Annotated in this window: 47 protein-coding genes and 1 tRNA gene (2 of these 48 cut by a window edge); 9 read left to right on the plus strand and 39 right to left on the minus strand. The window is 40.5% G+C overall.

Annotation, left to right across the window (positions count from 1 at the left end):
• From ACFOWS_RS10525 to ACFOWS_RS10560, 8 genes are all read right to left on the minus strand, one after another.
• Window positions 1-322: the 5' portion of an SDR family oxidoreductase gene (locus ACFOWS_RS10525; protein WP_379764261.1), read on the minus strand. The gene continues 1,097 nt to the left of window position 1, outside the view; only the first 322 of its 1,419 coding nucleotides appear in the window; it begins with the start codon at window positions 320-322; the stop codon falls past the left edge of the window.
• Entirely contained in the window at window positions 323-955 is a 633-nt protein-coding gene (locus tag ACFOWS_RS10530) for a flavin reductase family protein (RefSeq protein ID WP_379764263.1), read from the minus strand. It lies immediately after the preceding gene.
• Window positions 952-2,265, minus strand: a complete 1,314-nt coding sequence (locus tag ACFOWS_RS10535) for an ABC1 kinase family protein (protein WP_379764265.1) — start codon at window positions 2,263-2,265, stop codon at window positions 952-954. The genes ACFOWS_RS10530 and ACFOWS_RS10535 overlap by 4 nt, the downstream gene beginning before the upstream one ends.
• Window positions 2,266-2,922: a TetR/AcrR family transcriptional regulator gene (locus ACFOWS_RS10540; RefSeq protein ID WP_379764267.1), complete on the minus strand. Its 657-nt coding sequence runs from the start codon at window positions 2,920-2,922 to the stop codon at window positions 2,266-2,268.
• 75 nt (window positions 2,923-2,997) lie between these two features.
• Window positions 2,998-4,410 (minus strand): TolC family protein, encoded by a 1,413-nt coding sequence (locus tag ACFOWS_RS10545; RefSeq protein ID WP_379764269.1) that lies wholly within the window; start codon window positions 4,408-4,410, stop codon window positions 2,998-3,000.
• Window positions 4,397-5,743: an HlyD family secretion protein gene (locus ACFOWS_RS10550; RefSeq protein ID WP_379764271.1), complete on the minus strand. Its 1,347-nt coding sequence runs from the start codon at window positions 5,741-5,743 to the stop codon at window positions 4,397-4,399. Before ACFOWS_RS10550 ends, ACFOWS_RS10545 begins: the two co-directional genes overlap by 14 nt.
• A gap of 5 nt (window positions 5,744-5,748) precedes the next feature.
• Window positions 5,749-7,416, minus strand: a complete 1,668-nt coding sequence (locus ACFOWS_RS10555) for a peptidase domain-containing ABC transporter (protein WP_379764273.1) — start codon at window positions 7,414-7,416, stop codon at window positions 5,749-5,751.
• The gene (locus ACFOWS_RS10560) at window positions 7,409-8,095 is read right to left on the minus strand and encodes a TetR/AcrR family transcriptional regulator (protein WP_379764275.1); all 687 of its coding nucleotides are present in this window, start codon (window positions 8,093-8,095) and stop codon (window positions 7,409-7,411) included. The genes ACFOWS_RS10555 and ACFOWS_RS10560 overlap by 8 nt, the downstream gene beginning before the upstream one ends.
• Window positions 8,096-8,288: 193 nt before the next feature.
• On the opposite strand from ACFOWS_RS10560, the gene ACFOWS_RS10565 reads away from it, so the two are divergent.
• The gene (locus ACFOWS_RS10565) at window positions 8,289-8,462 is read left to right on the plus strand and encodes a hypothetical protein (protein WP_379764277.1); all 174 of its coding nucleotides are present in this window, start codon (window positions 8,289-8,291) and stop codon (window positions 8,460-8,462) included.
• Between the two features lie 114 nt (window positions 8,463-8,576).
• Here the strand turns inward: ACFOWS_RS10565 and ACFOWS_RS10570 are convergent, their stop codons facing one another.
• The 8 genes from ACFOWS_RS10570 to ACFOWS_RS10605 form a co-directional block, all read right to left on the minus strand.
• Window positions 8,577-9,341: an exodeoxyribonuclease III gene (locus ACFOWS_RS10570; RefSeq protein ID WP_379764279.1), complete on the minus strand. Its 765-nt coding sequence runs from the start codon at window positions 9,339-9,341 to the stop codon at window positions 8,577-8,579.
• Window positions 9,342-9,505: 164 nt separating this feature from the next.
• Window positions 9,506-9,949 carry a hypothetical protein gene (locus ACFOWS_RS10575; RefSeq protein ID WP_379764281.1) on the minus strand — a complete coding sequence of 148 codons (444 nt, stop codon included), beginning with the start codon at window positions 9,947-9,949 and terminating at the stop codon, window positions 9,506-9,508.
• Between the two features lie 244 nt (window positions 9,950-10,193).
• The gene (locus tag ACFOWS_RS10580; protein WP_379764283.1) at window positions 10,194-10,613 is read right to left on the minus strand and encodes a response regulator; all 420 of its coding nucleotides are present in this window, start codon (window positions 10,611-10,613) and stop codon (window positions 10,194-10,196) included.
• Window positions 10,614-10,745: 132 nt separating this feature from the next.
• Window positions 10,746-10,895: a hypothetical protein gene (locus ACFOWS_RS10585; protein WP_379764285.1), complete on the minus strand. Its 150-nt coding sequence runs from the start codon at window positions 10,893-10,895 to the stop codon at window positions 10,746-10,748.
• Between the two features lie 5 nt (window positions 10,896-10,900).
• Window positions 10,901-11,314, minus strand: a complete 414-nt coding sequence (locus ACFOWS_RS10590; RefSeq protein ID WP_379764287.1) for a DUF7793 family protein — start codon at window positions 11,312-11,314, stop codon at window positions 10,901-10,903.
• Window positions 11,302-11,733: a hypothetical protein gene (locus tag ACFOWS_RS10595; protein WP_379764289.1), complete on the minus strand. Its 432-nt coding sequence runs from the start codon at window positions 11,731-11,733 to the stop codon at window positions 11,302-11,304. Before ACFOWS_RS10595 ends, ACFOWS_RS10590 begins: the two co-directional genes overlap by 13 nt.
• Window positions 11,734-11,924: 191 nt before the next feature.
• Entirely contained in the window at window positions 11,925-15,479 is a 3,555-nt protein-coding gene (locus ACFOWS_RS10600; RefSeq protein WP_379764291.1) for a PAS domain S-box protein, read from the minus strand.
• 605 nt (window positions 15,480-16,084) lie between these two features.
• Complete coding sequence (locus tag ACFOWS_RS10605) at window positions 16,085-17,218, minus strand: response regulator (protein WP_366588399.1); 1,134 nt, start codon at window positions 17,216-17,218, stop codon at window positions 16,085-16,087.
• Between the two features lie 186 nt (window positions 17,219-17,404).
• On the opposite strand from ACFOWS_RS10605, the gene ACFOWS_RS10610 reads away from it, so the two are divergent.
• The 3 genes from ACFOWS_RS10610 to ACFOWS_RS10620 are packed head-to-tail and all read left to right on the plus strand — an operon-like array spanning window position 17,405 to window position 23,247.
• A complete protein-coding gene (locus ACFOWS_RS10610) occupies window positions 17,405-20,494 on the plus strand; it encodes a hypothetical protein (protein WP_379764293.1) in 3,090 nt (1,029 codons plus the stop codon).
• On the plus strand, window positions 20,495-21,715 hold the full coding sequence (locus tag ACFOWS_RS10615; RefSeq protein WP_379764295.1) for a hypothetical protein: 1,221 nt from the start codon (window positions 20,495-20,497) through the stop codon (window positions 21,713-21,715).
• Window positions 21,715-23,247, plus strand: a complete 1,533-nt coding sequence (locus tag ACFOWS_RS10620) for a cellulase family glycosylhydrolase (protein WP_379764297.1) — start codon at window positions 21,715-21,717, stop codon at window positions 23,245-23,247. The genes ACFOWS_RS10615 and ACFOWS_RS10620 overlap by 1 nt, the downstream gene beginning before the upstream one ends.
• A gap of 462 nt (window positions 23,248-23,709) precedes the next feature.
• On the opposite strand, the gene ACFOWS_RS10625 is transcribed toward ACFOWS_RS10620, so the two are convergent.
• The 3 genes from ACFOWS_RS10625 to ACFOWS_RS10635 all read right to left on the minus strand — a co-directional run bounded on the left by ACFOWS_RS10625 (window position 23,710) and on the right by ACFOWS_RS10635 (window position 26,665).
• Window positions 23,710-24,945, minus strand: coding sequence for a glycosyltransferase (locus ACFOWS_RS10625; RefSeq protein WP_379764299.1), 1,236 nt, complete (start codon window positions 24,943-24,945; stop codon window positions 23,710-23,712).
• Between the two features lie 201 nt (window positions 24,946-25,146).
• Window positions 25,147-26,325, minus strand: coding sequence for a sugar isomerase (locus tag ACFOWS_RS10630; protein ID WP_379764301.1), 1,179 nt, complete (start codon window positions 26,323-26,325; stop codon window positions 25,147-25,149).
• Window positions 26,326-26,362: 37 nt separating this feature from the next.
• Window positions 26,363-26,665 carry an STAS domain-containing protein gene (locus ACFOWS_RS10635; protein ID WP_379764303.1) on the minus strand — a complete coding sequence of 101 codons (303 nt, stop codon included), beginning with the start codon at window positions 26,663-26,665 and terminating at the stop codon, window positions 26,363-26,365.
• Window positions 26,666-26,851: 186 nt separating this feature from the next.
• On the opposite strand from ACFOWS_RS10635, the gene ACFOWS_RS10640 reads away from it, so the two are divergent.
• Window positions 26,852-28,915 (plus strand): tetratricopeptide repeat protein, encoded by a 2,064-nt coding sequence (locus ACFOWS_RS10640; RefSeq protein WP_379764305.1) that lies wholly within the window; start codon window positions 26,852-26,854, stop codon window positions 28,913-28,915.
• A 125-nt stretch (window positions 28,916-29,040) separates the two neighbouring features.
• Here the strand turns inward: ACFOWS_RS10640 and ACFOWS_RS10645 are convergent, their stop codons facing one another.
• The 9 genes from ACFOWS_RS10645 to ACFOWS_RS10685 all read right to left on the minus strand — a co-directional run bounded on the left by ACFOWS_RS10645 (window position 29,041) and on the right by ACFOWS_RS10685 (window position 39,012).
• Complete coding sequence (locus tag ACFOWS_RS10645; protein ID WP_379764307.1) at window positions 29,041-29,202, minus strand: hypothetical protein; 162 nt, start codon at window positions 29,200-29,202, stop codon at window positions 29,041-29,043.
• A 641-nt stretch (window positions 29,203-29,843) separates the two neighbouring features.
• Window positions 29,844-32,357: a DUF4114 domain-containing protein gene (locus tag ACFOWS_RS10650; protein ID WP_379764309.1), complete on the minus strand. Its 2,514-nt coding sequence runs from the start codon at window positions 32,355-32,357 to the stop codon at window positions 29,844-29,846.
• Window positions 32,358-32,752: 395 nt separating this feature from the next.
• Complete coding sequence (locus tag ACFOWS_RS10655) at window positions 32,753-33,466, minus strand: LytR/AlgR family response regulator transcription factor (protein WP_379764311.1); 714 nt, start codon at window positions 33,464-33,466, stop codon at window positions 32,753-32,755.
• A gap of 1 nt (window position 33,467) precedes the next feature.
• Window positions 33,468-33,788: an Hpt domain-containing protein gene (locus ACFOWS_RS10660; protein WP_379764313.1), complete on the minus strand. Its 321-nt coding sequence runs from the start codon at window positions 33,786-33,788 to the stop codon at window positions 33,468-33,470.
• 2 nt (window positions 33,789-33,790) lie between these two features.
• Window positions 33,791-34,852 (minus strand): ATP-binding protein, encoded by a 1,062-nt coding sequence (locus tag ACFOWS_RS10665; RefSeq protein ID WP_379764315.1) that lies wholly within the window; start codon window positions 34,850-34,852, stop codon window positions 33,791-33,793.
• The gene (locus ACFOWS_RS10670) at window positions 34,852-35,982 is read right to left on the minus strand and encodes an FIST signal transduction protein (RefSeq protein WP_379764317.1); all 1,131 of its coding nucleotides are present in this window, start codon (window positions 35,980-35,982) and stop codon (window positions 34,852-34,854) included. The genes ACFOWS_RS10665 and ACFOWS_RS10670 overlap by 1 nt, the downstream gene beginning before the upstream one ends.
• Complete coding sequence (locus ACFOWS_RS10675; RefSeq protein ID WP_379764319.1) at window positions 35,951-37,999, minus strand: PAS domain-containing sensor histidine kinase; 2,049 nt, start codon at window positions 37,997-37,999, stop codon at window positions 35,951-35,953. Before ACFOWS_RS10675 ends, ACFOWS_RS10670 begins: the two co-directional genes overlap by 32 nt.
• The gene (locus ACFOWS_RS10680) at window positions 37,989-38,534 is read right to left on the minus strand and encodes a heme NO-binding domain-containing protein (protein WP_366588366.1); all 546 of its coding nucleotides are present in this window, start codon (window positions 38,532-38,534) and stop codon (window positions 37,989-37,991) included. The genes ACFOWS_RS10675 and ACFOWS_RS10680 overlap by 11 nt, the downstream gene beginning before the upstream one ends.
• A gap of 76 nt (window positions 38,535-38,610) precedes the next feature.
• A complete protein-coding gene (locus ACFOWS_RS10685; protein WP_366588363.1) occupies window positions 38,611-39,012 on the minus strand; it encodes a response regulator in 402 nt (133 codons plus the stop codon).
• Between the two features lie 387 nt (window positions 39,013-39,399).
• Here ACFOWS_RS10685 and ACFOWS_RS10690 point away from each other — a divergent pair, with 387 nt between their 5' ends.
• Together ACFOWS_RS10690 and ACFOWS_RS10695 are read left to right on the plus strand one after the other, a co-directional pair.
• On the plus strand, window positions 39,400-41,238 hold the full coding sequence (locus tag ACFOWS_RS10690) for a sensor histidine kinase (RefSeq protein WP_379764322.1): 1,839 nt from the start codon (window positions 39,400-39,402) through the stop codon (window positions 41,236-41,238).
• Entirely contained in the window at window positions 41,207-41,620 is a 414-nt protein-coding gene (locus tag ACFOWS_RS10695) for a response regulator (RefSeq protein ID WP_366588358.1), read from the plus strand. The genes ACFOWS_RS10690 and ACFOWS_RS10695 overlap by 32 nt, the downstream gene beginning before the upstream one ends.
• 208 nt (window positions 41,621-41,828) lie before the next feature.
• Here the strand turns inward: ACFOWS_RS10695 and ACFOWS_RS10700 are convergent, their stop codons facing one another.
• Genes ACFOWS_RS10700 through ACFOWS_RS10720 form a run of 5 tightly spaced genes read right to left on the minus strand, consistent with a single transcriptional unit; the run spans window position 41,829 to window position 49,874 of the window.
• The gene (locus tag ACFOWS_RS10700) at window positions 41,829-44,507 is read right to left on the minus strand and encodes an alpha/beta hydrolase-fold protein (RefSeq protein ID WP_379764324.1); all 2,679 of its coding nucleotides are present in this window, start codon (window positions 44,505-44,507) and stop codon (window positions 41,829-41,831) included.
• Between the two features lie 57 nt (window positions 44,508-44,564).
• Window positions 44,565-46,334, minus strand: coding sequence for a glycoside hydrolase family 43 protein (locus ACFOWS_RS10705; RefSeq protein WP_379764326.1), 1,770 nt, complete (start codon window positions 46,332-46,334; stop codon window positions 44,565-44,567).
• 38 nt (window positions 46,335-46,372) lie between these two features.
• Complete coding sequence (locus tag ACFOWS_RS10710; protein WP_379764328.1) at window positions 46,373-47,560, minus strand: esterase; 1,188 nt, start codon at window positions 47,558-47,560, stop codon at window positions 46,373-46,375.
• A gap of 33 nt (window positions 47,561-47,593) precedes the next feature.
• On the minus strand, window positions 47,594-48,739 hold the full coding sequence (locus tag ACFOWS_RS10715; protein ID WP_379764330.1) for an alpha/beta hydrolase-fold protein: 1,146 nt from the start codon (window positions 48,737-48,739) through the stop codon (window positions 47,594-47,596).
• Between the two features lie 19 nt (window positions 48,740-48,758).
• Window positions 48,759-49,874 (minus strand): alpha/beta hydrolase-fold protein, encoded by a 1,116-nt coding sequence (locus ACFOWS_RS10720; protein ID WP_379764332.1) that lies wholly within the window; start codon window positions 49,872-49,874, stop codon window positions 48,759-48,761.
• A gap of 314 nt (window positions 49,875-50,188) precedes the next feature.
• Between ACFOWS_RS10720 and ACFOWS_RS10725 the strand changes: the two genes are divergently transcribed.
• Window positions 50,189-52,648, plus strand: coding sequence for a glycoside hydrolase family 95 protein (locus tag ACFOWS_RS10725; protein ID WP_379764334.1), 2,460 nt, complete (start codon window positions 50,189-50,191; stop codon window positions 52,646-52,648).
• 225 nt (window positions 52,649-52,873) lie between these two features.
• On the opposite strand, the gene ACFOWS_RS10730 is transcribed toward ACFOWS_RS10725, so the two are convergent.
• Window positions 52,874-52,947, minus strand: a tRNA-Arg gene (locus ACFOWS_RS10730).
• A gap of 101 nt (window positions 52,948-53,048) precedes the next feature.
• A complete protein-coding gene (locus ACFOWS_RS10735) occupies window positions 53,049-53,924 on the minus strand; it encodes a sugar phosphate isomerase/epimerase family protein (RefSeq protein WP_379764336.1) in 876 nt (291 codons plus the stop codon).
• A 186-nt stretch (window positions 53,925-54,110) separates the two neighbouring features.
• On the opposite strand from ACFOWS_RS10735, the gene ACFOWS_RS10740 reads away from it, so the two are divergent.
• The gene (locus ACFOWS_RS10740; RefSeq protein ID WP_379764338.1) at window positions 54,111-55,841 is read left to right on the plus strand and encodes an alpha/beta hydrolase-fold protein; all 1,731 of its coding nucleotides are present in this window, start codon (window positions 54,111-54,113) and stop codon (window positions 55,839-55,841) included.
• A 397-nt stretch (window positions 55,842-56,238) separates the two neighbouring features.
• Here ACFOWS_RS10740 and ACFOWS_RS10745 read toward each other — a convergent pair whose 3' ends face one another.
• The 4 genes from ACFOWS_RS10745 to ACFOWS_RS10760 form a co-directional block, all read right to left on the minus strand.
• Entirely contained in the window at window positions 56,239-56,757 is a 519-nt protein-coding gene (locus ACFOWS_RS10745) for a DUF5004 domain-containing protein (protein WP_379764340.1), read from the minus strand.
• A 97-nt stretch (window positions 56,758-56,854) separates the two neighbouring features.
• Window positions 56,855-57,088 carry a hypothetical protein gene (locus ACFOWS_RS10750; protein WP_379764342.1) on the minus strand — a complete coding sequence of 78 codons (234 nt, stop codon included), beginning with the start codon at window positions 57,086-57,088 and terminating at the stop codon, window positions 56,855-56,857.
• 29 nt (window positions 57,089-57,117) lie between these two features.
• Window positions 57,118-57,540 (minus strand): SRPBCC family protein, encoded by a 423-nt coding sequence (locus tag ACFOWS_RS10755; RefSeq protein ID WP_379764344.1) that lies wholly within the window; start codon window positions 57,538-57,540, stop codon window positions 57,118-57,120.
• Window positions 57,541-57,555: 15 nt separating this feature from the next.
• Window positions 57,556-57,671 carry the 3' portion of a DoxX family membrane protein gene (locus ACFOWS_RS10760; protein ID WP_379764346.1) on the minus strand. It continues 262 nt past the right edge of the window, so only the last 116 of its 378 coding nucleotides appear in the window; its start codon lies off the right edge, out of view — the gene reads right to left on this strand; the stop codon is at window positions 57,556-57,558.

Raw genomic sequence — 57,671 nt, forward strand, 5'->3', positions numbered from 1 at the left:
AAATAACTTGGTTGCACGTAGTTTCTTCAATTAGATTCTTAAAATTTTCTGCGCATTGTTTCTCCAATTCTTCAAAATCGTCTCCTGTGGCGGTCATGGAATGAATTAAGTAGTAGGCCACATCAATATTTTTGGGAAAAACAACATCTTCGGTATCCAAAAAATCCACCTTGATAAACTCAATACCTACCTTGGATTCAATTTCATCGGGAATTCGGTTCAAATCCCGGACACAACAAATAAGTTCATGTTTTTCAGACAAAAGGTTCATAACCAAACGTTTGGCTATGTATCCTGTTGTTCCTGTGATGAGAATCCGCATTTAAACTGTTTTGCTCGTGTTTTTCGGGCGTTGGTATGGGTATCTCGTCTGCAATTTGGGTAAAGCATAGCCATCCAGACCGTTGATACTGACAATATTTCCTTTGGAAAGGTTCACAAAACCATCTTTTTCCAACAAATCATCTTGAATATACGCAGAAAGTATTTCACCCACTACAAGAATTGTCCCATTCAGCTTTATGGGGTATTCTTCCACAAATTTCATAGCCAGCTTTATGGGTGATTGAGTAACGAAAGGGGCTTTAAAATTGTTGATATATTCAGATTTGAGGTTGGTCATTTTAAACTCTGATACTTCTTTTGGATACTTTGCCGAAGTATGGTGTCCATCCTCCATGATTTCTTGGGATATGTGATTTATAGTATAAAAACCAGTCTGTTTTAGGTTGTCATAGGAATTTCTGGCCACGGTAGTCGGCCTCAAAACAAATCCCAACACGGCAGGATCGGAACCCAAATGAATCACCGAACTGAAAACGGCTACATTTTCATTACCGTGATTATCGACGGTTGCAATAAGATTGGCCGATTTAAACCCGGACAAGCTATTGATCAAATTTATGCGGTACAGCTTGTCCAGAGAGCCCAAGTCCGTTTGTGTAAAACATCTCATACCAATGTGTTAAAATTGCCCACCTTGACCTGATTTGCCTTGAGGTCATGCAACAGGTTATACAGACCGAAGAATGTTCGGTTGATGTAGATAAAGTGTTTGGAGCCCCTGTTGGCATCCATTCGTCTCAACTCGGTATTTTGTGCATATTTTTTGCCCAACTCGGCTATTTTTCCAAAAAAGACAGTGTCTGAAAAATCAAATACCTCATTATGGAACGGTTGGGTGAAAAGGCTCAGCATTTCCCGAAACATGTTGGTGAAGAATTGAATTTCCTCTGGGGAATCTTCAGGTCGTAAAATTTCCAGCTCAAAAAGTTTCTTTTTAAAGAATTTCGGATTGGAAATATTCTCTTTTTTGGCCAATTCAAAATAGGGAACATAAAACGAATCGGGAATTGACTTGATGCAGCCAAAATCCAAAACTACAAGTTGGTTGTCCTTAGATACCAAAAAATTGCCAGGGTGAGGGTCTGCATGTACTTTTTTCAACTTATGGATTTGGAACATATAAAAATCCCACAACGCTTGGCCCAAAATATTGGATACGGTGCTGTCTTGGTTGTGCGCGGTGAATTCAGATAAATGCTCCCCCTGCATCCAATCCATGGTTATGATTTTTTCCGAAGAAAGATCTTTGTAATAGGTCGGGAATTTTAGATTGGGCAAGTGACTGCAAGCATCTACCATATTTTGGCTTTGCTCAATTTCCAATAGGTAATTGGTCTCTTCCATCAATTTATCCCGTACTTCCTTAAAATACTTGTCGCTGTCCTTTCCTTTTATATTGAACATTTTTAGAGCGATGGGCTTTACAAGGGCTAAATCCGTGGCTATACTATCGGATACACCTGGATATTGAATCTTTACGGCAAGTTTCTTTCCATCCTTTGTGGCTTGGTGTACTTGCCCAATGCTGGCACCATGAACAGCTTCAGGGTTGAAGGAATCAAAAACTTCTGATGGGGATTTTCCAAAATACTTTCGGAAGGTCTTGTTCACCAAAGGTCCTGAAAGTGGTGGTACGGAAAACTGGGAGAGTGAGAATTTTTCCACATAGGCCCTTGGTAACATGTTCTTTTCCATGCTCAACATTTGGGCTACTTTAAGGGCACTGCCCTTTAACTCCCGAAGGCTGCCGTAAATATCCTCGGCATTGTCTTGATTGAGCTTTTCCTTGGCCTCCTCTTCTGAAGTCGTTATTTTGTTTCCGTAATATTTCAGGTAATTTACACCTACCTTGGCTCCCGTCTGCACCAATTTTGTGGCACGTTGTATTTTGGAAGTGGGGATACTATCTATTGTTTTCATTTACGACATTGCCATTTTTTCCTTAAAAATAAACTTCCCCAAATCCACTAAACTTTGCAATGGGGTCGCTTCCAAAACATCAAAAGAACTATTGACAGATTTTTCAATGAGAATGTCCGTTTTCTCAAAAGATGGTGAGTTGTCATCAAGCCAAAACTTTAGAATAAAGAGCAATTGTCCCCAAGCACTTTCCGAAATAGCCTTACGCTGAAACTTTTCAATGCGTTCTTGGTTGAGTTCCATGGTTTTTATGTCAAGGCCATCCACATACTTTTTAAAGTCCTCCCTAAGCTTGTGCAATGTTTTGAGGTTGTCCAAGGCATGCTTTCTATTTTGCAGGATCAGCGAGACATAACTTCTATTGGCAGTTAAAATCTCAAAAAAGGTATAGTAAAAGCTCAACAATTGGTTCCGCGAGTTGGATGTGTTGTAGGCTTCATCTTTATGCAACAGCGCTAAGGTGTTTTCCAGAAACGTTGAAAATATGGAAGACTTGATTGCACCGAACGAACCAAAGTGTTCATAAAAACTGGTCTCTTCAAGATTGTAGGTTTTGCAGAACTTATATACCGAAGCGGGTTCTTCATCGTGTTCCAGCACATATTCCATGAACCATGAAACAATCTGCTGTTTGGAAATATTCTTCTTTTTTGCCATCGTCCTTGTTTTCTGTAAAGATACAAAATGTTTAATGTTTCTATTTAAAAATTAAACATTTTAACAAGGATAATTTTATAGATTCTCAGGGTTAATGGCCAGACTCTTGAACAACTTGGCTTTGGTATGAAAAAACTTGTTTTGCATTTCGTTACGTTTTAGGTAGGCGTCAATGAGTTTGCTTTCCCTGGAATTTATCAAAAACAAGGAACTCTCCCCAAAACTGAATTTTCTTTCTTCCGCCTCAAGCAAAGTACCGTAATCCCTCACTATATTGGCTATCAACGTATTTTGGGTAAGGTAGGAATCCAACTCCCTATAAATGGCGATAACCTTGTTCTGAATTTCAATTTGGGCATTATCCCGCTCAAACTCGGCATCCCTTAATTTGAACTTAGCCAATTTTAAATCACCTCTTTCTTTACGTAAAAACAACGGAAAACGGAACGAAAGCCCTCCTTTATAATTTTCTGTGACCAAAGAATTGATAAATTCGGGTGTCTCGGTTATAAAATTGTACTCCACATCTAATTTTGGGAGCAACTTGTTTGCCTTAAGCCTTCGGTCCACCACAAGACCATCAATCTTAAAATCGAGTGAACGTATTTTAGGGTGGTTATCCAAGGTGAAACTGTCCAAAGGCTTTCCCAAAATTTCCAAGGTTGTATCTATTTCAGCATCAGCTTCCAAATTTGGCACCACATTGTCCTGCAATTCCACGGGCACATCATCAATCCATAAGAAATTGGACAACTCCAGAGACCTTTTTATCAGTTTCACCCTGGCTTGCTCCAAGCTCAACGCTCTATTTTCAACTGCTATTTTGGCTTCTACGGTATCAATTATGGCGATATCTCCTGCCAAGGCACTGCTTTTTACACCCTGAAACCTGACCTCGGCATTTTGTAAAAAATCCTGAAAAACTTCAGCATCCCTGTAGGCCCGTAACCAATCAAAATAAGCCAAAGAGGCATTAAAGAGCACTTCATTCACCAATAAATCTTGGTCGGCTTTGGATTGCTCCCTAAAAAATTTGGCTTTTCGCAGGGTAGCCATGCGTTCGTTGATCCAAAATCCCTGTAAGACGGACATAGAGACCCCAGCACTGTACAAACCGTCTTCTGGAAGCGTTTCATTAGGGTTGATGTAAACGCCCTCACTTTGTTGATAATTTCCTTTGAGTTCAATCCCGAACCACGTTGGTAGTTTAAAGGTAGTATTGAGTCGATCCCAATATTCGGTGTCCTTGAACTGCTTGCGGTCATAATCCACTTCAACCTTAGGGTCAAACCCTCCCCTGGCCTTCATAAGATTGGCCTGACCAATGGGTATAGCAAGCTGGGCCTGCTTGGCAACCGGATGGTATTTTTTCACATATCCCAAATACTCTTTAAAGCCCAGGACCAAACTGTCTTGCTGGGCATGGGAAGCAAAGATGGTAAGGAAAAAAATCCAAATAAGGTGGTTAATCCTACTACTTTTTGGCATCGGCAGTTGAATTTTGAGGTTGGTAATAATTGGGTGGAAAACCGTTGAGCTGTCGCCATAGCTCAAACCAAATGGGAACATCTTCCAGCAAAGCCATGGTTCTTGCGCCAGAACCAACCCTAATATCGGTTGGCCATTCTGTATCTTCCTCATCTGGAGCCAACAGGATACGATACTTTCCGTTAGGACTAATGAAGGTTTCAATGGCCACAACCTCACCACCAAAGGTACCATAGGAAACGTTGGGCCACCCACTGAAAACAATTGCCGGCCACCCATCAAATTGTATTCGCACTTTTTCCCCAATGTGCATTAAAGGTAAGTCTATGGGTTCTACAAAGGTTTCCACGGCCATATCGTATTTTGCGGGCATTATTCCCACTAAGCGATCTCCTTCCTTAAAAGTTTCCCCGATGCCTCCCTGGATGGCCCTATTTATAAATCCACTTTGGGGCGCCCGGATGTAATAGAGGGCATTTCGAATTGAATAGTTGGTAAACTCATTTTCCAGTTTTGTTACTTGTGCCTCCGAGTCAAATTGATTGGACTGTGCGGTGAACTTATCACTCTGCGCCTTTGAAATCTTGTCGGTGTACTCTGCTTGCACCCTTGTTATCTCAACTTGGGCGTTCAACACTTCATTTTTGCTGGCCAGGAGCTTATTCTCTTGTGAGATAAGCTTTGCTTGGGTTTCTTGTAACTTCAAGCGTTTTTCCTCTACATCGGTAACTGCCTTTAGTCCCTCGGATTCCAATTGTGTGGTCCGGTCAAATTGCCTTTGGGCAATCAATATGTTGGTCTTTGCCGCTTCTAGATCTATACTATCGCTTTGGACCTTTAATTTGGATTGCAGCAATTTGTTTCGAGCCTGTTCCAATTTCAAAGACCTTTCTTGCACCAGCGCGGCTATTTGAGCATCAAGGGCTTTCACTTTCTCTTGATACGAGGTGACCGACATCTCTTTTGCCTTAATCTGCTGTCCTGTTCTTTCTACCAGTTTGGGATCAAAGTATTCATTCTTTATTTCAGAAATGTGCAAGATGGTATCTCCCTTTTCAACAAAATCCCCTTCCCTGACAAACCATTTTTCAATACGGCCCGGAATTGGGGATTGAATGGTCTGGGGACGCTGGTCTGGGGTCAAAGTGGTCAGATAACCCCGCCCGGATATGGTCTGTGTCCAAGGTAGAAACAACACTATGAACCCTATGATAAAAAATACAGCCAGAAAGCGATTGAACTGTTTGTAGTGCCGCTTATGAAAGACCTTTCCAGCTTTGTACACCGTAATGTCTACCTTTTGGTTTAACCTGTTATGTGAGATATTGAGCATGGTTTCTAGCTTTCTTTAATCAATTTTCCGTTTTCAATAGCAATGGTTCGGCTGCAAAGGCGCTCCCATTTTGGATTTTCACTCACGATGACCAAAGCCCATCCATTGGAGGCATCGGTTAAAAATTCCATGATTTTATCGGCTTCCATTTCTGTAAACTGGTCCAAGGGGTCTTTCAAAATTAAAAGTTTGGGTCTACGCACAACACTCCTTGCCAGTACAATTTTCTTGGATATGGTATATGGAATCTTTTTCCCTTCGGGATACAAGATGGTCTGGAGCCCCTTGGGTTGTTCTTTTACAAACTGGGTCAGCCCTGTTTTCTCAATGGCCCAGTATACGTCTTCCATGGGAATTGATGTGTCACCAAAGGTGATGTTGTCCAACATGGTACCTTCAAATGGGTATTCTTCGGTAAGGGATTGCCCCAAATAAGTTCTATACTTATTAAGAAATATACCCTTTAAATCTACATTGTTCACGTAAATTTTGCCCTCAGCGGGTTCCAAGATACCTGCAATTAAACGAAGTAAGGTAGAGCGGCCAGACCCACTGGGTCCTTTCAGCAAAATGGAGCATTTTGGCGTGATGGTAAAGGATATATCATCCAAAATCTTCTTTTCCCTTCCCGGAACCTTATAGACCACATTATGCAGTTCTATGGTCATTCCTTCATTTTCCTTGAACGGTGTTTCTCCTTCTTGGGGCTCCAATTCCTTGTCCACCACTTGACCCAATTTTTCGAGCGATGTCAATAAGTCATAAAAGGTTTCTAGTCCAGTAATGAGCTTTTCAACGGAATTGATGACCAAAAGGATAATGATTTCGGCTGCTACAAACTGACCAATGTTCATTTGCTGATCAAGCACCAAAAGTCCACCAATCAAAAGCAAACCAGCCGTGACTAAAACCTTGAATCCGATCATTTGAATGAATTGCAGTACAATTACCCTAAAATGACTTTCTCTAGCCTCCAAATATTTATCCACAAGCCTATCATTCTTGTCCATGGCATGGGAGGTTTTTCCTGAAAGCTTGAAGCTAATGATGGACCGGGCAATTTCTTGAATCCAATGGGCTACTTTGTACTTGTTCTTGGATTCATCCAAACTGGTTTCGAGACCTCTTTGCGCGGTAAATTTGAACACCACATAAATCAACAATACCAAAAGTAGACCGTAAATGATGAAAAACGGATGGTAAAAAGAGAGCAGAATCAATCCAAAAATAATTTGGAGTAATGCTGCAGGGAAGTCGATCAGTATTTTGGATAAGGATTTTTGAATTGTGAGAGTATCAAAAAACCGGTTGGCCAGTTCCGGTGGATAGTAGTTGCTCAACTGACTCATCCGTATTTTTGGAAAACGGTACGCAAATTCAAAAGAAGAGCGAGTAAAAATTTTCTGCTGAACGTTTTCTATGATCCTAATCTGCATCAATTGCAATGCTCCACCAAAAGCCACACCCAGAGTCACCAAAATTACCAGAACCACCCAAGAAGTACTTATCTGGGCGCCCTGAATCAGGTTAATGATAGCCTGTATTCCCAGAGGAAGGGATAGGTTTACCAATCCTGCAAATATTGCATAATAGAATACTTGAAAAATATCCTTTTTGTCCAAAGTGAGCATGCGAATCAATCGCTGCCATGTGGTTAAAATGTCTTTACCCATTCGTCTCTAGCTTTAAAGTTCGGTCAATTAAATCTGTAAAGTATTCCAAAGGTGATACAGATTCATTACAGTTGGTTAGGGCAGGAAAATGTTCTTTTAGAAAATATTGATGCAAGGATCCCTCAAAAATTGTGCTGGCAAGGCTAATCGGGTAAGGGTATTCACGGTCTACTGCCTCAATCATTTCCGTGAGTCTATTGACCAATCGCTTGTAGACCAAAAAATAGCCTTCCTTGTTTTCTTTATCCACTTCCTTGGTGAGGTAGGATTTTGAATATTCATTAATTACGATTTTGTTTAAAATGACCTCATTGATATGTAAGAAAGTGGTGTCTTCTTCAACCTTCTGGGTGAGGATTTCAATGGCTCTCCTCAATTTCTTTTCATTATCTGAAATACCATAGGTGGCAAATACCATCCTGTACTCCAACCAACCCCAATACCACGAGGCCAGATAGAGTAAAAGTTTATGCTTGTTCTCAAAATACCGATAAATGGAACTTTCATTGGATTGAATTGCAGTGCCCAATTTTTTAAAAGTAAAACTTTCAAATCCCATCTCATTAATCATCAATATACTATGCTCAACAATTTTCTTTCCTAACTCTGATGATTCAGGATCTTTTAAATATAGGTTTTCATTAATTCCCATACGCAGAGACTGCATTAATCTTTCCATTTTTATGTGCATTTTGAGATTAATCATCGCAAATATAAAAGTATTACTATTACATTATAATAGTTTAACTTTCAATTAACGGTTACAGTCTTTATTTCGATTTGCTTAAAACCACTGAAAATAATCAATATGCAGGGTGCCTTGCTAAAATAAATCCAGCTTTTGTAGAGCTCTTGGGTATTCAGAAGAAGAGTTGCATTCTAAATTAATCTCTGAATTTATTTGTCATGAGAATAGGGAACGTTCTGGTGCACAAAGGGAAAAGTTGATTGAAAATGTACCGTTGGTCAGTTTTAAGAACCACTATGTGTGTAAATCAGGAGACTTGGTTTGGTGGTTTGGCTGCATTGGACTTCAATACCAATGAGAAATGCACGATTGATCTAGACCATTTAGGTGGAGAGTGCGGTAAATGAGGGAACTATTTTTACAAGCATATTCAAAGGATACTACCCAATTCCTGAATATTGAATAATACTAATCATAAATTGATCTCAAGACCTATTGGGCAGTGGTCCGAACCATACACATCTGAAAAAATGCGCACGGATTCCACTTTGTCCATCAACTGTGGACTGATCAAAAAATAGTCAATTCGCCATCCCACATTTCTTTCCCTGGACTTGAATCTATAACTCCAATAGGTGTAGGCAACTTCATCAGGATGCAATTTGCGAAAGGAATCCACAAACCCCGAGTTCAAAAAATTGTCCATCCCATCTATCTCAGCTTGGGTATAACCAGCGGTCTTATTGTAGTTTGATTTGTCATTCTTTAGGTCAATAGGTCTGTGGGCCACATTAAAATCTCCACAAGCAATAACCGGTTTACTGGCTTCCAGATTTTTGAGATACTTAAGGAAGTCCGCATCCCACGTTTTACGGTAGTCCAACCGGTCCAATTGTTGTCCGGAATTGGGAACATATACATTGACCAAAAAGAAATCATCATATTCTGCACATTGAATCCTTCCCTCGGCATCGTGCGCAGGAACACCCATATCGTTTTTTACCGATACAGGGCGCCTTTTACTCAGTAGTGCTGTGCTGGAATATCCCTTTTTTTCTGCTGAATTTGAAAAAACCTCATAATCTTTTAAGTCTTCCAACTCTTTCTCAGTTTCATGTTCCTGTGCTTTTGTCTCTTGAATACAAAGCACATCTGGATTGATTTTATCAATAATTTCCGAAAAGCCTTTTTTGGCGATGGCACGGATTCCGTTTACATTCCAAGAAAGAATCAGCATAGGGTTCTCTTTAATTTGAATAGTTTTTAAAGATAAGTGATATGGATGATTATCTCAGAAAATATTCCAAATAGAAGAAATGTATCTTAAATGGGTTGGTTTACATACAAACACGTTAAGTGTATTGTACTACATCAATTTTATGATTTCTTTGGTGCATGACTCTATATACCGCTGAGAACCGGAGTTTCCATCTGAAGGGAAGGATATAGACCACTATCCTGTGAAAGTGTGTTCTTATATTCTATCAAAGCCATCACCAATAGATTGTCTCCTATATTTTGCAAATCATTTATCATGGGAGGTATTACTACATTCTGAGAAACGCATTCGCCTTTTTCAAACATCATCAGTGAAATTCTCCCATCAGAAAATCTAGTAATGGCCTCTCCCCCTGACAAGGAAACCAACTTAAAACTGTTCTTCATCAATCTAAAAGGTGTCCTTTCATAAGACTCGAGTATTATCAACCCGATTTTGACGTTCTTGGATTGGTAAATTCGATATTCATTGAAATCCTCGCAAGTTTGCAACTGATGGAGTTCGGCTAAATCCATCGTATCCCAGGAATCAAAATTTTCCTTTCTGCTTAATTCAACATATTTCATTATACATGGCGTTACCCATTACTACTTTCTATTTTGCTTGAAAATGTTCCAAAAAATATACACGGTTACTGAAATACATATGGGAACGAGAACCAAATCTGTTCGTATTAGTTTGTTTTTTATGGAAGTGTCCAATCCATTAAAATCCATTATATGCATAGTAACCGTTAACCACATAATAACTACCAATACGAAAAGAAGACCATCTATGAGTTTCATGAACTATTGCGTTTGATATAACTATTTAATTTAAAGCGGGCATAAAATCCTCAAGAATCTTTTGAACCATCTCACAGGATAAAGGTTTACTTAAAAACCCTTGACATGCGCTGTGTCTATCAGCATCAATCCTGTCCTTTACGTTGGTTGATGATGAAAGCATAAAGATCTTTGTCTTGGTTAAACTTTTGTTCTGCAACCTGCTGTATGCATCCAAAAATTCAAAACCACTCATTTCGGGCATATTAATGTCCAGTAATATGATGTCTGGTATGAAATGGTAATCTGAGCTAGTACCGATACTCAAAGAGCTTAGGAAATCCAATGCCTTTTTTGCCCTAATGAAGGTTAGGATTTCCACATCGCCCACTGTACGCTCAATAAACTTACGATTAACGAACAGGTCAATCTCGTTGTCATCAATCAACATAAAGTTTAATCCCATGATTCAATGGTTTAATTTTTTCAATCTAATTTGGACTGCAATTCGTTTTGTAATGTCTAACATCTTCAACACATAAAGATTCTTCGTTTTGGAGTTGAGCTTGCTCGTTCCACACTCAACTGGCAATCTCTTTTAAGTTTTATGCCGGCATTTTAAGGTAAACCGTTCATTTCCTTTATAATCTTCATCAATTTTTCCCCCTTTTAAGAAATCTGAAAAAACCAGTTCTCTTAACTTTTCATCCATTACTTCCTTTTTAAAAGGGTGAGGTTGTGTGGCCATGGCATTTACTTTTGAAGCTTTCTTGTTTTATATTCTAAACAATGCTCTTGGGCCTCCTCCATATCATTACATATAATAAAAGGAGTTTTGGTATGATAGATCCTTTTGTAGGATTGCACCAATAAACTGATTGAGAGGGAGTTTACAACATATACTTCATATATGATATGAGATAGATTGTTGAAGCTTTTTGCCAACAACAGGCCTGCTTCACTGGAAAAAGTACCTTTAACGTCACGTAGGTCGATCAAAAAAGGCATGGGAGTCCCTGTGGATAAATCCGCAATTGTATCAAGATACAGTTGGGCAGTCCTTGAATCCAACTGATGCTGGGAATTAAAGTTGCGTATCTTTCCAAATAGGACCCCATTGCCCTTGGTCCAAAAAGTGGCATGTTTATGAATAATCATCTCTTCCATACGCCAATCACTTGCTGATTATCCATACAACCCTTTTTGAAACTGCCAAAACTATGGTCCAGTGCTACTTTGGGATTACTGTACAATGTGTTCCAAAAGGCGTTGCCCGTTGCAATACAATACATTGACAGTAGTATCCTCAAAGTATTGGACCTGACCAAAAATGATGTAGACAAGACTGAAAAATCTAACAACGATGGGGGGGATAAAATGGTAAACAGTCTAAAGGCTTCAAAATTTCCAACTTCCCTCAAATCAATCAACAAAGGGAGATATCTACCCTTTGACAAAGTCGCAATTCCACTTGCAAAAATTTTTGCGACATCATCTTCAAAAATTGCACCTTCACATTCCTTACTTATTGTACAATGAATGATATTAGAATCTATCCAAAATACAACTCCATCAATCTCAGTCATGCTTTAAATCATTTGCAAAACACAAGACAATGGGTGTGCCAAATTAGATTTTATTCGACCAAATAAATTATAAATAATTGAATGTCAATATTTTAAATAAATTTTTATACTGCAAGGTCATAAGTAGGGGTCACGGTATACCGTTTTTATAAAAGTAAGAAATAACTTACTTCGCGGTATTCCGTGGGCATTTACTTCTTTTTAATGCCCAATTTGGACATTTTATCTCGTAAAGTGCTTGGTTTTAAATCGAGTAGTGTAGATGCGCTATCAGGCCCTGAAATTTTCCAATTGCATTTCTCCAAAATGCTGACAATATGGTTACGTTGGATGGCATCCAGTGATAGGTTATTGGATTTAATGGGCATTTTGGACTTTTGCATCTCAGATTCAAAGCCGGGAATCACCAATGTTTCACCATTGGAGAGAATGGAGGCCCTTTCTATTAAATTTTCCAATTCCCTAATATTTCCAGGCCAATCATAGGACCTTAGTTTTTCCATGGCCTCATCCGAGACATATTTTATCTGCTTTGCATACTCCTTGTTAAACTTGTCCACAAAATGTTCCACCAATAATGGGATATCCTCTTTTCGTTGTCGTAAAGGGGGGATTTCAATGGGAAAAACATTAAGCCTGAAATACAAATCTTCACGAAATCTTTTCTTTTCTATTTCTTCTTTGAGATTTCTATTGGTAGCGGCAATGACCCTGACATCCAATTTTTTTGTTCCCATTCCGCCAACTACCTCAATCTCTCCCTCTTGTAGGAAACGTAAAATCTTGGGTTGCATGTCTAAGGGCAACTCCCCTATTTCATCCAAAAACAAAGTACCACCATCAGCCAGTTCAAATTTTCCCACCTTATCGGTGAAAGCACCTGTAAAAGAACCCTTTTTGTGCCCGAACAACTCACTTTCTATAAGTTCACGCGGTATGGCGGAACAATTCACTTTAATCAATGGTTTGGTGCTCCTGGCGCTAATATTGTGCACCGCTCTGGCCAAAAGTTCCTTACCTGTACCGGACTCTCCCAATAATAACACGGTGGCATTGGTCGCGGCTACTTTCTCTACTTCACTGAGTACATCACTGAACTGGGCACTACCATACACCATTTCCTCAAAATTGAACACCAAGTCGAGCTCATTCCTTAGATAAGTGTTTTCCTGTTCCAATTGATCTCTTAGAACATTTAATTCTGCATTGGCTTTGGACAGTTCCTGATTGGAAAGAACAAGTTTATCTTCGGCCACTTTCCGCTCATGGCTCTCAACCATCATGGAAACTATGTTTGCAATGGAAGTGGCAAATTCCTGTTCATCCGCCGTCCAATCTCTCGTTTCGTCCCCCACATGTTCAAAACAAATAATTCCATAATAGCCACTTGTACTATTGATGAAAACATCCATCAGTGATTTTATGTTATTGGGAGACAAGTAGTCTTTAGTGAACAATTTAGTGATACTATTGTTTTGGGCGTCCGTTACCCTTACAGTTTGATTTTTGTTCAAGGCCTCAAAATAGTTGGGGTTACCCTCTTTTTTTAGCAGCATTCCATGTGAATGTCCATCTTGATCCAAATCGTAAAGGTTTTCACAGTAAATCTCACTTTTATCAGCATTGAAACTCCAAATACTTACACGACCAACATTTAAGGTTACCGCGGCCAACTCTGTAATTTGATTTAGGGAGCGTTTGAAATTTTTACCGACAAGACCAGCCAATTTTAGAATAACGTCTTTTTTTTCTGAGGACTTTAAGGCACTTTCCTCCAAGGCGGCTTTCGCCTTTACCTCTTCAGATATGTCCTTCATGGTTCCGAAAAGGGCTATAACCTCACCCGTATCATCGGTTATATTTCCCGTTAAAAAGGTTGCCAAAAACTTTTCGCCATTCTTTCGAATAAACTCAAATTGGAACGACGGGGCCTCACCTCTTGCTACCTTTTGGTTGGTCTTGGCTATTGTTTCAAAGTCTTCTGGTTTAACAAAAGGGTAAGGCAAATTGAGCCCTATGAGTTCTTCTCTGGAATAACCAAGAATATTACAGGTGGATTCATTTACCAAAATAATTTCACCCTCAAGATCTACAATGATAAGCCCCTCTTGCATGGACATAATGAGTTTATCTGTAAACTCTTTGGCCATTTTTAAATCCAGTTCGGCCTTTTTACGCTCAGTGGTATCAATGATCGTTGCAAAATAGGAATGAACATCTCCATTCGGACCTTGCATTAGAGAAACCATTACATCCACATTAAAACGGCTTCCATCCTTGCGCATATAGACCGTCTCAAAATTGTCCAGTTGTTCTCCCCTTTCAATTTTCTCATGCCTTAAATTGGACTCATCCTCAATTTCTGGAGGGGAAAAAGGATAAGGGCATTGTTTCCCTATCAGTTCTTCCTCGGAAAAACCCGACATCTTGCAAAACGAAGGGTTTACACTTGTTATTTCGGTCTCCAAATTAAACACCACCAGTCCTTCATGCATCGATTCAATAAGCCCTTCAGAATATTCCTTGGCTGCTCTTACCTCTAGTTCCGCATTTTTGCGTTGTGTAATATCTCTAATAACACCAATCAAAAACTTGTTTCCCTTTTCGTCAACAAACCGGGTTTTCTTGGTAGAAATAACTTTTGTTTTACCTCCTCGAACGGTAAGACTCTCTTCATTGACATTCTCGATTCCTGTTTCTATTACCTCCCTATCAATTTTTAAAAAACTTTCCCTCTCCTCTGGTGTTACATCTTCAGCCAATGTCTTGCCCAAAATATCCTTGCGTGAGAGTCCGAACATTTCACAGAAAGCATCGTTTGCCAACAATAATCGGCTTTGGTCATCTTTTACAAAGAGGGGGTCGCCAATATTGTTTATAATGTTGTCCAAGTACTTTTTACTGTCCAGTAAAAGCTCTTCAGTTCTTTTCTTTTCTGTTATGTCCGAAAAAAAGATGGTCAATCCTTCCTTGGAGGGGTAAAACCTATTTTCAAACCATTTATCTAAAGGTGAATAATAATGTTCGAGTTCCTGTTTTTGTTGTGTTTCAAAAGCCTTTATGGCCAAAGTATAAAACGGCATTTCAACCATATCCGGGAACTCTGTCCAAATATGCTTTCCAATCAAGTCCTCCGGTGTTCTATCCACAATAGCGGCAGCATTCTTATTGACATACGTATAGTGCCAATCCGTATCCAAGGAAACAATACCATCGCTAATGTTGTTTAGGGTAAAATCCAACTGGGAAACCAGTTCTTTCTCTTCTAGAAGGTAACTATACTTTCTTCTATAGTTTAAAACCGAAAATAAATCTTGGTTCACGGAGACATTCTGAATAGTGTCAATTTTTCCGTGTGTGATATCCCTCAACAATCCTAGATGGGCAATTATATTTCCTTCCTTATCCTTGATACTCGATGAGAAAATTGATACGGGAAAGTGACCTCCATCCTTACGCATATGTATAGTCTCGTGTTCACCTCTAATGCCCTCTTTCAAGGTTTCTTTGAATCCCATCAAAAAATCCTTCTTGAGCTCATCTGGCCAAAACGGAAAAGGCGCTTCTGCCCCTATCAGTACTTCTTTTTCAAAACCGGTCAGTTCACAAAGTGCCGAATTGACAATTATTATTTTTCCGTTGGCATCCGTTATTAGCAGTCCTTCACTTATGGATTCTACATAGATATCGGAAAAGCCAAGGTCTAATTTTAATTTTTGAACCAGTGTCTTGTTAATTTCACCCATACGTAACCTGATGTACTCCCAAACTTATAGATTGTAGAATTTTACGTGTTAATTTAAATATTTTTGGGGGAGCGAGCAATATTTTGCAATGAGCATATGCCTAAACAAAATGCATAGGGATCTGTCTGAAAATTTTCCTTTCCCTATATCAACTGAGTTAATTTACTAAAAATTTTGCTTTCATCCAATGCGACAGATAAGCCCAAAATGCCACGTAAAAAAGTGATCGAATTTAATGTGTAATCGACCCATCTCGACGTGAAATCAATATCTCCATATTGGAACGAATTGGATTTTCTGACTTGAGAAAGGATCAATTATTAGATAGATCGATGCATTGATTGTTCAATTGCATGATTGTTATACGCTGTTTAAAATGTATATGTTAAAAGGCCTCAGCAAGAAAACTTACTGAGGCCTTTTAAGTACTGGTGATCGCGGAAGGATTCGAACTCCAATCGCTACCCCTTGTTTTTATTAGCTTTTACCTTGCTTATGTTTTGTACTTACCAAACTACAGAATACTTTAAGTAATTGTATTTGGTGGATAGTAAATCCTTACATAAACCAGTAGTCTACAAAATACCAATTAGGGGTGCATCTACTTACTTATATTTTATCGATAACTGTCCCAACTGCCAAATAATTTTTATAGAATCCTTCATTGACAATTTTGAACCATCTGCATGAATCCATCTTTTTAAGGGTTGCTCGCAAATAAGCGAAGTTGCTTTTTCCTTTCCATACTTTTTCCCCATTCGTATAAAAATTTCCACATCGAACAACCATCTGGTTTTAAACGGTTTGTTAAATACATCCGAAACGGTATTTGGGCGCATTACCTTGGCACCACATTGCGTATCCTTAAAAGGCATTCCCAGAATTTTCTGAATAATCAGGTTTATGGTCTTACTGATGATTTTTCTAGCGGATTCTTTAGTGATATCGGCTCCCATTCTACTGATTCTAGAACCACTTACAATATCGAAGTTAGAACCTTCAATAGTACGAACCAGTTCATCGAAATCCGTAAAATCCGTGGAAAGGTCGGCGTCTAGATAACCTAGGTAATCAAACTGATCGTCTTGAGCCAAGTGCAACATTCCTTGACGCACTGCTTCCGCTTTTCCTCCATTCACTTTACAATCGTAAATACTGATGGCCTCTTCGTTCCCATTTCTTATTTCTTCCAACACCTCCAAGGTATTGTCGGTACTACCATCGTTCACAAAACACAGGTGGTATCCAGGATGCTTTTTGGCAAAATCCTGAAACTCTTTTCCAGATAATCGTTCAGCTTCATTGTAGCAAGGTATCACCACCCCAACACAATGTTTTTGAATCAATTGTAATTCCTTTTTTACCGATTGTTTCTCCAAAATGGGAGGACCTATGGTTCTTTTTACCCTTGCGACCATCTCATCCAAACCGATGGGTTTTTTCATGTAATCGGCGATACCAAGCTCAAAACTGTTCAAGATCACTTCCTCGTCATTATTTCCAGACATTACCATAATCGGAACGTTCATGTCAATATCCTTAAGTTGGTCAATCACTTCCAAACCGGTCATCTCAGGCATGTTCATATCCATAATGACCAAATTTGGCTGGAACTCTTTAAAGATTTCAATCCCTTCTTGTCCAGTAGTGGCAGTCTTTACCAAGTATCCAATCTCTTTAAGTTTTCTCTGTACGGATAGCAGTATTAATTGCTGGTCGTCTATTGCTAAAATTTTCATAGGTTAAGATTTAGGTTTTTGAATAATTTCTGAAGCAAATCTATAACTAGTTGACGTTTTAGATTGGCGAAAAAAGTTGGAAATCAATTAAGTGTAGACGAATGGTAAAATTGAGCCGATGGATAGTCCATTGGTTTTTCGACAATATTTCGACCTTTATACTGTTATATTTTCTGACAGATATCAATGCAAAAACAAACCAACATAACACTGGCAATTGCGCTGGTTTTTGGGCTTATTTTTCATGGGGCGAATATCTTTTTCACTTTAGAATCCACCTATGATGCCCTCATACACCTATTTTTTGCCGACCACTACGCAAACAGCTGGTTCGAACCATGGGATTATCGCTGGTACACCGGGTTTACCGTACAAGGGTATCCTCCATTGGTTCACCAGTTTATGGCTTTGCTTTCCTATGTAGGAGGGTTAAAGTTCGGATTGTTTACCATGGCCTTGTTTATCATTGCTTTGTTCATCACCGGAGCATACCGCTTTGCCTTGGTCATTACGGCCAATCGTAAAATCGCAGGATACACTGCCCTGCTTGCGGCATTTTCTTCCATGTTTTTGGAAACCTTGCACATTTTCGGACAATTGCCCAGTTTAATGGGTATTTCCATTTTAATGCATGCCCTGCCCGAAATCTACATGTGGATAAAGACCGGCAGAAAGTTCAAGTTGATTTCCTCGCTTTCCATGATTGCGGTTACTGTAACCTCCCATCATGTGACCCCAATTTTTGGTATGGTATTTTTTATTTTTCCATTGATAGGGTTGGTAATTATGGACGCCTGTAAGGAAGCTGTGGGCATCAACACCAAAATCACCTTCAAGGTTTTTTTGCAACAGTTCAAGAGATTGTTTTGGCGCATTGTTGTATTTGGTGGTGGTTCTTTAGTCGCCATTGTAGGTTGTATATTGCCCTATTGGGTCAATTCCAAAAAAAATCCGATTACACAGGTTCCGATTCCGCATGGATCTCGCGATAATTTTCTGGAGGTAACCTCTTCGGGCTTGGTCTTTTTTCTTATCCCATGGGGAGTACTCCTTTTTATATTGCCTTATCTTTTTTATCGATTCTACAGTAAACGATTATTGTTTTTCGGATTGTCCTTTTCCATGCTGACCCTATTGGGTACCGGAGGCACTACGCCCTTGCCCAAAATGTTGTTGGGAGATACCGCATTCAATATCCTTACGTTGGATAGATTTACGCTTTGGGCCACCATAATGGCGCTGCCCATTTTTGGCGAATTTGTATTTAGATTGGTAGAAGGTGACTTTAGACAACAATTGATAAAAGCCTTTAAAAAACCACTACATTATGTTTTGGCCGGTGGATTGGGCATCAGTTTTATTGCCATGGCCATTTTTACCATGAGCTTAAATTATTTTAGGCCCTCCCAGCCACAGAAAATAAACATGCTGCCCATTGTTAATTTTCTAAATCAAGATGAACACGATAAATGGCGCTATTTGCCGCTAGGGTTTGGGGATCAAATGGCCTGGCTGTCCGCACAGACCAATGCCATGACGGTAGATGGAAACTATCATTCTGCACGTAGGTTGCCCGAACTGACCACTAGGGCCATTGAACGGTTGGAGAATTCAAAATTCAGGGGTGTGGAGGGCATTGGTTCCCTACAGCAATTTTTGACCGTACCTGAAAAATACAATCTGAAATACATTTTTTCCAACGATAAGTTTTACGACCCCATTCTCTATTTCTGCGGATGGCAGCGCCTACAACAATTGGAGAACGGCATTATGGTCTGGGAGCGTCTCAACATCTCCCCTTTGCCCAAGGTAATTCCCAAAGATGACGTACCCAATTTCTTGAAACTGATGTGGGGACTGATTCCTGTAGGGACTTTGATTCTGGCGTTTATCATCAATATTCAAATTCCATGGTACTGGAAGCTTAAGGGAAAAGCTGCCCCGGTGGACGATTATTTTCATCACGCACCTAAATACAATGGGATTTCCACAGGACTTTCCTTTGTAAATGGAGTTTGGGCCATTGGTATTATCGGTATCTTCCTTTTTGGCATCTATCATTTTTATTTGGACAATGCTACCCAAATAAGCGCTAATAATGTAGTAAAAGCCTATTATGATGCCTTGGATTTTAAAGAATTTGAAAGAGCACATTCCTATTTAGACCCAGAAGAAGAAGTAAGTCTTTCTCAATATATGTTGGAAGTTTCGGTTACCGACGGCCTATTGAGTTCCTACGCCAAATTGGACGCAATCGGCATCACTGAAACCAAAACATCTGAAAATTATGTGGAAATGGAAGTGGCCACCAAATGGATCACGCCGTTGGAGAAAGTGGCCCGCAATTATCAACACACGGTCGTAAAAAAGAACGGACAGTGGTACATCAAACCCAAAAAAGTGGACAACGATATTCCGCCCAACCAATTGATCACGTCCAACCAAACCCAATATTACAACCATGGTCGTAGACGGATAACCACACAGCAAACCTACCATGAGGATATCCTTCGACAACCTATTTTAGAGGTATTGTCGGCAAAATTGGTAAAATATAAGGGCAGTTATAGTATTGTTGGAGAGCTTCAGAATATCGATAATGTACCTGCGGATGTCTCCATAAAAGGCACGCTGTACAATGAAAACGACAAGGAATTGGCACAGCACGATGTAAAATTCCATGCCAAACACAAGCTAATGCCAAAGGAAACCACATCTTTCCGAATAGATTTTGAAGGTATTGCGTGGTCGTCCACAAAGGATACCCTGCCCCCCACTTTTGATCCCGACCAATTTACCCCGATCAGCCTGGAAGAGCAACCCGTTACGTTTGACCTGCAATGTGCCGGCAACGTGGCCACTTCTGATCTATACAAATCGGTGGCCTTGCAAAACTGGCATTTGGACCAAAACCGATTAACCGGGACCTTATTTAATTACGGTACCCAAGAGGTGACCATACCTCAAATTTTGACCTCCTACTATTCGGACCAAGGCGATATTTTGTGGGTAGATCATCGTTTTACATTGGATGGCATCCGTATTCAACGGAAACAGAGCTTCGAAATTCCTATGTTGGACTTGAAAGAAATCGAGGTGATTGCAGAGGGTTTGGAAAACTGTTACGTAAACGGAACTCCCAATGCTGAAATCACGAACAATTATTTTTCGGATAGAAACGAAGCGGTTAAATGGGAAATGATGCGTCCTTACAACGGAGAAGGTTACCATTATTTTAAAGTGGAGTTGAACAATTATATCGGTAATCCCAAATAGATGAAATTTTGGCGATACATAGGACTAGTATGTTTAGGAGCAATCAGTTGCTCCAAACCTGTTGATGCCAATTTGGGAAAAACGGTAGAGGCCATTCAAATTATATCCACCCAAAAGGAGTTTATAGCCGGCGAAGCCATTACCCTTCAGTTTAATGGAGAAAAAGAGAACCAGCTCCTATTGATTCAAAATGGTTGGAGCACTATAGCCATCCCTGCGGATAGCACTCAAACCTCATTAACATTTTCACTTCCAGCAACTGTTGCCCAAAAAAGCGGGTGGGTGCAATGGAAATTAATTGGCAATGAAACGATAACCGCTACAGGTGACTTTTTCATAAGACCTAGTACTACCTTGGCCGTGTCCATGGAAACCTATTTGGGACCGACCAGCATTTTTGCGGATAAAAAAGACCAAGCCATGATCGTATCCTTGCCGCAGGACAAGTTTGGAAACCCCATGCCAGATAGTACTCAAATCACACTAACGGAAAAGTTTAAGTCCGATCAAAAAAGCACCACCACATCGGTACAGGATATGATTTCTTTTGCCTATGTGGGGAATAAAGCATCCGTAGGCGAACTCTTTATAGGGTCTCATCTAGAAAATCAAATATCCAAAGAGTTTACAGTGAGCGTTCTGCCCACTAAAGCTGCTGATTTCGCTATCAATTTTGAAAGACAGCATAGCTATGCGGATGGTAATCAGATAGTTTCCTTTACCACCTCAACCATTAGAGATCAAAACAATAATATTGTTGCCGATGGAACCTTGGTCAATTTTGTGGTCGAGGATGCCTCTGGCAATAGTTTACAGACGTACGGCACTACCTTGAACGGTGTTGCAACAGGCAAAATGCTCCATCCCGAGGCGGCAACGGAGTGGAAGGTAAAAGCACATATCAGCGGACTATCACAAAGCAATAGCCTAACATTGAATTTTGATGCAGCCGTAATGGATTATATGGTGGATAGCTCGAAAGATGGCCGATTCATAAGCGTTGGACCTATTCTTAGTTATATGGGCCAATGGGTTCCCGATGGTATGGGCATCCAATTGAAAATGCTAAACCCAGATGGGAAGTCAGTATTGACTTTAAGTAGTACCACAAGGAAAGGAATGGGAACATTTGAACTTCCCGAAGGGATAAATGCGAATACCCACAAGGGATTTGTAATTGTAGCAGGAATTAAAAAATCGGTTAACAATAAAACTGAATAATGGCTCGGAAAAACCTATATAGATCCTTGCTCTTATTGAGCTTTTTGGCCTTAAATGCAGGTATCATTTATGGTTTGGCGGCCGCTTGGAGTTTTCTGAACACTGGGGCGGACAAGTCTTCCATTCTTCATATTGGCGGTGCTATTGAAAAAGCCTATCAACCCAAAATCGTATGGATAACCAATGGGCAACGTGGCAGAAAAATATCCCAACAAGCCCTAAGCGAACTCGAAAAAGACTATATCAATGCTTGGTATGTAAAAAATATTGCCTTATCAACTTTTGACGTACTTGGAATTGAAGATTACTACACCGAAGACGCCAGAGAACATCTCAAACAATTAATCAAAGACAATCAGGACAATCAAGTTCGGATAGAAGCCACTACCCTAGCTCATCATCCTCGATTGGAGTTTTATAGTTTGGATGGGAAATTGGCCGTGCTTACCGATAACCATGTGGTTCAGGTTGAAAAAATATTTGCTAACGGGCAATTCCTGCAGCAACAAAAATCCACACATAGTTATCAAGTAATTTTAATGTTGGAAGATGGTTTTTGGCGGGTTCGGCAAATGGTTAAAAATCAAAATCCACCTGAAGTCCAAGCACAAAGGGAAGAGGTTTCATTCAATGTGAACTCATTAAAGGGAATCAACTATTATCCAAAGGATAACCCATGGGATATGTTCGGGAAGAATTTTGACAGCGAGGCCATCACTGCTGATTTTGAGACCATAACATCCCTAGGCTTAAATTCCATTCGGGTATTTGTTCCCTACGAAACATTCGGGGCTGCTTCGGTAAAAACTGAATATCTTGACCAGCTTGAAGAATTGCTAAACTTGGCACAACAAAACAACCTTAAAGTTTTGGTCACCCTATTCGATTTTTATGGGAATTATGAGCTAATGGACTGGACCTTGACGCACCGACATGCCGAAACCGTAGTTTCCCGATTACAAAATCATGAAGCTTTATTGGGATGGGACCTAAAAAACGAACCTGACCTCGATTTTGACAGTCGAGGCAAGGAAAATGTGCTGGGTTGGCTTTCGGAAATGGCACAACTCATTAAAAAAAAGGATAGCATCCACCCTATTACCATTGGATGGTTTGCCCCCGAAGCGGCCATGAACTTGTTCAATCAAGTGGATTTTGTTTCTTTCCATTATTACGAGGAACCAAAAAACCTAAAAGAACGAGTCGCTGCCTTGAAAGATGCCATTGGGGAAAAGCCCATGGTATTGGAAGAATACGGAAAATCGAGTTATAGCGGTATTTGGAATTTGTTTTCCAACTCAAAAGAGGCTCAAGCCAATTATTTGTCTGAAATACAAACTGTTTTGGAAGAGGAGCAGCTTCCTTCCTTTATTTGGACCCTACACGATTTTGAAACCGTGCCAACACAAGTGGTGGGTAGAAAACCCTGGCGAAAAGCACCACAAAAGCACTTTGGAATCATAGATGCCAATGGTGAGAAGAAACCGGCGTATAACACGGTCATAAAAAAAGAAAAGGGGACAACCAACTAAAGTTATCCCCTTTGACACTTAACCTAAAAACCTATGCGATTTACTAAATCGTGTCAGGTCGAGCCTGCCTTTGTCGGCAGACAGGCGCAGTCGAGACCTAGATGCAAGATTAAAACAACCAAGACTTCTCGACTGCGCTCGAAGTGACAGCAGTTTATATTTTCATAATGAGTAGGAACCCGCCTATCATACGGTCATAAAAAAAGAAAAAGGGACAACTAACTAAAGTTATCCCCCTTTCACACTTAACCTAAAAACTTCTCGATTTATTATATAGTGTCAGGTCGAGCGCAGTCGAGACCTACTTGCGAAATCAAAACAACCAAGACTTCTCGACTGCGCTCGAAGTGACAGTAGTTTACATTTTCATAATAAGTAGGAACCCGCCTATCATACGGTCATAAAAAAAGAAAAAGGGACAGCTAACTAAAGTTATCCCCCTTTCACACTTAACCTAAAAACCTATGCGATACTTGTCTCGTTAATCTCTTGTAATTCTTGCGCAGGAGTTGGCAACAATCCTTTCTTTGCCTGTATCACTTTAAAATGATCCAGATACATTTCGGTGATTTTGGACATGGGCAGCGAACATGCTGCTTTGTAATTCTCCTTACCTAAATAAGTTCGGTATGACTCGTTTTTCAATATGCTTTCCAAGGCATCGGACAAAGATTCCACATTCTCTGGTTCAAAGAATTCGCCTCGGTAGCCTTCTTCCCTTACCAAGATGCCCAAGTCTCCCAAATCTGGCAACACTACTGCCTTTCCGTAACTTCCAGCTTGGTGCAATACCCCGGAACTTCCTGTTGTAGATGTGTAAGGGAAAACCACTACGGCACTGTCCCCGAAAATACGTGGAACATCTTCCTCGGCCACATATCCGGTAAATCTTAGATTCTTTACATGGCTGTATGTCTGTTGCACATTCTCCAAGTACCCTGGTGTGTTTGGACTATCCGTCCCAGCGATTACAATTTCAATATCCAGATCGGATTTTGTACGCAATAATTCAACGGCTTCAATCATTGGCTCCACTTTTTTGTAGGTCCCAAACTTTCCGAAAGCCATTACCTGCATAGGACCTTTTGGTAAATCGTAGTTGGGAGCTGGTGGGGTTTCGAAGGCACCATGTGGCACAAGGGCAACATTATTGACCTTGTATTTGTTTTCCAAAATAGTTTTGTACTTGCTGATGGTAACGGCCAGTACATCCGACGCCAATACAAAGCGTGTTAGGGTGGTGCCAATAAAGTTGTATATTTTTTGAAGGAATCCGTTTTGAGTGATTCCGGCATTTTCCAAATCCACTTGCTCCAAAATATTGTGCAACAAAGAGATGGTAGGAATGCGCATCATTTTACAAACAAAAGGCAATAAAAGTCCAAGAGCGGCAGGAACCTTTTTGTCACCAAACTTCAAAAACTGAAGATTGAACAAAACAGCGTCCGGTTTTTCTTTTCTGATGGCCTTGGCCACTCTGTACATATTCTTAAGGTCGTTGAAGTTCCAACACTCCTTAACAGTTATAGGACATCCTTCCTCTTCAAAGGAAAGGTCTTTTGGTGCTTCGGTATGGTCCGTAAGCAATACAATCTCGCTTACTTCTTCTTGAAGTCTAAAATGTTTTACCAGATGGTACCCATATTCAGTTAGGGTTACTTTACTTGGCGGATACGCCGTTACAATTGCTAGTTTCATAAGGTTAAGTTTTTATTCTATTAGATTTTAGTGATACAAATATCCGCACAAAACCCTGCAAAAAAGGCGATTAAAGGACGGTTGAACAGAAAGTGTAGACGAATGGAAAAGATGAAACGATAAGTTTAAATCCATAAAAAAGGGCCGGAAAACAACATATGCTTTCCAGCCCTAGGCCTGCCCTCTATTCTGGGGGAAACCCTATCTCCTGTGAGATAAAAAATAGAGTATTTGAACGGCAAGCAACACCAACATTACCAAAATCTGTAGTTGGACCACCATGGCCAAACTACTATGAAACAACACAATTAAAACTATTTGTGATACACCCATCCCTGCTGAAAACAAAATGGGTTTATAATGATCTAAGGATAAAAAGTAATAGGTGAAAATATTGGCTACGGCAAACAAAGATGTGGCCAGTGCATATTGCCACAACAATGAAGCCATGGACAAATATGCATCTCCAAACAGCAAGGTGATGATAAGCTCTGGGAACAAGGCACAGGCTACTACTATTGCAGTGGAAAGTAAACCGATATACCCAACATACTTAAACAAAATATGCCCCGTAGGCTTGCCTTCTTTTTTAAGACGAACCACAGTGGGCAACAACAACATTACGAACATCCAGGCTACAAAATACACCACGCGACCGATCAATGCCAAGGAAGCATAAAGACCTGCTTCTTGTGCTTCAAAAAAGTGTTTCACCAATATAATATCACTATTGTTTATGATAATCTGGGTCAATTCGTAACCGGCCGTGATCAACATAAAAGTCCGCACCTTTGACCATTCCAAACCAATAGGAGCTTTTGCTGTTTTAGCAAGGCTCAACTTTTTGTAAGGGAACAATCCAAACACTAGGGAAACCAAAATTCCAAAAGAGACCAATGCACCAAAATGGTCACGAATTACCAAAAAGGCCAATAGGGTAATTCCCAATCTGCCCCACATTTCCAATTGATAGGAAATGGACAATTTAACAAAGGATTCTGCCCCTTGATATTGACCTCGGTTTACACTCATTACAAAGTAAACAGGCACTCCTAAAGCAAAAATTCGGAACATCAAAGCGTTCTCCGTATGCAAGATATTTTGGAGCATAGGAGCTGAGAAAAATACCATTGCTCCCAACAAACATCCAATCAAAAGTGCAAAAGCACCAATTCGATTTCTAAAAACATCCCATTGATTGGATGGTAAAGTGGCAACAAATTTTGCTGTTACCAATTGAAAGGTCATTCCCAAAAATGAGAGCACCAACAACAACGTCACGAGAAGGGCAGCATCAGCAAAGGCTTCTGGACCCAAGATGCGCCCCAACAATAAATTATAAATGTAGTTTCCTCCGTTAACCAATAAGGCACTCAGCATAAAAAGCTGTTGAGGGGAAACTCTATTTTTTATGCTACTAAGCGCGATCATGACTAAGGATGTAAGTGGTTTGTGTCTTGTTCATGACTGAAACAACGTTTTTGTTCTCCAGTCCTATTATGGACAAAAAAGCCCTTGTCTTAAGTGCATTTTTGTGCATTTTCTTCAGGATGTGGGCAGCGGTCTCATCCAACTGGGCTACTCGTCCCAAGTTCAGGATTACTTGGTTTTTGGAATTGATGAACCTACTCATATGTCGTTCCAAAATAAGAACGTTTGCACTGTTCAGGTTTCCATGTACGGAGAACACTCCTCTGCATTCTGTGATTTGTAAAGCCATGATTTCTAGTTTTTAAGGTTAAGATTTATTCGACTTGTTACAGCAAATATCCACTGATTTGACGTTTTAAAATGGACGGTATAGATGGATTGCAGGTAGCTGTAGACGAACGGTAGGGTTCGCCCTTCGGCTGCGGTTAAGCCCTTTTTAACTTTACAATATCAAAAAACCTCAAAAGCTTAACCTATGAAACGCTTTATTCACATCATCATTTTTGTGGTCGCCACCCAAGGAGTATTGGCCCAGTCCGAAATGGAAACTGGATTTCAACTTTTGGAAAAAGGGAACTTCTCCCAAGCTGAAAACTTTTTTGGTGATTTCCTTAAAGATAATCCCAACAATAAAACAGCCCAGATCTGCTACGGACGTGCTGTGGGCCTCAACGGAAATCCGAACAAGGCCAATACCTTATTTAATGGTATGTTGGAAAAGCACCCGGATGATTACGAGATTCGCATCAACTATTATGAATCCTTTTTATGGGGCAAGCAATTTAAAGCTGCGGAAAAATTGTACGCGGGCCTAGTAGAAGATTATCCCAATAAATTTGGTGCAGTTTTAGGTTATGCCAATACGTTGAGTAATCTTCAAAAATATGAGGAAGCTTTACAATGGATAGAAAAAGCTTTGCAATTGCAATCTGGCAATCCAAGTGCGCTCACTTCGAAAAAATACATGAACCTTGGGTTGGCCAACACTTTGGTACAGTCACAGAATTATGATGAGGCAAAAATCAAACTAAAATCCATTTTCAACGATTTTCCAAATGATCGGGAAACCTTGCTGAACTTGGCCAATGTATTCTTGATTACCAAAGAGGTCGATAGTGCAAAAACGTCCTATCGCAGACTTGCCATTTCTGCAAAAGACTCTATTGTGGCTTTAAATGGAATTGCCTTGGCCGAGCATATTGGGGAAAATGATAAGGTGGCCTTGAAGGTGGCTATCCAATCAAAAAATAAAGTAAGCAAGATTGCCGATAATGAAATTAAGGAAAAGACCTTTGAACGTTACGCCCAAGCCCTAATCTGGAACCGAAAGTTTATTTCTGCCAAAAAATACATCGACAGTCTTTCCAACCAATTTGGTGATAGAAATTGGGTGTTGGCCCTTAAAGCCACCCATGGAATGTACACCGGGAATATTAAGAACAGTTTGCAACATTATGATGCTATTCTGGCTTCGGACAGTACATCTTTTGATGGAAATTTAGGAAAGGCCAATGCACTTTTTGCCCTCGGAAGGATAGAAGAGGCATACGCCGCCACCAACAAAACCTTGTCGATTTTTGAAAACCAAAAAGATGCGCAAGGGCTAATTGAAAAAATAAACGGACAATATAGCCCTTATGTGCAAGAAACGGCTTCTTACAGTTTTGATAATGGGAATAACATAGCATATGCCACCAATACAACGGTGAACCTGCCATTGTCCACCAAGTTTCAAACGGTTGTAAATTATCAGTACCGATTAACAGAAAATTCAGAAACCTCAGCAAAAGCGCATACGCATACCGCAACCGCTGGAGTTACTTACGCTATGCTGCCCAAGTTAAAAGTAGTGGGGTTAGCAGGTATCAACAATGCCCAGTTCAATGGTAATGGCTACTCGCAACCCATTATAAGTGCAAAAGTGGTTACAGAACCGTATCGCCTACAAAACTTGGAGGTTGGATACCAACGAGAGGTCCAAAATTTTAATACGGATTTGATAGAGCGTGAAATTGTAATGCAGCATTATGGTTTAAACTACAACCTTGGGTCCAATTTTGGATTGGGATGGTACACACAGCTTATGCACACAGAGCAAAGCGATGACAACCAACGCGACCTTTTGTTTACTTCTCTGTACTACACGGCATTGCGAAAGCCAAACTTAAAGTTTGGACTCAACTACCAGTACTTGGCCTTTGCGGAGCAAGTGCCTACCATCTATTTTAGTCCAGAAAAATACCAGGCCGGGGAATTCTTTGCGGAAGTGAGCGGTAAATTTAGCGGTAACTCCACTTATAGAATCAATGCGGCAACGGGTTTACAGCAGGTGGAAGATGATGATATGACTTCAATTTTTAGGGTAGAAATGAATCTAAAACACCAATTCACCAAACGATTGAGCGGTGGGTTGTACGGAAAATATAGCAACATTGCCTCGGCGACTGCAGCAGGTTTCGAATTTACTGAAGTGGGCATACAACTGAAGTGGCTTTTTAAAAAGCAGCCTTTTTTTAATGGGAGCATTGCTTCAAGGTAAAATTTCTATTATCTAAAAAGTAAAGCCCGGTCATAACTGATCGGGTTTTTTAGTTATTCTTCTATCCCAAATAGGTTTTTGATTATTCGTTTGACAGCCTTTCTCGTCCTAGGCACATCATCCGTTTATAAAAACTCCTCTAATTGCATGGTAATAATGTTCAATTCAGCATCTCCTATCAATTTGGATTGAATCTCTCCCATCCATAAGGATTGATTCGACCTATCTCCTGTTGTTGTACAATAAATCAATGCATCAAAGGGAATAAGACTCAAAGGTCTGCCCATTCCCTTTCATTGATTTGCCCCTTCCCAATCAAAATTTGAGCTAGCTGCAAGATGTCCCTTTTGGCTTACATTTTTTACCCGGCAGGCATTGTTTTCAATCCAATCCAATACCCTCTGATACAGTTGACGAGAACAAAAATGTATTCATTTACATACTTCACGTCATACCTATCAATCTCTGAAGTAATTCTTTCAAAGGTCTCTTCCTTCTGAAATTTCGCTATAATCTGTTATGTCTAAAAAAGAAATCATCAACTTCTTCTTGGTTCCGCATAATTGTTGGAGTTGTATCTAAGTTTATTCCATCGAACCCTTTTTAAAATGGTTCCTTAATGAATTATCAGTTTTTTAAAACTCCATTTTTAATTACACAATTCACACTGGTAAAAATATTTTCCTTCACCAGTATTGCTTTCACATTCAATCTAACCATTTTCTGTCTCCATAACCAGTTTCAAATCAAAATCAAACCAGATTCCACCTCTTCAGAAGGAAGAATATTGTTGTTTAAAACAAGCCTTAGAGATGATTTTTTAATCAACTTGAAGAATTAATCAATATCCTCTGACATGATTCAATAAAAAACTCCCCTTAAAAAGGGGAGCCTTCATCAAAAAAACAACAACCTATAAGAACCACATTTATTGTCGTAAGATCTTTCCGCTGTATAGTTTGTTATTGGTTACATCTCCCAATTGGTACATATACATGCCCTTGGAGAGATGGCCCAACTCCAACCGTATGGTATTCTTGTTCCCTGTTGGAGCGTGGGTCTCTGCGTAAAGTACCTGTCCGCTTAAATTCACAACATATACATTCACGATATTGCTTTTTTCTGGTAGCGATATCTCCGTATACTCCACAAAAGGATTAGGGTAATTTTTAAGCTCCAGCTCAGTATTTGGGTCCAAAATGCTGATCAGATCGTCACCAAGATCCAAACTATTGGTCTCGTCAGTGGTAGCTTCTTCTTGTTCATTTTCAGATTCTTGCTGAAGGTCTCCATGAACAGTTAAGGCCATTTGATCCACTTCCAGCTCAAAGGAGGTGTAATTTTGGTAGTCTCCCTGCACGGAAATTACAATGGTTCGAAGTTGTCCAAAGTCCATATTTTTTCCTTCGTGGTTTACAAAGTCTGAAAACGATAGACTGTATTGCGTTTTTTCGGCATTGGCATCCAAGCTATAGCGAAGACGATCGCTCCACTCGCTCGTGGCATCGGTAACCAAACTTATCTCCACGGGAGTCTGGTTTTTCATGTTGAAGTGTAGATATTGGTAATCATCAATCGGTAATTGTAGGTCACCGGCCAAAATATTACGGAATATGTTGATGGTCTCCTTAACTTCACCCTTGGCCACTACTCCCCTTTCAACAATGTGCCCGTCTAAATCCCACTCTTGGTGTTCAGCTACTTCAAATACTTCAACACTATCGGCTTGTGCGTTGTAATCCACGCCCCATGGGCCATCAGCCAAGTAAATTGCATCGTGTTGATAAGAGTTTTCGGCAATAATGGACAGTCCCATATCAAAAAGGTGTCCAGATTCCACCACAATCTCCTGCTCCCATTCACCATTTAAATCGATAATGGTATTTAAATTTTGAAGGCCTTCCTGTTCAGTGGTTTTATAATTTCCATCCAACAACAACCAAGTTCCCTTGCTTTTGTTGATGATATTCAGGTGTAATTTTCCGTTCTTGTAATACCCATTCTGGATAAAAACTGTGGGCAATACATTCTCCCCTTCATTGGATTTTAATGTTGATTCCTGGCCCAAATTGGTAAGAATCTCGTTTACGACGGTGCTCACCTGCCCCATACTGTTTCCCCAAACTTGAAAGTTCTTATAATCCCCGGCAGGATACTCCGCCAGGTTCCAACGGCTGTAAACTGTGCGATCCGCTCCGTCCTCTTTCACGGAAAATACCACAGCATACTCCACATTGCCATTAGATCGCTCCAATTCGGAATAGATCAATTTGTGTCCTTGTAGTTCAATGGTCCTTAAATCCTTCAGTTTGGAATTGTTAAGACGATCACAGATTGTTTTTGTATGGTTGTACACCTCACCTTTGGTGTTCAGTGCCAGAGCGGCAGAAACCCTATCAGTTCCTTGGTAATAATCGATTCCGAATACTTCATCTGCATTGGTAATGGCCAAAAGGTCCTCAGGGCTTGAAACATAAGAAGTTTCTGTGCCAAACATTCCAGTGCTGGGAAAATAACCATCCAGATTACCCGATTTGGCCATTAGGGACTTGTAGGTCTTCTTGTCGTACTTGTTTTGCAAGGCGCGCTTGTTCTTGAAGCTATTGGCCTTGTTTCGGTCAAAATTTCTTTTTGCGATCAAGCTGGCCAAATCTCCATTACTTTCCAATCCGCCATCATTTCCGGAGGTAACAGGTGCGTGGTCCGTAATTTTATTATAATTGGTGGTTTTTATGGCCTCATACGGATTGGCTGTGATGTAAAAAAGAGCATCGTTAAAATCGTTGTCGCAACTTGCATAATCCCGTCTAATATCCTCAAAACCCAAAATAATTCGCTCGTTATCCGGATCGTTCAACAATACATTGTGATGTCTAAGAAATTCAAGAGCTTCTGGATTATAGTCGGGATTAGAGAACAACTGCCATAGTCCTGGAGTTACCTGACCTTTCCAACCATTGGCCAACAATACCCAACCAATACCGGTACCGGCACTAAATCTTCCAATTTTTACTCTATGCCCTGTTTCCAAGCTTCCACCACTATACTTTGCGGAGACATTTGGAAAAATAATGGTAATATCTTCTTCTTTTGGTGCGGTCAATTGAGGTTGATTTATATCGTAGGTATAAAAGCCAAGAACGTTTTTATACCCTGCCCCTTCTCCTACAAAGGTTACCCATACATCGGCCTCTTTATCCAAAATAATATCAGTATCATAACCAGAAGTTATATACTGCGGATTGTAGTTGGGCACTGGAAATCCTTCGGGAAGGGCATTACTGATCATGTCCAAGGTTTCTTGGGACACATCATCCTTTCCATCAAAATAAAGGGGAGTTCCATCGGAGGTGTAATCCCCTAGATATTTATATCCATATTGTTGGGCAGATGCCCATACAAATGTTAACAATGTTGCCAAAAGAAGTAAAAACTGCTTCATAATAGTAGGTTTAAGAATATGACACAAAGTTGATGAATTCCAAGTCTTTAGGACGGTCATCCTCGGTGAATGAAAACTTTCTGTAGACGGATGGAAACCAGTAAGGGATAAGCATAAAAAAACACCCAAGCGGGTGTCTTTAAATTTCATTTTATGGATTGTTTTCTTTAAATCAATCCAAAATAATGGACGATACCAGCCACAAAGGCATAGAGTACTCCAAGTTGCAAAGAAGTCAATGCTTTACGAATATGTCTAAATACTAAAGGATTTTGCATGATGATAGTTTTATAGTTAGTACGTCTACAAAGCTATCTTACATTAAATTGTCAATGGCTTGTGCACAGTTGAAACCCAAAAAACCATAGACGGATTGAAAAGTAGTGTCGTTGATTTTACAACAGATTCAACCTGCGCATTAATTCTGGACGATTGGATCTACTGATAGGAATCACACTTTTCTCAATAAGGACACTATTATCCTCAATATCAACTATTTTATTAAAGTTGATCACAAAAGATCTGTGGATTTGTAGGAAGCTATCCTCTGGAAGTTTTTCCATTATTTTTTTTAAGGTGGTGTGCACCAAATAATCTTTGGACTCCGTTTTTATGTTGATGTAATCGCCTTTGGCCTCGATCAACAGAATCTCCGCAAATTTTAGTTTGATGAGCCTGCGGTCAATATTGATGTAAAGGTCCTCCCCTAAGGCAGTTTCCTGCTCATTTGTTGCCGTAGCAGCAGAAGAAGTGCCTACGGAAGTATTCTTTACTTTCTGGATGCATTTTTGAAAACGTTCGTGGGTGATCGGTTTTACCAAATAATCCACAATGGCCTCATACTCGTAGGAAGCAATGGCAAAATCGGTATCTGAGGTCGTCATCACTATTTTAGGAGGATTCTTTAAGGTTTGGATAAAATCAATTCCGGTAAAGCCCGGCATGTGAATATCCAAAAAAACCAAATCGACCTTATATTGGTTCAAGAATTTGATGGCCTCAATAGCATTGTCAAATTCCTCCATTACATTTAATTCTGGAACCTTTGAGCATAATTGCGATACAATGGCTCTGGCTGCTGCTTCGTCATCAATTAGTATACAATTCATCTTAAATGGTTTTTAGGTAGTGCTCCACAACTTTTAAAATCGACAAGAATTCTTCTTTGAGCGATTGTTCACCGTTTCGTAGTTCATTTTCGTGCTGTACTGCCAAGGTGTAGGCATTGTGTAATCCTAAAACGTTTAATTTATGCTTTATCTTGTGTACATGCTCAGAAGCTTCACGAAAAAGCACATTTTTCATGGTATCCAGATACTCTTCCTGCTCAACTGGAAATTCCTCTTTTAGTATGCCAATAAACTTTTGACGAAAGGCAGTATCCCCATCGGCCAGATTGTCCACATACTCAAGATTTGGGGTTTCTATCATGGTTATTGCTTTTTTAGGGTAAAATGAAAGGTGGAACCCATATTCTCAACACTTTCCACCCATATATTTCCTTCATACAGGGAAACTATTTTTTTGACCAAAGCCAAACCAATACCGGTTGCCATGGCATCATCCTCCAGTTTGTTGAACATTTCAAAAATGTCCGATTGGTATTTTTCGGGAATTCCTTTGCCATTGTCCGCTACTGCGAAATACCAATGGTCTCCCTCATCTTTAAAATCCACTTGGACAGTTCCTTGTTTTCTGTTTTCAGTGGCTTTCACCGCGTTGGTCATCAAATTCATGAACAACTGCTCAATCTTATAGCGATCATAAAACAATTTGGGCAGTTCATCGGGAAACTTGAATTGAACATTGTTGGGCACATAAATATTCCCTTGTATATCCGATAACATTTCTCCCAACTCAAAAATAACGTTGGAGGCGTTCTTGTCCTGCAATGTGGAGTGCTTTAAAATACCGGTGATGAGCTTGTCCATTTTCTCCAAATTCCCAAGCGCCAATGAAAGGTTTTGTTTGCTTTGTTCAGATAGGGTATCCTTTTCATCTTCCTCAATCCAGGTAATCAATGCACTAATATTTCTAATGGGTGATTTTAGATCGTGCGAAACCACATGGGCGTAACTGTTCAAGGATTCGTTCTGGCTTGCCAGATTCTTGAGCAATTTATCTTTTTCTGTTGTCATTTCTGACGCTCGCTGGGCCAATTCACCAATTTGTCTGGCCAATTTTTCGGCATCAAAATCACTGTCCACAATGTTTTTTGGAACTTCTTGTTGCTTGAAGTTCGCTTGTAGTGCGGAAAGTGCATTTTCTAAAGAGTTTAACACTTGTTTTTGACGGGTAGCTTCTTTTTCAAGTTCTCTATTGGCATCGTACAATTCATCAGAACTAAGTGCGGTGGCTCTTTGAAGCATACTCAGTTTTTCATCGTAATTTTCATAGGAGTTTGCAATGGCTTCCATTAATTGGTCCAAATCACGATTGTCCGAGTAGGCTTCGGGCAAGTATTTTTTTAGCTGTCTTTTTAATAAGCTGTGCATTACTCGCTAAATAAGGTCAAGGTCATGGTTTGGTTATGTAATTTACAGGTGTTTTGCCCAGCAAAAGGAGCCATTTCTCCGTAGGAGTAGAATCCAGATACTGCCACATTTTCACCGATAACTTGAGTAACTTCCTCAATTTCCTCCTCGGTACGCTGGTCCATTACAAGTTTTCTTCCCACACAGCTTACCAAAATAGCCAATTGCGATTCGTTTTCCCGTGCCTGAACGGCCAGTTGCGCAGCGGATTTTGCGCCATTGGCTATATCGTCCACTGTGGCCATCATCAATTGTACTTTGGAACCTTCCGGTACATCTCCGGCCAATATCATGGCATTATGTTGTTCATCTATATTTAAAATGGTACGAACAATAGGTTTTTCATCATTGGTCTGTACACTAAGTGGGTATAACAGGGCCGATTTAGGAAGTTCGCTCGCCTTATCACCCAAATACTTTTTATACAAATCCAAAGCTGGCTTGCCATCAAGCTCAAACAAAATGTTCTTTCGTGATTTTGTGATCAATCGCTCTGGTCCAAAGGGGGTCCATCCGCCAAAGTTGGCACAATTTATTTCCAATGAATCACCATAAAATCCAATGGCTACCACTTCGCCTTGCTTAGGGGGTTCATTGTAAGACGACAAAGTGACCTCAAAGCGGTCATCATCACCACAGAGTCCACCTGAAAGGCCGAAATTACCGTTCCCAACCTGTTCCATTCCTTCGATAAGTTCGCTACCGTTTACAGTGCTTCCTTCAGAAACAACAAAAACATGTCTAAGGTTATCGGTAGGGAATTCTGCTGCCAACATTTTACCTAAGCTGGCATCGTCCTGATTAAATTCCGATATATTTTTACTTTTTACTAAAAACCGACTTTTTTCAAATTCTATTGCAGTCAACGTCACGGTTCCCTCCAATACTTTCTCCCCCAATATTTCTCCAGAGGTAGATCCAAACACCAAATGCCCATCGGGAAACAGACTTCTTATTTCTTGAAATAATTGTTCTTCTTCCAGTAAATATCGATTTCCAAAGATTAGAACCAAAGGTTCTTTCAACTCAGTTTTATCCGTTGTGAATTCAAAATTGGAATTAGAGGACTTTTTCGCCTGCAATATCTTCATGATGCTTGATTTTTAAGTTTTGCTTTTCAAGAGTAAAATGGAAATCGGTACCTACTCCTTCTTCACTTTCCACCCATACGGTGCCGTTGTATCTGTCTATGATCTTCTTTACTATGGAAAGACCAATTCCGGTTGATTTTTTATCGTTTGATGCGGACTGGAAAATTTCAAATATTTTCTTGTGGTATTTTTTTGGGATGCCCACACCATTATCTTTGATACAAAACTTCCAATGGTCAGATGCTTCTTGATAAAGTACCTCCACCTTTCCGTTCTCTTTCTCGATATGGACCACCGCATTTGAAATGATATTTTGGAACAGCTGGTGCATTTTGGTCCTATCGGCAATAATCAATGGCAACGGCTTAGGGCTCAACACCTTCACATTCTCGGGAATGTAAATACTGTCTGTTATTTCGGAAATCACCTCGTTAAGGTCAATCTGAATATTGTTCAATTCTGATGTATTGGCAGTGGAATAGGCCAATATACCACTAATCAGATTCTCCATGGATTCTATCTTATCTTGGATCATTCCTAAGTATTCCTTGCCAGTATCACCCAGGGCATCACTATAATCGTTGCTCAACCACGTAGCCAAAGCTTCAATGCTCCGCAGAGGGGACTTTAGGTCATGGGAAACCACATAGGCATATTCTTTTAGGCTTTCGTTGCTCTGCTCCAGCTTTACCATGAGCTTTTCTTTCTCGAACTGCAACTTTTTCTGTTCTGTTATATCTAAATGAATGCCAATGGAACCGATTACTTGTCCCTTTTCATCATATCTTGGCGCACCACTGATCAACCAATGGCGATAGTCACCATGCTTGTTGATGACTTCAATTTCGTAGGAGTCTGATTCGTTTTCGATTCTTTTTGCGTTCTTTTCCGCAATAATGGATTTATCCTGCACCGATAGAACATCGCTTGCATATTTTCCAATGAGCTCATTTTCGGTAAATCCGCTCATGTCGCAAAAACTTTGGTTCACCATTTGAATGCGATCATTGGTATCCACTTCTACCAAGCCAAGATTCATATTTGCGATGATGCCGCTGTATTTATCCTTCTCAGCCTGAAGGTTACGTTTAAAGGTTCTATTTAAGGTAACATCCCTGTAACTCCATAGGTGCCCTTTATAAACCCCATCACTTATAACCGGAATATAGTCGCGTTCCAAAATTCTACCATCCACCATTTCGAGCTCATCCGCAAGTACGGGTTCACGATTTTTCAAAATTTCGGCAATCCGGCCCATGAATTTATCCGGATTCTTAAAGTTGTTCTTACTTTCCTTTGCTGCATTGGCGCAATCCATGCCAATCATTTCTTCTGGATTGACCGGAACACCGAACATTTCGCAAAACTTTTTATTGGTAAGAGCTATTTTTCGGTTTTCGTCTTCAAGCAGTACAGCCATTTCCAAGTTCTTGATCAATGTGGCCAATCTACTTTCGGACTCTTTTAATTGTTTACGTTGGTTACCCAAAAGGGTTTCAATATCCTTTTCTTGGGTAATGTCGCGAAGGATTCCCTGTGCAGCAATGGGATTACTGTTTCGGTCATAAATTAAACTTGCATTGATCTGTACAAACTTTTCATCACCATCGGGCAAATTAATTTTAGCCCTATAATTTTTTAATATCCCAGTTTCCAAAAGGGTCTGAACAGACTCCGCTGTGTATTGTATAAATTCTGGATGTACGTAACTGGATAGATTAATTTTGGGATTTCCCTTATCGAACTGCAAAAACTCTTTTGCGGATTCATTGCTACGAACCACATTAAACTCAAGGTCCATAACCACGTAAGAATCTATAATGCTGAGGAATCCGGCATCGACTTCATCGGTTTTTTCATCCAATAAATTCTCCAATTGGGCATTGGCTCTCTTTAAATGTATAGTAGTGTCGTAGAGTTCCTTGGATTTTTCTTCCAATATTCTCTCGGCCTGTGCCCTTGCCTTTTTTTGGCGCTCCAACGCCCTTTTTAATACTTCAACTTCATTATTCTGCATCCTGTACAACATCAAATTTGACTTCGGTTCCATCCTCTTTCAATAGTTCAAAAGTTACCTTGGAAGAGGTATTAAAATGTTCAAAACATTTTTCTATCAGTCCGTGAGCCAATCGGTACAGTCCCCTTGAGGAAACATATACCATGGATATTGATGTGTCTGTTCTGTCCAAAATATTAAAGGTGGGCAGTTCAGCATCAGGATAGAGTTTTTGGACGTGCACGTGGATATGGTCTTCTATGGAGTATAATAGTCCAATGGGAGAGTTATAACTTTTAATTACTTCGGGGTGTGCCTTTCCCAAACTACCGAACAAATAATGACCAAAGGCATATAATAGGTCATCTATAGAAATATGGGTTTTCTGGCTCAAGTTTTTGAGCAATGTCACCATTTCGTTAAAATCGTAGGTTCCAACGGAGGTATAAATTCCTTCAGATGGTAAATCTGAAGCTTCAATAATGGCATCCACGGTCTCCAACCCAAATTGTTCTTCGACCATTTCTAAAAATTCGGTAAATACTATTCCCTTCATAATCTGGCTACTATCACACAAAAGTAGGAAAACGTCTACTCAATGAGTAAGTTTTGTTGTGAAATGCCGTTTTTAACTAGGCTTTGACCAGTTCGTTGATGTTCCAGTACTCCAATACGGATTTCAACTTTGTCTCGTAATCTTCGTATTTGAGGGGTTTTATTATATATCCGGCAATCCCAATTTTGTAACATTCCAATAGGTCATCACGGTTTTCGGACGTAGTCAATACAATAGTAGGAAGGTATTTTATTTTGTCATGCTGCTTTAGTATGCCCAAGAATTCAATTCCGTTCATCCGAGGCATGTTCAGGTCCAACAAGATAATATCCGGCAACGACTTTCCAGACTGGAGAATTTCCAGGGCCTCTTCGCCATTTTTGGCCTCCACCAGAGTATGCTTTGATGCTAACTTGGATAGGGTCCGTTGAAACTTCATGGTTTCTATGGCGTCGTCTTCTATAAACAAAATATGCATTTTATATCAATTTAGCTATACCCAAAACAACTCAATTTCCACCTATTATAATGCGAAACAGAGTCAAAACCCAATTTAGTGTCGGTGAATGGAAAAAATCTGTAGATGAATTGAAATTTGCCTAACCTACAGCTTTCCCAATCAATATCAGTTATTATTTAAAGAATCCTTCAATCATTGCTATGGAATGATATATACGTGGAAAATTATATGCTAAAAAGCATTGAAAAGCAGTTATCAAAAACCAAAAAATCGGTTCGTATTTTGGAAATGATGTATAAAATTTCCTAATTTCATCTAAAATTTCCCCTACAATACATTGCTATTAATAATGCAATACAGGCCGCGTATATGATAAAAAGGTTCTGTTTATACTAAACTGACTGTATGTGGAGTAGGATAATAAAAACCTCACTAGCACTCTATATTCCGCTATTGATTTTTACTCTTGTATGGGGCTATCTCCAAAAGCATAGCCTTATCACGAACATTGCCCACATTCAGCAGCGGAATATCCAAAACAAAAGCTATCACTTGGAAGATCAATGTGAAGTACTCATTGATATAACATCATATTGGTCCAATGTTGTATTCCCAGCTAATTTTAGCAATGGTGAGCCATTGGATTCTGCTTTTATCAACGAATACATTCGCATTATGCAGGGCTATGAAGTGTATGATCAACTTCGATTTTTAGACCTGCATGGAGATGAGATCTTACGCTATGAAAGGACAGATGATAAAACCATGGAGCCAAAAGATTTGCAGCGTAAGGTGGATCGCAGTTATTTTCAAAAAGGACTTTCACTCAAAAAAGGTCAAGTCTATATCACCCCTATTGAACTAAACAGAGAGAATGGCGTAATAGAAAAGCCCTACAAGCCAGTAATTAGAGGAGTGACCCCAATATTTGATGCTGACCAAATACAAATAGGATTGGCCGTCACCAATTTTAACATGAACAAGGTTTTTGATTTGATGAAAGCAAGAATATCAGAGGACAATTTTTATCTGGTAGACAAGGAGCGAAATGTAATAACCACAAACCTTTCTAAAAACGTACTGCCCCATCAGGCAAGCATGAGCCAGCAGGACTCATCCATAAAAAAGAAACTTCAGCTAAGAAACCTCATTTTTGAAAAGGACACCTTCTTTATGGAAAAAGGGAGTCTGTGGGTTTTCCAGAATGTCAACATTGGCTTTGGGAAGAATACGGATATAAGCCTTCAAGAAGATATAGTTGAAGTCATTACCGAGAACGATTGGGGCATTATACAGGAAATTCCGCCCTCTTATATAAGTAAAAGGTTAAAAACCATTAGAAAAAACCTAATCCTTTTCAATATTCTTACCCTTATTGTTATTGCCTTGATTGCTTTTGGATATGCAAGAACACAAAAGGAGAAAAGAAACTTTGTTACCGAGCTAAAACAAAAGAACAAGGCCCTATTGGACAGTCAAAACCGATTAAAGTCCACCAATCGTCTAGTGAAACAAGCCAACGATAGACTACAAGTACGAAATAGGCAGTTGGAGGATTTTAACTATGTAGTGGCCCATAACCTAAAGGCACCGGTGACCAGCATGTCCATTATTGTAGATATGCTTAGCAAAGCTAAAAGTCAGGAAACATTTAATGAGCTACTCCCAAAGCTAGAAACTATTTCCAAGAATATTAGCACGCTTACCCAAGATGTACATACGTACGTTTCCATTTTGAACAATACAAAACTTGAGCTAGAAAATGTGAACCTGCTTTTGTTGCTTAAGGAAGTTGAAAATGATTTTGTGGAAACCCTTGTTGACAAGGAGGCCAAAAACTTTGAAACCATATACAAACTTGATGCATGGCATACTTTAAAATGCTCACGATTTTATATGAAAAGTATTCTACAAAACTTTTTGTCGAATGCAATCAAATACAGAAGAACAGATGTTGATTCCCACATAATTTTTGAAAGTGCGTGGGAAAATGACCAAAAGGTGCTCTTCATTAAAGACAATGGTCTTGGGATTGATCTGGCCCAACATGGAAACAATCTCTTCAAACTTTACAAAAGATTTCATAGAAATATTTCTGGAAAGGGAATGGGGCTATTTATAGTAAGGTCACAGCTTGAAGCGATGTATGCCTCCATAGAGGTAGAGAGTGCAGTGAACCAGGGCACAACATTTAAAATTAAATTTAAAACTCATGAAAAAACCAAACATTCTTTTAGTGGATGATGACGAAGTGTATCTTTTCGTAACAAAAAGGATATTAAGTAACCTATCCAGTGATATTTTAGTAACCTCCTTTACAGATGGAGAGCGCGCCATTGAATATATTAACCTATGTATTGAAGAAAAGGTGGAACTACCTGAAGTGATTCTATTGGACATTAACATGCCTTTTATGGACGGATGGGGATTCTTATCAGAATTTAAAAAGATGAAACCTGTACTGCCCAACCATAATGTCAACATCTTCATGGTCACGTCCTCAAATGACCCAGATGACTTTAGTAAAGCCAAGGACTTTGAAGAAATTACCGGATACATTGTCAAACCTGTCTTTGAAGATAAAATGACACAGATTTTAGAGGAAATATATGATGGTAATTGGTAGGATTAGGGCAAAATCCCTAGGTAGATTTTCGGAATTAGATTTATGATCATGATTGCAAAAAAATAAGCCTCTGAAAGACAAACTCTCTGAGGCTTTATTACTGGGGTTTCAGCTTTTTAATTTTAAAATTAAAGCCAATTCCTTTTTACGATTTGCAATAAGTAATGGTCAATGTCCTAAACATATTCAATTTATAAAGCACTGTCAATTATTTAACAAACAACAATTGCGCAAAATTATATAGGTCATGCCGCCAAACTGGCCATGTATGCCCTCCTGGGTATTCGCTGTATTCATATTCAATACCCATTTCGTCAAATTTCTTCATCATAACCTGACAGTTATTGTATGCAATATCTGCTTTCCCTCCCATTGAAATGAAGAAGTTGGTAAGGTTGCTGTTTATTTTATCCACATTGTTTTGCATATACTCATATTGCGGACCCGATAATTCATCGTTATTCGAAAACCAGCCAGAACTAAAAACGCCCAAATGGGAAATCATATCGGTGTTGTGGACGCCTGCATGCAAGGTCTGCAGACCCCCCATAGAAAGTCCAGCCAAAGCCCTGCTCTGTGCATCGGCCTTTACGCGGTACGTTTCCTCCACAAAGGGAATGGCTCCTTGTTTCAGTTCATTCTCAAAGGCCATCAATGCGTTTTGACCGAATCCTCCCCCGCCTGCAGAAACATTTCCATCCAGCATGGCAACGATCATAGGCACCGCTTTATCTTCGGCTATCAGGTTATCCAATATTACATTGGTCCTTCCTTGGGTGGCCCAACCTCTTTGGTCCTCTCCTCCCCCATGCAACAGATATAAAACAGGATACTTTTGGTTGGATTCCTCGTAACCCGGCGGCGTGTAGACATACATTTCGCGCCACGATTGTGATGAATTTGAAAAGTACTTCTTTATGCGGATATCACCATGGGGCACATCCTTTAAGCTATAATAGCCATCTTCCTTGAACGGAATCTCAATGCCGCTGGCCATACGCCCCATGCCATAAAAGGTTTCACTGGCAGGGTCTGCAACGGCCACCCCATCCAGAATCAATGAGTAATAATGGAATCCTTCGGTGATGGAATCCGTGGTCACGGTCCAGAATCCCTCATCGTCAATTTCCATATCGTATTTTTTGCCAAGGTCTATCTGAACCTGTTTTGCCTCTGGTGCCTTGGTTTTAAAAATTACCCTGCTATCCGGTAATATTTGTGGATACTGTGCACGTCTAATGTTGGTGCTCGCCGGCAATCCCAAAACACTGTACTTGTTAAGCACATTGTTGTTTACGGGCTTAAAAAGCATTTGGGAAAACATATAAAGGTCGTTTTTCCAAACCTCAAAATCGTGCCCTCCCGGTTCTACGTAGAAAATATGGGGTACACCATGGTCTCGTAAATACTCACTGGTACGGCTACTGAAGGGCATGAGACCGTCCGCATCGCCACACGAAATCCATAGCAGTTCCAACGATTTGGCTTTTTCAGGATTGGGAAGCAATTCTTGGGGTGCCTTGGTATTCGGTGCGGATGAAAATGCGCCTACCCAGCCAAATGTGTCTAAATTGCCAAGACCAAAGTTTAAGGTTTGTCCACCGCCCATGGATAGACCGGATATTGCCCGATGCTCCCTGTCCCTGTACACCTTAAATTTCTTCTCCACGTAGGGAATCAAATCATTTAGAAGGTCCTGTTCAAAGGTGGCAAACGCCTCAACCTTGTCAGGGCTAAAAATATTTCCTTCAGCACGGTCATTTTTCATGGCCCGTCCATTAGGCAATACCACAATCATGGGTTCCAATTTTCCATCTGCATAAAGATTGTCGAAAATTACCTGGGGCGTACCTTGGTTAAGCCACTCCTTTTCATCCCCTCCAATTCCGTGCAATAGATACAAAACGGGGTATCTTTTTGATTTGGAATAACCGGGCGGAAGATAAATCAAGGCCTTACGTTCTGTTCCAACCGTTTTTGACAGGTACATGATACTGTCTATCTTACCTTCTGGAATGCCATTTCTGACCTTGTCGAATCCTTTTGGAGCATGTTTTTCGGCTATAGGGTCATTGGCCTGATTACGCTGGACATTCAGCAATTTTATGGCATACCTTCTACCCAGCATGCGGTACCCTTCTGCACTAAAATGAAGGTTGTCCCTGGCATCTGGAACTCCTTTTGCAGAAACGATGTGCGCATTGGGAATAGTTTCGGGCAGCGTGTCCACAATTTCGTTCATACTGGCACAAATGCCTCCTTGGTCCGCATGTACCATTTCTCCTGCCAACAGCGGTGTTTTTGATGCCTCCAAATCCAAATCCTCAAGAAGATTGTCGTAAACGGTCTTCACTTTTTTGGGCCAAAGGGTGTCCCCGGTATTCGATTCTCCTTGATGTAGCAAGATTCCCTTGATCACCCCATCTTTTTGGGCGATTTTTGCCATTTCCACAAGACGGGCATACGGATTTCTATCGTATTCCGCTACCATATTCTTTAACCAATCTGGTGCGGTGGAGACGTATTCTTGGTAGTTGTCCTTATCAAACAACTCAATTTTACAGCCCCCAACGGCCACGTTGATGACCCCGACCTTTATACTATCGGGTAATTTTTCCACTAGCGTCCTGCCAAAATAATCGGTGGGGGTCAACCCTGTTTTACATCGGCATAAAGGAGGAATTGCAGTGTACCATTTTCCTTTTTCGCGGTTTAAATCAGGACAGTCCACAGCCGCCAAAACCTTGAAACGGTCATTAACATCGATTGTATCCTGTGCCTCAATACGGGCGTTTCCTTCCATATTTGATTGTCCCAAGGCCAAATAAATATGGAAATTGGGGTCTTGTGCCATAGTTTTTGCGGAGCAAAAGAGCACGGCTGCCATGAGACAAAAGTTTAGTATTGATTTTTTCATTGTTGCGTTTGCTTAATGATTTTTTTATTACAGTGCCATATCGTTTGCCTTGGTGGCATAAAGTCCCAAAAGGGCACCAGTAAAACCTCCTGCCACGTCAGTGGACAGAATGTCACCTGAAACGGTACCGCCCAAATTCTCAAAAGTTGCTCCATCGGTTGAATAGCTAAAGGTATACTTGTCTCCTTCAGCCGAAATCTTAAGTTCTATTGGGCTTGAAATGTCAATTTTGGTGCTCGCTAATACTTCGGATTTTGCCGAGCGCTCTCTTCTAGAAAAGCTGTTTTTTTCCAATACCAAAATATAGTCCTTGTCCTTTTTGGTCACTCCAAAGACATAATTAGATTGCTCATTCTGCAAGGCTACCACTCCAGCTAGGTCTTTTTCCGACTTTGGTTTATAGTTCAAGGTGGTAGTGAATGAAAATGTTCGGTGCTGTTGTCTGTAGAACAATGTGGAAGTGGGTTTCAATTCCTTTATATTGGTTTCAAAGGGATTGATTTCTAAACCATTTTTGGTTTGTTCCATAAAAGCTTCCCGTGGCCCCCGCAATCCTATCCAACGGTAATCCAATAAATCGGATGAGAAATCCTCGGTATAGGTGAAGTTTCCATTGGGAAAATAGCCTTCCTGTCCCATTTTATTTTCAACACCTTCAGGCATTTTTAGTTTGGGTTCCATTGGGACCAAACCGTTTTCAAAAACGGGATAGGTACCGGACCAGTCCACGGGTAGAATAAAGGTTTCTCGTCCGGTGTTCACCCGGTTTTCCTCATTGGGTCGAACCGCCAGAAAAACACCGTAATATTTGTCATCCGGCCCTAAAACCAAGTCGGCATGACCCGCCCAGTCCACCTTATTCTCTCTTTCCTTAGGAAAATAACGCTGGGTAAGTATTGGATTGCTTGGTGCGGGGATATAAGGCCCCTTTGGGCTGTCACTCATAAAAATCACTTCACTATGCCAATCTCCTGTACCGCCTTCGGCGCACATCAAATAATATTTGCCATCTTTTTTATAGATATGGGGGGCTTCAATCCAGATGGGTTTATCCGAAATATCAACACCACCATCCACAATAATCTTGTCGGTACCCTCAATGACTTGGTCTTTTTCCACATCATATTCCCATATTTTAATGACCCTATGTCCGTTGTAAAGTTCCTTTCCAGGATCTGGAGCATCATTATGTACGATATAGGCCTTACCATCATCATCAAAAAACAGCGATGGATCAATTCCATTAAATTTCAAGTGATACGGATCGCTCCAACCTTCTGCGGGGTCCTTGGTCTTCACCACAATATTACCAGCGCCGCCTGCAAAAGCGGTTGTGATCATATAAAATGTGTCATTTTTGGGGTTATAGGTAATTCCAGGGGCGTAAACACCTTGACTTATACCGGTATCATGGACATCCAACTGGGAAACGCGATCTAAAACATGACCTATTTGCGTCCAGTTTACCAAATCCTTGGAATGAAAAATGGGCACCCCGGGAAACATGGCAAAGGAGGAACATACCAAATAATAGTCGTCCCCTTTTCGGGTTATGGCCGGGTCTGGGTAGCAGCCCTGAAGGATTGGACTGTAAAATTCATCCGCTTCCAAGGGATAATCGTTGTAGACTTTATCATTGCCATGGTACACCACTTTTGTGAATATGGGTATATTGGTTGATTTTGTTGGTTTGGGATCGATATCTTTTCCCTTTGGTGAAAAAGAGTACAACCCTACAAGTAAGGTCAAAAACGCCCCAAAGGTTATCTTTTTTAGATTTTTCCTAGTTCGATTCATTATAATTATATGGATATGAGTTTATTGCTTAATTTTATTTACTTCTGCCAAAGGTTGGGCAAGAACCTATAATATAGGAGATGACGCCAAGTGGACCAGTCATGCCCACCGTTTCCACCTACATAATATTCATGTTCTATATCATGGTTATTTAATGCGTCGACAAGACCCTGGACCCTTGCGTTAAAAAAACCTTCGGCTTCCTTGGTACCCTGCCCCACAAAAAGATAGTCAACCTTATTATTTACTTCTGGGTCATTTAAAAACTGGGATAAGGTGGTTTCCGCAGTGGTGTCCCCAGCACTGAGAATACCAAAATTTGCAAATACATCTAAAGATCTAAAGCCAACGAACATACTATGTCGACCACCCATGGACAATCCTGAAATGGCTCTTCCTTCTGGACTTTCAATTGTGCTGTAGTTTTCATCAACCACAGGAATGACATGGTTTCTGAGCTCTTTTTCAAAAATATCAAAGGTCAGTTCGGAATGCTTTGGATGGTTCCGATGAATCACTTGGTTATTGGGAATGGCAATAATCATGGGCTTGGCATTGTTTTCTGCCAAAAGATTGTCCATAATTAAATTGGCCCTACCATCATACACCCAATTGGAGGGCAGTTCACCACTTCCGCCCAATAAATAGAGTACTGGATATTTTTTGCTGGAATCGTACCCAGGTGGTGTGTACACATACAGTTCACGTTCGCCCTGGGTGACATCTGAATGATAAATGTGACGTGTAACGTTTCCATGAGGGACGTTTTTTGCGTCATAGTAGGCTGGCCCATCGCCATGCACGATCAATTCACTATAGGGTGGCATGGCCGTAAATGCCGCATACGTATTACTGGGGTCCGCCATTTGTACGCCATCCACCCGAAGATGGTACGCATACATATCAGGAGGAAGTGGTCCGATGGTCAAGGTCCAAACACCTTCTTCCCCTTTTGTAAAAGGAATGGGCTCCCTACCCTTTCCCAGAGCGGTATTGATGGCTCCGGGATTCAATTCCACTTTTTGTGCCTCCGGTGCTTTCACCCGAAACGTAACGGTTTGGTCATCATGAACTTCAGGAGAATTTATCGGTGCGCTAAAAGGTATAAGTCCTTCGGTATCCTTCTGTGGATTGTAGTCCAGGTTCACATTGGCCTGCTGACCATAGCCAAAGCTTGAAATGAACAGTAAAGCGAAGGCGGAATAAAATAAGTTTTTGATTTTCATATCATCCATGTTTAGTAAGGTGCTGCATCATCACTATTTAAAGAGCAATTGTGCATATTGATAGAGGCTTCTACGCCAAGTCAGCCATTCATGGGCCGTTTCAGGGGATTCATAATATACATGATCAATTCCCTGTTCTTCCAACATATCTCGGAAAGCGCCAACAGATCCTGGAAACGGATCAGGCTCTTTGGTGCCCAGTCCCAACCAGAACACTTTTATTTTTTCTTCCACAGCTTTGCCATCATCAAATGCGCCGTTTAGAAATGTTTTCGTGTCTATTTTATCGCTGGTCGGATAGTTGGAAGTACCACTGAAGCCACCATAATAGGCAAACTTGTCCAAGTTGTTCATGATGATGCGCATGGTCTGGTTTGCACCCATTGAAAGGCCGGCAATGGCCCTATGTGCTCTATCTGATTTTGTTCTGTATTCCGCGTCTATCATTGGAATGACCTCTTGTATCAACACCTCTTCAAAGGCTGATTGTGGTCTTCTATTTCCTTCGGTTGAACTGTCCTGGGGTTTATAAGCATACCCATTGTCCATAACAATGATCATTGGAACCGCTTTATTCTCTGCAATCAGGTTGTCCAAAATTAGATTGGCCTTTCCTTGCGAGGCCCACCCTGTTTCATCCTCAAAACTCCCATGTTGAAGGTATAGCACCGGATATTTAGTATTGGTATCCTTACTATATTCTGGCGGGGTGTAAACAAAGCATCTTCTCCAAGCTTGGGTAATGTTGGAAAAATAGAGCTGCTCCGAGACCCTTCCGTGCGGAACATTCTTCAAGGCATAAATTTCACGGTCTGTTGCCGGAATTTCAATACCGCTGCCCCAACGTCCTGCACCATAATAGTATTTGGTGCCCGGATCAGGAACAGAAGCCCCATCAATGTTCAATTGGTAATAGTGAAATCCCTCTTCCTGGGGTGCTGACTCACCGGTCCAAACCCCTTCATCGTTTTTGGTAAGGTCGTATTTAACACCACCAATATCCAGTTGTACTTTGTTGGCTTCGGGTGCGAGTACCTCAACTTTTACACGACCTTCCGAGTCAACCTTTGGATATTCCTTTCCAGGTTGATTGGTCTCTGAAGGTTCGTAGTCGGTTTGGGCCAAACACGGCTGCAATGCCAAAAAAAGTACGGCAATAATTGCATGCGGATATCTCATCTGACTTTCTTTTTAGAGATTATTTAAAAAGAAGGGGAGCTAGTTCATGTAGACTGCGCCTCCACGTCTGAAATTCGTGCGCCGTTCCTTCTGAAACATAGGAAACGGCCTTTATTCCAGCCTCATTTAAAGCGGCAGCTGCACTTTTTACGGCTTCTGGTCTTTCCTTGCTTCCAGAGCTTAGGAATATGAGTTTTACATCGTCTTTATCCTTGATGTCCTCTGGACTATAGGTACCTCCACTTAGCAAACCGTAATAGGAAAAAACATCGGGTTTGTTGAGGGTGATCATCTTGGTCTCCATACCTCCCATGGAAAGACCGGCCATTGCTCGATGGGACTCTTCGGCAACCGTACGGTAATTGGCATCAACATAAGGTATCAATTCATCAACCAAAACAGTTTGAAAAGGGGTAATGTCGAAATTACGTAGCCCACCAAATCTGATTTCATTGGTCATTCCATACGTCATTACGATAAGGAAAGGATCAGTTTTGCCTTCGGCAATAAGGTTGTCCATAATAAGGTTAGCTCGGCCTTGGTTGCTCCAAGCGGTTTCATCCTCGCCCCAACCGTGTTGCAAATATAGGACTGGGTATTTTTTAGACTGGTCCTTGTCATATCCTGGAGGGGTATAAACAAAGGCACTTCGGGATGTATTGGTGCTTTTTGATGGAAAAAGAATTTGCTCCACCTTGCCATGGGGAACGTCCTTTAATGCATAAAATTCTTGGTCATGGGCAGGTATCTCAATACCGCTTTCCCAACGCGTGGAACCATAAAAATTTAGAGCGCCTGGATCGTTAAAAGTACCTCCGTCTACATCTATATGATAGTAATGGAACCCTTCGTCCATGGGTCCTTCCGTGGTACCCATCCAAGAGCCATCCTCAACTTTTTGGAGTTTTGTACCTCCTCTTCCCCCAAGGCCCAGGCTTACCCGAACACTGTCGGCTGCTGGGGCATCTATCTTAAATCGTGCATATCCCTGCGAATTTACCTGAGGGTATTCCTTACCGGGTTGGTTCAGGGTTGAGGACTTAAAGTCTTCGATTACGGTGGTTGAATTGGTTTGAGCCATACCAATGGTATAGCATACCAGTGCTAGTGTTAATGTTGCAGCATTAAATTTCATGATGTTTGTTTTTAGTTAACTGTTGTTAGATTCTAATTGTTCATTTTATTGTTTTGAGTGAAATAGATTGATTTTGATAATTTATTGTTTGTTGACCGAGATTTTCAAGGCACTTTGCGTAACGGGGAAGTTGCAAGCCAAATTTTTCGATACCAATATAAGTGTTTATTAAACACATTGAAAATGAATGGTGAAAAAATTCAATAAAGTCTTTGTTAAAATGATAAAAGAGACCATTATTTCTTAAAAAGAATATTGTACACGTTTTAATCCACTTTATTTATTAGTTTATTAGCAAAACAATCAGGGCTATTATGAAAAGGTTACTTTATTTGGTTTGTTTTTACATCCCAGTTTCATTTTTTGGACAGTATTCCAACAACTTAAAACTTTGGTATGACGAACCCTCTGGTCCTGTCTGGGAAAATGCTCTGCCCCTGGGCAATGGTTGCTTAGGCGCAATGGTCTATGGCAATGTGAGCACTGAAATATTCCAACTCAATGAGCATACAGTGTGGAGCGGTGGCCCCAATAGAAATGACAATCCGAATGCACTTGAGTACCTACCCAAGATCCGGGAACTCATCTTTAATGGAGAATACAAAGCAGCCGAGCAACTGGCCAATGACAAGATTATCACCAAAAAATCGCATGGCCAAATGTTCCAACCTGTGGGAAATCTGGAACTATACTTTCCGGGCCATACGGAATATCAAGATTATTTCAGGGAGTTGGATATCAGTAATGCGGTCAGTAAAACTTCCTATAAAGTCAATGGTACCACATATACAAGGGAAGCATTTGTTTCTTTGACCGATAGACTTCTGATAATTCATTTAACGGCGGATAAATTGGGGCAAATCAGCTTTACGGCGAATTTTACAACTCCTCATACCGATTCTAAAATAAATACAAACGAAGAAAACCAAATCTCCCTTTGGGGCCGGACAAGTGATCATGAAAGTGTTGAGGGCAAAGTGGAGTTCAACGCCCTAATGGGGTTGAAGACCAAAAATGGAAAAACCACCCAAACAACTACATCAATTACGGTGGAAGATGCGGACGAAGCTGTATTGATGGTTTCGATTGCCAGCAACTTCAATTCTTACCAAGATTTGAGCGGTGATGAAATGCAACGTACAAAAGGTTTTTTGGATGCAGGTTTTGACAAGGATTATACACTTTTAAAATCGGAACATATAAAAAAATACCAGGAATTATTCAATAGAGTGATTTTGGACTTTGGAGAAACGGAAGCATCAAAAATGCCTACGGATGAACGACTGGCCAATTTCAGGAATACGCAAGACCCCTCTTTTGTGGCCCTGTACTTTCAATATGGGCGATATTTGCTCATATCCTCATCCCAACCGGGCAGTCAACCCGCAAACCTTCAAGGTATATGGAACCATCGAATGAAACCTGCATGGGACAGTAAATATACCATCAACATCAATGCAGAGATGAACTATTGGCCTGCCGAACGCACCAACCTCTCTGAGCTTCACGAACCTTTTCTTAAAATGGTTCAAGAGCTTTCCATAACAGGCAAGGAAACAGCTAAGACCATGTATGGTGCACGGGGTTGGATGGCCCACCACAACACGGATATTTGGCGGATAACAGGCCCTATAGATGGAGCATTTTGGGGTATCTGGAATGGCGGAGGGGCTTGGACCAGTCAGCACCTTTGGGAGCACTATTTGTACACTGGGGACACAACCTTTTTGAAATCTGTTTTTCCTGCACTCAAAGGGGCTGCTGAATTTTATGCGGACTTTTTGGTAGAACATCCCAACTATCCCTATTTGGTTGTTGCCCCGGGTAATTCTCCCGAAAATGCCACCGAAGCCCATCAAGGTTCATCCATCACAGCAGGGTCCACTATGGACAACCAATTGGTCTTTGATGTATTCAACACCTACATCCAAGCTTCTGAAGTTTTGGAAAAGGAAAGCGCTTTCATAGACTCACTAAAAGTGTTGAGAAGTAAATTACCCCCAATGCAGATTGGCAAGCACAACCAATTGCAGGAATGGTTGGATGATGCGGACTCGCCTGAGGACAATCATCGCCATGTTTCCCATTTGTACGGTCTTTTCCCGTCTAATCAGATCTCTCCATATCGTACACCCAAACTATTCGCTTCAGCAAGGAATACCTTGTTACAACGAGGCGATATTTCCACAGGATGGAGCATGGGCTGGAAAGTGAATTGGTGGGCCAAAATGCAAGATGGCAATCACGCCTTTAAGTTAATCAAAGATCAATTGACCCCGGTAGGGATCAATCAAGGTGGTGGTGGAACCTATAACAATCTATTTGATGCCCATCCCCCGTTCCAAATCGATGGAAATTTTGGGTGTACTTCGGGTATCGCCGAAATGATGTTGCAAAGTTCGGATGGCAGTGTCCATTTACTCCCAGCGATTCCCGATGCCCTAAACACTGGATATGTAGGCGGATTAAGGGCCAGAGGCGGGTTTGAAGTTGTAGCTCTGGAATGGAGAAATAAAAAACTCTTGGCAGCCACCATAAAATCCAACCTAGGGGGCAACTTACGCCTACGTGTTCCCAATGAAATCGAACTCGTTGGAATCGGGATTTTCAAGGAAGCCAAAGGAGACAATCCCAACAAGTTCTTCAAGATGGAAGAAACGATGGAACCCATTATTTCAGAGGAAGCGTCCACTCAGGAATTGACTTTGCCAAAGTCATTACTATATGACATTATCACGGAAAAAGGCAAAGTCTATTCTTTTAGATTAAAATAAATAAGGTTTCCATTTTGTAGATAAGCGAACTGGTATTTAAACAATACCTAAATAAAATATTCATTTAAGCAAGCGAAACTACGATTCGTGCAGCGAATTCAATGTGTGGTCACCTAAATCAATATTTCCATATTGTTACAAATTGCATGATCGCTATATGCTGTTAAAAACATTATATAAAAAAGGCATCAATAAGAAAACTTACCGAGGCCTTTTAAGTACCAGTGATCGCGGAAGGATTCGAACCTTCGACCGTCTGCTTAGAAGGCAGATGCTCTATCCAGCTGAGCTACGCGACCCAAGTTTGCGGGTGCAAAGATACTAATGTCTGTGGTTGTAAAAAATATTTTTTTTATTTCTTATGCTTTTTGCATCAGACCACTCAAGACCAGTACATTGACTAATCAAATCCAATTTCTTTGAGACCTTCGTGACTTATTCCTATTACATCAAGCGGTTTTTTGTCCCAAGTCATATCTTGCTCCACAAAATATTTCTGCATACCCGAGGTTTCCTTCTCTGTCAAAATTCGCTTAAAATCAATGTTGCCTTCTCCAACTGGAGCAAATTTTCCGTCATCATCCATGTCCTTTACATGCCATAATTTAAATCTGCCTGGGTATTTCTCAAAATAGTTAACTGGGTCTGCTCCTGCTTTGGTCACCCAAAATAAATCCATCTGAAAGTTCACATATTTTGAATCTGTGTTTTCCAACAAATACTCAATAGGTTTTACTCCATCCTCATTATCCTTGAATTCAAAATCATGGTTGTGGTACAAAAGTTTCAATCCTGCCGAATCACATTTTTTTCCCAAGGTAGTTAAGATGCTGGCGAAGTCTTCCAAAGACCCCTGCATGCCCATAGTTCTGTCTTCAGGGTTAAAGGTAAACATGCCCATAGGTGGAACCGGTATCGTAAAATATTCAAAACCAGCAGCTTTAACGGCGGCTATTTGTTCATCTGCATTTTCCAAAGTAACCGAACCTTGGTGGGTACTCACCGGTTTCAGACCCACACTTTCCAAGTATGCTTTAAAGTCTTCTGGAGCCATACCATAGAACTTCCCTTCATTATAACCTGCTGCCTCAACATAGGAATATCCGGCATCAGCCACTTTCTGGAGCGTTGCTTTGGCGTCTTCCCCCATATCATCCCGAACCGTGTACAAGGCCAATCCTCCAAAATTTTGATCGCCGCACGAGTGTAAGGTCACCAATAATACAAGAAGCCCAAAAGGAACGAGTTTGTTTAATGCTATCAATATTTTTTTCATTCTGAAATTGTTTGAGTTTAATTGTAGTTCTTTAGCTCTCCAATATACTGCTTTCCTATCGATATTCATGAGCATGGCCCATTCTGTTCATCATATGGAATCCCTAGTTTGTATAAATTAATATGCTAGGGATTCTTTCGTTTATGGCGTGAATGAACTATCTTAATTCTTTAAAAATCAACCACCATGACCAAATTCTGCGTTCTCCTTTTCAGTTGTTCTCTATTCTTGATTTCTTGCAGTTCAACTGAAGAATCAAAATACATTATTGCGGTAAGTTTTGCTGAATCCGCAAGTCCAGAAAACAAAGACGGAAGACTATTGTTAATGCTTTCCTCGGACGACAGTAAAGAACCTCGTTTTCAAATCAATGATGGCCTAAATACACAACTCATCTTCGGAATGAACGTGAATGGCATGGCCGCGGGTCAATCCATCATTTTTGATGAATCCATTTTTGGATACCCCTACCCTAGTCTAAGTGAAGTTCCTCCGGGAGAATACAATGCACAAGCACTTTTGCACGTGTATGAAACTTTCAACTTATCCACCGGACATACCGTAAAGCTTCCCATGGACAATGGTGAAGGGCAACAATGGAACACTTCTTCTGGCAACTTGTACAGCAAGCCGTTCAAAATAACCGTTGGTGAGAATGGTATTAACAATGTCTCTTTGGTGATGGACCAAGAAATTCCACCCATTCCAGAGCCAGAGGATACGGAATGGATAAAACACATTAAGGTCAAATCCGAGAAATTATCTGAATTCTATGGTAGGGACATTTATTTGGGAGCTCATGTTTTACTGCCAAAAGGTTTTAACGAACATCCCGAGGCAAAATATCCCTTAATGGTTTTTCATGGTCATTTTCCAAGTGATTTCCGTGGTTTCCGAACCACCCCTCCTGACCCCAACTTGGAACCCGAATACTCCGCTAGGTTTGATTTGGAAGGCTACAATCTCATCCAACAACAAGAGGCGTATGACTTTTACCTACGCTGGAACGAACCTGATTTTCCCCGTTTCCTAATTATTGAAATCCAACACCCTACTCCCTATTATGATGATTCCTATGCGGTCAACTCTGCAAGTCAAGGTCCGTATGGAGATGCCATCACTTACGAACTCATTCCTGAGATTGAAAAACGATTTCGTGGTATGGGCGAAGGTTGGTCCCGATTTTTATACGGAGGTTCCACTGGAGGGTGGGAAGCTTTGGCCGTACAGGTAAAATATCCCGAAGAATACAACGGTTGCTTCGCAGCTTGCCCAGACCCCATTGATTTTAGGGCCTACTGCCTCACCAATATTTACGAGGATGAAAATGCCTATTACTACGACTCTGAGCACAAGAAATTGGAAGTACCTTCCCATAGAGATTATTTGGGTGACATACAGTCTACCTTGCGACAGGGCAACCATTTGGAACTGGTTTTGGGCGACAAATCCCGATCAGGACAACAATGGGATATTTGGGAAGCCACCTATTCACCCCAAGGTGATGACGGTTACCCAGTTCGAATCTGGGACAAAATGACGGGCGATATTGACCATGAAGTCGCCGAATATTGGAAAGAAAACTACGACCTGCGGCATATCTTGGAACGCGATTGGGACAAACTTGGCCCGCAGTTACGGGGCAAAATACATATTTACTGCGGCGATATGGACAATTATTACCTCAATAATGCTGTCTATCTGATGGAAGATTTTCTGGAAAGTACCACCGAACCATACTATGACGGTGAGGTCTTATATGGTGATCGTGCTGAACACTGCTGGAACGGAGACCCCGACCAACCCAATGCCATCAGTAGGTTACGGTACAATTCCATGTACGTGCCAAAAATCATGAAGCGTATTGCCGAAAGTGCGCCCCAAGGTGCAGATTTGACCAGTTGGAGGTATCAATAACCGGCTTCATGTCTTTTAAAAACGGAGTTGTCCTATATTAGCCAAGCTCAAAGCATACCAACATTGAGCAGCTTATGCTTGTGTTATGGATTATACGTTTTGCCATTCCATTATTCTATACCAGGAAAGAATAAATCGTTTTATAAAATGACAAACGGCCAGCAATACAATTGCCAGCCGTTATAGTTAAATCAAAACCAAATGTCTGAATACGATGTGACGGTCAATATCCAGATTCAGTATTAATCAAAATCAAAACAAAATTACGAATTTATGACCAACTTTGGACTATACCCCATGAACATTAGTTTGAAAGGGCACAGAATCAAAAATAAGATTCAAAAGTATCATCAACCGCTATTTGATTGACTGTATAAGAAATCTTTTTACTTGATGATTATTCCACTAAACTATAGGTAAAAGTGATTTCGGTTTGTATCACATCGCCGTTTATATCGGTGACATTAAAATTATCTGAAAATGAAAAAGCCGTGTCGCTTCCATTAAAGGTTAAACTCAAATTCTGCAAATTACACCCAAAGACAATGCTCAACGTATTGGAAGCCAATTGCCAAGAACCAGAAACGGTGGCTCTATTCGGGCAATTTGTTCCATTGACACCTTGCTCAAAAGTGTATGACCTGCCTGAATTGAACGTATAGGCCGCATCTTTTTGACAATCATTATATTGGGCAAAAAGGTCTGTACTGGGGTTTTCATCATCATCATCTGTAATATCTACAGCTTCATCTGCAACAATGGCCGTTAACGTCCACTCTCCAACCATTTTTTCTTCATTGGCTACGAGAGCTCCAGAGAAATCTTCCGGACAATCATCACCATCATCCGTACTGCAGGAAAGAAAACATCCACTTATCATGAACAATGCACCCAAGTTAAAAAGTAATCGCTTCATAGTAAAATTATGATTTAAAGGTTTCTAGTTTGATGTAGCGAACCTCAGAAGGTTGCATCAACCGATTCACTTTTTTTAATGGACTTCTAAACCAATATTACTTTTTTGGAACTATATCCAACAAAACAGCTATCTCATGCCCCTTATTTTGAACACATTCCATTATGGGCTCTACTTTAATATAACCTGTGCTCGATTCCACTCTAAGAATGTTGTCACAATCCTCCAAATCAAAGTTTATGAGGTATTCCGGAAACAGAGCTTGTAAGTGCTTTATTATTCTGTTTGCATCGTTTTGATTGTTGAGGCTGGTTTGAAATACTTCTACCATTTTGTAAAATTGTTCAATGCATTTGTGTTCTATCCGTTCAGATTTTCCACATATTTTTTGAAGTTATCCAAGATGGCCTGCCACCCATCTCGCTGCATATCGATTGGGTTCTGGTTCTCTGGATCAAACTCGGTTGTAAGCTTTACTTCATTGCCAAGGCTTTCAAAGTTGGTAATGGCACGGCGTCCATCGGTCATCACATATGAAATTTTCTTCATAGGTTCGACCTCATCATAAATGGCTTCAAAATCGAATCCAAAACTATCGTCTTTAGCCTCCATTCTTGCCAAATACCTTCCGCCCACTCTTAAGTCATTTTCAGCCTTTGGACAACACCAATCATCCGATGCAAAATTCCATTGGGTAATATGTTCCGGTAGCACCCAGCATTCCCAAACCTTTTCAATACCAGAGCCTATGGTGCTGCTTATTTTTATCTTTTCAGTTTTCATAAAGTTCAAATTATATTACCCTATAATAGGTTTGTATTTAGCACGGTTCTCATACATGATCCAGCCTAAAATGATGGCCAATATCAGTGCAATGATCAATCCGCTGGTATGCACCACTGTATTCATTAGTA

It is taken from the genome of Flagellimonas marina (assembly GCF_042651185.1).
GTDB classification, from domain to species: domain Bacteria; phylum Bacteroidota; class Bacteroidia; order Flavobacteriales; family Flavobacteriaceae; genus Flagellimonas; species Flagellimonas marina.

Coding starts and splice junctions, on each gene's coding strand:
- ACFOWS_RS10530 (WP_379764263.1), bottom strand. CDS start 955: ATGAGATGTTTTACACAAACGGACTTGGGCTCTCTGGACAAGCTGTAC.
- ACFOWS_RS10535 (WP_379764265.1), bottom strand. CDS start 2,265: ATGAAAACAATAGATAGTATCCCCACTTCCAAAATACAACGTGCCACA.
- ACFOWS_RS10540 (WP_379764267.1), bottom strand. CDS start 2,922: ATGGCAAAAAAGAAGAATATTTCCAAACAGCAGATTGTTTCATGGTTC.
- ACFOWS_RS10545 (WP_379764269.1), bottom strand. CDS start 4,410: ATGCCAAAAAGTAGTAGGATTAACCACCTTATTTGGATTTTTTTCCTT.
- ACFOWS_RS10550 (WP_379764271.1), bottom strand. CDS start 5,743: ATGCTCAATATCTCACATAACAGGTTAAACCAAAAGGTAGACATTACG.
- ACFOWS_RS10555 (WP_379764273.1), bottom strand. CDS start 7,416: ATGGGTAAAGACATTTTAACCACATGGCAGCGATTGATTCGCATGCTC.
- ACFOWS_RS10560 (WP_379764275.1), bottom strand. CDS start 8,095: ATGGAAAGATTAATGCAGTCTCTGCGTATGGGAATTAATGAAAACCTA.
- ACFOWS_RS10570 (WP_379764279.1), bottom strand. CDS start 9,341: ATGCTGATTCTTTCTTGGAATGTAAACGGAATCCGTGCCATCGCCAAA.
- ACFOWS_RS10575 (WP_379764281.1), bottom strand. CDS start 9,949: ATGAAATATGTTGAATTAAGCAGAAAGGAAAATTTTGATTCCTGGGAT.
- ACFOWS_RS10580 (WP_379764283.1), bottom strand. CDS start 10,613: ATGGGATTAAACTTTATGTTGATTGATGACAACGAGATTGACCTGTTC.
- ACFOWS_RS10585 (WP_379764285.1), bottom strand. CDS start 10,895: ATGGCCACACAACCTCACCCTTTTAAAAAGGAAGTAATGGATGAAAAG.
- ACFOWS_RS10590 (WP_379764287.1), bottom strand. CDS start 11,314: ATGGAAGAGATGATTATTCATAAACATGCCACTTTTTGGACCAAGGGC.
- ACFOWS_RS10595 (WP_379764289.1), bottom strand. CDS start 11,733: ATGACTGAGATTGATGGAGTTGTATTTTGGATAGATTCTAATATCATT.
- ACFOWS_RS10600 (WP_379764291.1), bottom strand. CDS start 15,479: ATGGGTGAAATTAACAAGACACTGGTTCAAAAATTAAAATTAGACCTT.
- ACFOWS_RS10605 (WP_366588399.1), bottom strand. CDS start 17,218: ATGAAAATTTTAGCAATAGACGACCAGCAATTAATACTGCTATCCGTA.
- ACFOWS_RS10610 (WP_379764293.1), top strand. CDS start 17,405: ATGCAAAAACAAACCAACATAACACTGGCAATTGCGCTGGTTTTTGGG.
- ACFOWS_RS10615 (WP_379764295.1), top strand. CDS start 20,495: ATGAAATTTTGGCGATACATAGGACTAGTATGTTTAGGAGCAATCAGT.
- ACFOWS_RS10620 (WP_379764297.1), top strand. CDS start 21,715: ATGGCTCGGAAAAACCTATATAGATCCTTGCTCTTATTGAGCTTTTTG.
- ACFOWS_RS10625 (WP_379764299.1), bottom strand. CDS start 24,945: ATGAAACTAGCAATTGTAACGGCGTATCCGCCAAGTAAAGTAACCCTA.
- ACFOWS_RS10630 (WP_379764301.1), bottom strand. CDS start 26,325: ATGCTGAGTGCCTTATTGGTTAACGGAGGAAACTACATTTATAATTTA.
- ACFOWS_RS10635 (WP_379764303.1), bottom strand. CDS start 26,665: ATGGCTTTACAAATCACAGAATGCAGAGGAGTGTTCTCCGTACATGGA.
- ACFOWS_RS10640 (WP_379764305.1), top strand. CDS start 26,852: ATGAAACGCTTTATTCACATCATCATTTTTGTGGTCGCCACCCAAGGA.
- ACFOWS_RS10645 (WP_379764307.1), bottom strand. CDS start 29,202: ATGGGCAGACCTTTGAGTCTTATTCCCTTTGATGCATTGATTTATTGT.
- ACFOWS_RS10650 (WP_379764309.1), bottom strand. CDS start 32,357: ATGAAGCAGTTTTTACTTCTTTTGGCAACATTGTTAACATTTGTATGG.
- ACFOWS_RS10655 (WP_379764311.1), bottom strand. CDS start 33,466: ATGAATTGTATACTAATTGATGACGAAGCAGCAGCCAGAGCCATTGTA.
- ACFOWS_RS10660 (WP_379764313.1), bottom strand. CDS start 33,788: ATGATAGAAACCCCAAATCTTGAGTATGTGGACAATCTGGCCGATGGG.
- ACFOWS_RS10665 (WP_379764315.1), bottom strand. CDS start 34,852: ATGCACAGCTTATTAAAAAGACAGCTAAAAAAATACTTGCCCGAAGCC.
- ACFOWS_RS10670 (WP_379764317.1), bottom strand. CDS start 35,982: ATGAAGATATTGCAGGCGAAAAAGTCCTCTAATTCCAATTTTGAATTC.
- ACFOWS_RS10675 (WP_379764319.1), bottom strand. CDS start 37,999: ATGCAGAATAATGAAGTTGAAGTATTAAAAAGGGCGTTGGAGCGCCAA.
- ACFOWS_RS10680 (WP_366588366.1), bottom strand. CDS start 38,534: ATGAAGGGAATAGTATTTACCGAATTTTTAGAAATGGTCGAAGAACAA.
- ACFOWS_RS10685 (WP_366588363.1), bottom strand. CDS start 39,012: ATGCATATTTTGTTTATAGAAGACGACGCCATAGAAACCATGAAGTTT.
- ACFOWS_RS10690 (WP_379764322.1), top strand. CDS start 39,400: ATGTGGAGTAGGATAATAAAAACCTCACTAGCACTCTATATTCCGCTA.
- ACFOWS_RS10695 (WP_366588358.1), top strand. CDS start 41,207: ATGAAAAAACCAAACATTCTTTTAGTGGATGATGACGAAGTGTATCTT.
- ACFOWS_RS10700 (WP_379764324.1), bottom strand. CDS start 44,507: ATGGCAGCCGTGCTCTTTTGCTCCGCAAAAACTATGGCACAAGACCCC.
- ACFOWS_RS10705 (WP_379764326.1), bottom strand. CDS start 46,334: ATGAATCGAACTAGGAAAAATCTAAAAAAGATAACCTTTGGGGCGTTT.
- ACFOWS_RS10710 (WP_379764328.1), bottom strand. CDS start 47,560: ATGAAAATCAAAAACTTATTTTATTCCGCCTTCGCTTTACTGTTCATT.
- ACFOWS_RS10715 (WP_379764330.1), bottom strand. CDS start 48,739: ATGAGATATCCGCATGCAATTATTGCCGTACTTTTTTTGGCATTGCAG.
- ACFOWS_RS10720 (WP_379764332.1), bottom strand. CDS start 49,874: ATGAAATTTAATGCTGCAACATTAACACTAGCACTGGTATGCTATACC.
- ACFOWS_RS10725 (WP_379764334.1), top strand. CDS start 50,189: ATGAAAAGGTTACTTTATTTGGTTTGTTTTTACATCCCAGTTTCATTT.
- ACFOWS_RS10735 (WP_379764336.1), bottom strand. CDS start 53,924: ATGAAAAAAATATTGATAGCATTAAACAAACTCGTTCCTTTTGGGCTT.
- ACFOWS_RS10740 (WP_379764338.1), top strand. CDS start 54,111: ATGACCAAATTCTGCGTTCTCCTTTTCAGTTGTTCTCTATTCTTGATT.
- ACFOWS_RS10745 (WP_379764340.1), bottom strand. CDS start 56,757: ATGAAGCGATTACTTTTTAACTTGGGTGCATTGTTCATGATAAGTGGA.
- ACFOWS_RS10750 (WP_379764342.1), bottom strand. CDS start 57,088: ATGGTAGAAGTATTTCAAACCAGCCTCAACAATCAAAACGATGCAAAC.
- ACFOWS_RS10755 (WP_379764344.1), bottom strand. CDS start 57,540: ATGAAAACTGAAAAGATAAAAATAAGCAGCACCATAGGCTCTGGTATT.